Genomic DNA, 54,362 nt, shown 5'->3' on the forward strand with positions numbered 1-54,362 from the left:
AGCGACGGCGACTCGGCGGACCTCACCGCCCTGGAGGACGAGCACCTGGCGGCCGGGCGCCAGGGCCGGGACCGGGGCCAGGGCGAGGCCGGGGAGGCCCTCGCGGGGGAGATCCTGGCCGGGGAGATCGAGCGGCCCCGCGTCGGGCCCATGCGGGACATCGCGGCCACCATCCAGCCCGAACAGGACGATCTCGTCCGGGCCGACCTCGCCCTCTCCCTCTGCGTGCAGGGCGCGCCGGGCACCGGCAAGACCGCCGTCGGACTGCACCGGGCCGCGTACCTGCTCTACACCCACCCGCGACGCATCCGGCGCGGCGGACTGCTGGTCCTCGGGCCGAACCGCACGTTCCTGACGTACATCTCCGAGGTGCTGCCCGCGCTCGGCGAGGTGGACGTACGCCAGTCGACGGTCGAGGACGAGATCGCGCGGGGCCACGAGGCGCGTGCGGACGACACGCCGGAGGCGGAGGCCGTCAAGCACGACGCGCGCATGGCGGGCGTGCTGCGCCGGGCGCTGTACCGGAGGGTCGGCGCGCCGGCCGAGCCGTTGGTGGTTCCCGACGGCTCGTACCGGTGGCGGGTGCCGCTCGACGAGCTGGAGCGGCTCGTCGACGGCGTCCGGGCCGAGGAGCCGCCCTACGCCGTGGGGCGCGAGCGGCTGCGCAGCCGGGTGGTGCGGGCGCTCCAGGACCAGGCCGAGCGGCGCGCGGGACCGAGGGGTGGTGCGTGGGTGCGGAAGGCGGAGCGGGCGCGGGCGGTGACGGCGTTCGTGGACGCGTGCTGGCCGAAGGTGACGCCCGAGGAGGTGCTGGCCGAGGTGCTGGCCGATCCGTGCGACGACGCCCTGTCGGCGGGGGAGCGGGCGGCGATCCGCTGGGTGAGGCCGCCGCGCTCGTACCGCTCGGCGCGCTGGTCGGCGGCGGACCTGGTGCTCCTGGACGAGCTCGCCGGGCTCGTCGAACGCCCCGGCGGCTACGGCCACATCGTCGTCGACGAGGCGCAGGACCTGTCGCCGATGCAGTGCCGCGCCATCGCGCGCCGCGCCGGCTTCGGCTCCCTGACGGTGCTGGGCGATCTGGCGCAGGGCACCACGCCCTGGGCCGCCCGCAGCTGGCCGGAACAGCTCGCGCACCTGGGCCGGCCGTCCGCCGAGGTGGTCCCGTTGACGGCGGGCTACCGCGTCCCGGAGGCCGTCGTGGAGCTGGCGAACCGCCTGCTGGACGGCCTGGACGTGGACGTACCCCGCCCTCGGGCCATGCGGCCGGGGGGCGAGGTGGCGGTACGCCGGGTGGAGGCCGGGTCTCTCGTGTCCGCGACGGCCGAGGCCGTACGGGCGGCGCTCGGCCGCGAGGGCTCGGTCGGCGTGATCGCCACCGGCCCGACGGCCGAGCTGCTGCGCGGGGCGCTCGCGGAGGCGGGGGTGGAGGACGTGGGGGCGGCGGACCGGCGGGTGACGGTGCTGCCCGCGGCGCTCGCGAAGGGCCTGGAGTACGACCACGTCGTCGTGGTCGAGCCCGCCGCCATCGTGGCGGCCGAACCCCGCGGGGCCCATCGGCTCTACGTGGCGCTCACGCGCGCGGTCTCCCGCCTCGACGTGCTGTACTCCGGCGAGCTGCCGACCGCGCTGCTCGCCCCGCCGGGGGCCTGACGGCCCGGGCGCAGCACCAGGACCGCGACGGCGAAGGCGGCGACGATGAGCCCCGCGCCGACGGTGAAGGCCAGCCGGTAACCGCTGGTCAGCGCCTCGGCCTGGGGCGTGCCCGCGGTGAGCAGGCCCTCGGTGCGGGAGGCGGCCAGGGTGGACAGGACGGCGACGCCGAGGGCCATGCCGATCTGCTGCGTGGTGTTGAACAGCCCGGAGGCGAGGCCCGCGTCGTCCTCGCTCGCGTCCGACATGCCGAGCGTGGTGAGCGCGGGGAGCGCGAGCCCGAACCCGGCCGCCAGCAGCATCACGGGCAGCAGGTCGGTCACGTAGTCGGCCCGTACGGGGACGCGGGCCAGCAGCCCCAGGACGCCGAGGAGCAGGGTCAGGCCCGCCAGTAGGACGGTGCGCTCGCCGAAGCGGGCGTTGAGGCGGGCGGAGACGCCGAGCGACACCGCGCCGATGACCGCGGCGGCGGGCAGCATGGCGAGACCGGTCGCGGCGGCGCCGTACCCGAGGACCTTCTGGAGGTAGAGCGCGACGAGGACCTGGAACGAGAACAGCGCGGCCACCATGAGGACCTGGACGAGGTTGGCGCCGACGACGCTGCGCGAGCGCAGGATCCGCAGCGGCATCAACGGCTGCGCCGCCGTGGCCTGCCGTACGACGAACCCGGCGAGCAGCGCGAGGGAGAGGGCGCCGAGGCCGAGCGTGGGCGTCGAGGTCCAGCCGTGCTCCTCGACCTTGACGACCGTGTAGATGCCCAGCATCAGGCCGCCGGTGACCAGCAGGGCGCCGATCACGTCGGCTCCGGCGGCGAGGCCGCGCCCGCGGTCGCGGGGGAGGGCGGGGACGGCGGCGGCGAGGGCGGCGAGGCCGATGGGGAGGTTGATGTAGAAGATCCAGTGCCAGTCGAGCGCGTCGGTCAGGACCCCGCCGAGGACCTGGCCGAGCGACGCGCCCGCCGCGCCGGTGAAGCTGAACACGGCGATGGCCTTGGCGCGTTCGCGCGCCTCGGTGAAGAGCGTGACGAGGATGCCGAGGCTGACGGCGGAGGCCATCGCGCTCCCGGCGCCCTGGAGGAAGCGGGCGGCGATCAGTACGGCGGGGCTGGTCGCGAGGCCGGCGAGCAGCGACGCCGCGGTGAACACCGCGGTGCCGGCCAGGAACATCCGCTTGCGGCCGATGAGGTCGCCGAGCCGTCCGGCGAGCAGGAGCAGGCTGCCGAAGGCGATGAGGTAGGCGTTGACGACCCAGCTGAGGCCGGCGGGCGAGAAGCCGAGGTCGCTCTGGATGGCGGGCATCGCGACGGTGACGATGCTGCCGTCCAGCACGGTCATCAGCATGCCGGTGGCGATGACGCCGAGGGCGAGGCCTCGTGAAGTGCCCGGCGAGGTCCCCCGTGAAGTCATGAACATGACGATCTCTCCTGTCGAGGCGATGGCGTGGATGGCGCTGGCGACAGGATGGACCGTAGCAGATAGTTCCGTTGCAGACTATCTATTGAGGGATGGTCCTTGGTTGGGTGAGGCGCGGCTCTACGCCTGACGCGCCCGCCGGGCCGGTCGGGGGCTCTCCACCGGTTCCGCCAGGTGTCCGGCGGCCAGGTGGTTCAGGGCGCGCAGCAGGACCTCGCGGTCCCCGTCGGGGATCGACGCGAGGACCTCCGCGTGGACGCGGTCGACGATGGCCTGGCTCTGCCGGGCGACCTTCGCCCCCTCCTCGGAGACCGCGATGATCCGTGCGCGCCGGTCGCGGCTGGAGGGTCGGCGCTCGGCGAGCCCGGCCTTCTCCAGGGCGTCCACCGTCACCACCATCGTGGTCTTGTCCATGTCGCCGATCTCGGCCAACTGGATCTGGGTGCGCTCCTCCTCGAGGGCGTGCACCAGGACGCAGTGCATGCGGGCCGTCAGGCCGATCTCGGCGAGCGCGGCCGACATGCGGGTGCGCAGGACGTGACTGGTGTGGTCGAGGAGGTAGGAGAGGTCGGGCTCGGTGCGTGCGGGCGACATGGCGGTCATGCCGCCAGCGTACAACTGGGTCCGTACCGGATAATCCGTATCCGGACGGGTGGCTCCTTGCCGTCAGGCAGGTCTCAGAAGCGGCCGGTGACCTTGGCGGGCGTCACGCGCACGATGAGCCGGTCGCCGTCGACGGCGTTCCCGCCCATGAACGAGGTGAAGTCCTGGCCGGTGAACTTGAGCGCCAGCTCGTCCGCCAGCTCACCCGTGGTGTCCGGGGTGAGGGTGGCGGTGCCGCGCACGGCGGCGTAGGTGTACGGGTTCTCGGGCGGGTTGATCATCACGGTGATCCGCGGGTCGCGGGCGAGGTTCCTGCCCTGCAGGCGCTGCGCGGTGGTGGAGAAGACCAAATCCTCGCCGTCCCGCTTGATCCAGACGACCGTCAGGTGCGGCTGCCCGTCGGGAAGTATGGTCGCCACGGTCGCGAAGACCTTCTGCTCGTCGATGTACTTCTTCAGCTCGTCCGAGAGGCTGGCTGTCACGGTCGGGTGCTCCTTCGGGCTCTGGGCGGTGCTCCGTACGCATGCCCCAACACCCGTACGGCGCCGGGGAATTCCGGCCGGCGCCGATCCGGTGGCGTCGGTCCGGTGGCGGCTGCCGGCCGACGGGGGAGCGGACCGGCCAAATACGCCGACACCGGGGGCCGATCGGCGCCCCTCGCCCTACCGTGGTGTCATGGCCGACACACCCAACCCCCTGACCCGGCTCACCCTCGACCAGCTCCGCCGACGCACGAGCGCGAAGTGGCGCGCCTATCCCGAGGACGTGCTGCCGCTGTGGGTGGCCGAGATGGACGTACCGCTGGCCGAGCCGGTCGCGCGGGCGCTCCACGACGCGGTCGCGCTCGGCGACACCGGCTACGCCTCCGGTACGGGGTACGCCGAGGCGCTGGCGGAGTTCGCCGAGCGGCGGTGGGGCTGGGACGGCGTGGCCGTGGAGCGTACGGCGATGGTCGCCAACGTCATGCAGGGCGCGGTGGAGCTGCTGAAGCTCATCACCGGGCCCGGTGACACGGTGGTGGTCAACAGTCCGGTCTACCCGCCCTTCTACGCCTTCACCGAACACATGGGCCGCCGCGTGGCGGAGGCGCCGCTGGGCGAGGACCTGCGCATCGACCTCGCCGCCCTGGAAAAGGCGTTCCGCGACGCGGTGGCGGGCGGGCGGCGGGCCGCGTACCTGCTGTGCAGCCCGCACAACCCGACCGGCACCCTGCACACCGCCGACGAGCTCGCACAGGTCTCCGCGCTCGCCGACCGCCACGGCGTGCGCGTCGTCGTCGACGAGATCCACGCCCCGGTGGTGGACCCGGGGGCCGTCTTCGTGCCGTACCTGAGCGTGCCGGGCGCCGAGAACGCCATGGTGCTGACGTCGGCGTCCAAGGCGTGGAACCTCGCGGGCCTCAAGGCGGCGCTCGCCCTCTTCGGCCCGGCGGCCGCGGCCGACCTCGCGCGCCTCCCCGACGAGGTGAGCCACGGCCCGAGCCACCTGGGCGTCCTGTCCCACACCGCCGCGCTGCGCTCGGCCGACGACTGGCTCGACGCCCTCAACACGGGCCTCGCCGCCAACCGCCGCCTGCTCGCCGATCTCCTCGCCGAACACCTTCCCGCCGTCGCCTACCGCCCCGCCGAGGCCACCTACCTCGCCTGGCTCGACTGCCGCGCCCTCCCCCTCGGCGACGACCCGGCCGCCGCCTTCCTCGACCGTGGCAGGGTGGCCCTGAACTCGGGCCTCCCCTTCGGCACCGGCGGCGCGGGCCACGTCCGGCTGAACCTCGCCACTTCCCCGGATCTCCTGACGGAGGCGGTGAAGCGGATGGCGAAGGCGGTGCCGTGAGCGCGGCCGGGGGCCTCACCGCACTTCGACGCTCCCGCACGTGAGCATCGTCCCCTCCAGCAGCTCGGGCGTGAGGCCGACGCGGATCAGGTGCTCGGCGAGGGCGCGTTTCCTCCCGCCCTAGAACAGGTGCCCGGACTGGCTGAATCAGTGACAACATCGACCAGTGACCCTCGTGCCTGAAGAGATCGCGGAGCAGCAGGCGGACATCACCCGCCTGCTGCTCCACCACATCCACGCTCCGCTCCCCGGCGATCAGTACATCCGGGGCATCCTGCCTCCGCCACCGTCTGCTGAGGCGATCCGCGTCGTCACCGGTGGTGAAAGTGCCGTCGAAGCAGGGGTGTTGACGGTCTGGGAGGTCCCGCTTCGCGCCTCGGGCGACTCGCAGGACCTGATCGGGGGCGAACACGTCCTCAGCATTCTGCGCACCCTGCTTGCCGGAACGCACGTCTACTCCAGCAGCCGCATCGACACGGTGATGGGCATGACCCTCATTCATGTGGATCCGGCGCAGGTCACTCCCGTCGACCCGGGGGAGTTCGACAACGCCTTCACCATCCTGCGCACCCTCACCTCCCCCTGGACCGAGGAACAGCCCGACCCGCGCCTACGGGGGTTCCTCCTCCAGGGTCCGGACCGGATGCGCCTGTATGTCGACCACGCAGAAGACACGGACGTGATTGCGGTCGACGTACGACCGTCCGGTGCCCTGACCGCCTTGCTCGCGGCTCTGCCCTCCCTGATCGAGGAGGAAGAGCGAGCCATCAGGGGCGGCGTCGACGACCCGCACTGCTCCCGACTGATCGACCTCACCGACTGGTGACGCGGCCCGGGCCCAGACATGCGGCGGATACCTGACCCGTCTCGCTGAACGTGAAGCAGGGCAGTGCTCTGGCCTCGGGTGCCTCTGACTGAGCGAGACATCGGGAGTACGTCGGTCTCGCTCAACCTGAGTAAGTTGTTCCATCCTGCTGTGTCTGGGCTCTGGTGTCGGCCCTAACCGGCTTCTGGTGCGCCAGAGAACTTGTACCCGGCGAAGTCGGCGACGTGGACGTACCCGATGCGTTGGTAGAGGGCGTTGCTGGTGGGGTTGGCCGGGTCCGTGAACAGGACGACGTCCGTAGCGCCCGCGGTGAGCGCGGCTCTGCTCGCCGCGACCGTCACAGCTCCCGCGTAGCCGCGGCCGCGGAGATGGGCCGGGGTGTAGACGGGGTCCACCCGGATCATGCCGCCGACGATCGAGGTCGCGGCCGCCATGGCGACGGGGGTGCCGTCCGGGGTCTCCCAGAACGTGAAGTGTCTGTCGCCGAATCGCGAGTCGTCCCAGGAGCCGGCGTCGATCAAGTCGATGGAGGGCTGCTCCCCGACCTCGACGCAGAACTCACGGCACCAGCGGACGACTTGCTCGCGGTCCTTCCCGTCCGTGATGCGTCCCTGGCCCTCTGGGCGCGGCTGCGGTGGGGTGAGCGTGCCGAGACGGTAAAGATGAGTCCGCCAGAAAGGTACCGGTGTGGCGCCAGTGTGCCGCTGCCATGACTCGGCGAAGGCGCTGGCGGTGTCGTGGTCCGCGATGACGTTGGAGGGGGAGTGACCGAGGCTGGCCAGATGAGCAGTGAGCGTGTCGGTCTGCTCGGCAGAGAGGGGGGTGAGGCCTAGGCGGCCGCGCGGAGTGAGATAGAAGATCGCGCGGACCTCGCCTTCTGACTCCAATTGGCCGAAGGTGGGGACTTCGGCGTCGTGTTCGGCCGCGCTGCGTATGCGCAGTTTTTCGATGTCCGTCAGCGGCGTGTTGTGCAGGGCAGGCCTCGAGCGCAGGAAGTCTCCGGCTCGGGCGAGGAAGTCGTCGACGTCGTTGGTGAGTTGCCAGTCATCCGGGCGCATGCTTCATGATCCCGGATGTAGTCAACTCGGCTGGAACACTTGCCGCCAGCTCCCGCTGGCGCACCGAGTGCACCTCCAATTGATCGAGACGTCACACCAGACGCCCGAGATGGAGCGAGATGTGCGGGCGGATGCCTCACGAAGACCGGGACTGCCTCAACTTCGGAGAGACAGGTCAATACCCCAAGGGCGCAGCAGCGGCAGGGTCAGGAGCGACACACCTGCAAGCATTCGCTTGCAAAAGTTAGCAAGAGTGGTGCACCATCGACCCATGGCATCGCTCAACGTCGGCAATCTCGGTGAGTACCTGCGCGAGCAGCGGCGCAATGCGCAGCTGTCGTTGCGGCAGCTCGCCGATGCCGCCGGGGTGTCCAATCCGTATCTGAGCCAGATCGAGCGCGGGCTGCGCAAGCCGAGCGCGGAGGTGCTCCAGCAGGTCGCCAAGGCGCTGCGGATCTCCGCGGAGACGCTGTACGTGCGCGCCGGGATCCTGGATGAGCGGGAGCGCGAGGAGTTGGAGACGCGCGCCGTGATCCTCGCCGACCCGTCGATCAACGAGCGGCAGAAGCAGGTGCTGCTCCAGATCTACGACTCGTTCCGCAAGGAGAACGGGCTCGATGCGGACACCAGCGAGGACGGCGCCTCACCCGAAGACTGACCCAGACTGACCCACCCGCGTTCCCGGAGGATCCACAGTGGCCATCATCGAAGAACTCCGTACGCCCCTCTACTTCGCCGCCGGTACGGCGAACCTGGCCGTGCAGCAGGCCAAGAAGGTGCCCGGTCTGATCGAGCAGCTCAAGGCCGAGGCGCCGGCGCGGATCGACGCGGTGCGCAACACCGACCCCAAGGTCGTGCAGGAGAAGGTGGCCGCCCAGGCCAAGGAGGCGCAGGCCACCGTGCAGGCCAAGGTGGGCGAGGTCCTCGGCTCCCTCGAGCCGGACCTGAAGAAGCTGGGCGAGACCGCCCAGGACCTGGCGCTGCGGAGCGTCGGTGTGGCCGCCGAGTACGCGATCAAGGCCAGGGAGACGTACGAGAAGGTCGCCGAGCAGGGCGAGCAGGCCGTCAGGCAGTGGCGCGGCGAGGCCGCCGAGGAGCTCACCGAGATCGCCGTGGCCGTCGAGCCGGACGCCGCGCCGAAGACGGAGCCGAAGACCGAGCCGAAGGCCGGTACCGGTACGGGTGCGACGGCCAAGCCCGCCGCCAAGCGGACCGCCCCCGCCGGGAAGGCCCAGGCGCCCGCCGCCCGCAAGCCGGCGGCGAAGAAGACCACGGCCCCGGCCGACAAGTGACCGCCACCGCCCCGCCGCCGCACGCGGCGGGGCGGCGCTCGTGGGGGTACCTTGGCGGCGAGGGGCTTACATCACTGGTGAGGCGGTGCTCAGCATGCTGATTGAGGGATTCACGTCGTTCCTCTCCTTGATCTACCTGGCGATCCTGGTGATCGCGGTCGTCGCGTTCTTCTTCGCGGCGACGGCCCGCGAGGACGCCTACCGCGCCGCCGACAAGCAGACCAAGACCTTCTGGCTGATCATGCTCGGCGTCACGGTCGCGGTGAACCTGCTCGTGCCGTGGCTCTTCCTCCAGCTGGCGGGGCTCGTCGCGTCGATCGTCTTCATGGTCGACGTACGGCCGGCCCTCCAGCAGGTGTCCGGCGGCGGCCGGCGCGGCGGCGGCTCCAGCAGCGACGGCCCGTACGGTCCGTACAACGGCGGCCGGTAACCGGACCCCGGTAGCCGGAGCCCCGCGCCCGCAGCGCTGCTAGCCCGCGACCCGCGCGTCCCGGGCCAGCAGCAGCACCGCCACGTCGTCCGTCAGCTCGCCGCCGTTCAGGTCGCGGACCCGCGTCACGGCCGCGTCCAGCAGGGCCTCGCCCGTCAGGCCCGACGACAGCTGCTCGTTGATCATGGCCACCATGCCGTCCTGACCCAGCCGGGGCGAGCCCGGCCCCTCCGAGCGCCCCTCGATCAGGCCGTCCGTGTACATCATCAGGCTCCACGAGCCGCCCAGCTCCACCTGCCGGCGCGGCCAGCGGGCGCGCGGCAGCAGGCCGAGGGCCGGGCCCCCGTCCTCGTACGGCAGCAGCCGCGCCGCGCGGCCCCGGCGGGCGATCAGCGGCGACGGGTGGCCCGCCAGGCACAGCCCGGCGCGGCGGCCGTCCGGCGCGATGTCCACGGTGCACAGGGTCGCGAAGATCTCGTCGTTCTCGCGCTCGTGCTCCAGCACCCGCTGGAGCGTCGACAGCAGCTCGTCCCCGCACAGCCCCGCGAAGGTCAGCGCCCGCCACGCGATCCGCAGCTCCACGCCGAGCGCCGCCTCGTCGGGCCCGTGCCCGCACACGTCGCCGATCATCGCGTGCACGGTGCCGTCCGGCGTGCGCACGGTGTCGTAGAAGTCGCCGCCGAGCAGCGCCCGCGAGCGCCCCGGCCGGTAGCGGGCCGCGAACCGCAGGTCCGAGCCCTCCAGCAGCGGCGTCGGCAGCAGGCCCCGCTCCAGGCGGGCGTTCTCCTGCGCCCGCAACCGCGACTCGGCCAGCTTCACCTGCGCCGAGTCGGCGCGCTTGCGCTCGACGGCGTACCGGATGGCCCGGCTGAGCAGCGGCCCGTCCAGCTCCTCGCGGAAGAGGTGGTCCTGCGCCCCGGCGCGTACGGCCTCGGCGGCGAGCTCGGGCTCGCTCGACGTGGCCAGCGCCAGCACGGCGTGGCGCGGCGCGAGGCGCAGCACGTGGCGCAGCGCCGCGAGCCGGTCGGTGGCCTCGTCCTGCCGGGGTGCCGGCAGCGCGAGGTCCACCAGGACGCAGTGAACGTCGTCGGTGAGCAGCCGCTCGGCCTCGGTGAGGTTGCGGGCGGTGCGTATGCGGACCCGGGTGCCGGAGGCGTCCACGAGCTCCGGGACGGTGAAGGCGCCCGCCGGGTCGTCCTCGATCACGAGAAGCGTGAGGCTGAGGTCCGTGGTCCCGGCGGCTTCCGCGACGGTGGCGGTCGCGGCTCGGCCGGAGTCCACCCTCTGTCGCGGTACGGGTACGGGCATCGGTCTGTTTCCTTCCCTCCCCCCGAGGGCGCGGTGGCGCGCCGGTCGACGCACCACCAGCCGGGACCATAGCGGTACGCGGCGGCCGAACGGAATGGCGTTCGGCGAAGAGCGGATGGCATATGCCGCGTGGTGGGAGGTAGTTGGGCATTGGCCCATGACGAACATCACGCGCCGGATGTCGGGCGGGTCACATCCGACAAAGGCTATTTGTCCGGGCGTACGACCCCGAGGATCCGCATCGAGCCCGCCCCGGCCAGCGTCACGTTCCGCCCCGGGCGCGGCGCGTGCACGATCATCCCGTCCCCGACGTACATGCCCACATGGCTCGCGTCGGCGTGGTAGATGATCAGGTCGCCCGCCCGCATGTCCCGGATGTCGATCCGGGGCAGCAGCCGCCACTGCTCCTGCGAGGTGCGCGGGATGGCCTTCCCGGCCGCGCCCCAGGCCCGCTGCGTCAGCCCCGAGCAGTCGTACGACCCCGGACCCTCCGCGCCCCACACGTACGGCTTGCCGATCTGGGCGGTGGCGAACTCGATCGCCTTCCTGCCCTGCGCGCTCGCGCTGCCGCCGGCCTCCTTCAGCACGCCGGAGCCCAGCCACGCCGTCTGTGCACGCGACTGCTCCTGCTGCTCCAGTCGCAGCAGCCGCTCGCGCTCCTCGGCCTCCAGCTGCGACTCCAGCTTCTCCGCCGCGGAGATCTTGGTCTCGATCTCCTTCTTCGCCTTCGCCTGCTGGGTGCGGTGGGCCTCCAGGCGGGTCCACTCGGTGCCGGCGTCGGCGGTGTACGACTCCAAGTCGGTCTGCGCGCGCGAGAGTTCGCCGAGGAGGTCCTGCGTGGCCTTCTGGCCCTGCTGGAGGCGCCCGGCGCCGTCGAGGAAGCGCCGCGGGTCGTTGGCGAGGACGAACCTCGCCTCGTCCGGTATGCCGCCGTTGCGGTACTGGGCGCGGGCGGCCGCGCCCGCCCGCTTCTTCAGGTCGTCGATACGCGCCTGGCCGTCGACGATCGCCTGCGCGAGCCGTACGACTTCGGCCGACTGCTTCCGCGCCCGCTCCTCGGCGAGGTTGTACGCGTCGGTGGCGGAGGCGGCCTGACGGTAGAGGCCGTCGATCTCGGCGCGTACCTCTTCGAGGGTCCTGCGCGGCTCCGGCGGCGGGGTGGGCGCGGCGTACGCCGGTGAGGCGAGCACGGTCAGGGCGCAGACCAACGTGATCGCGGCGGAGACGCAACGGCGTCGGTTCACGAAAGTCCCCCTCTGTGCCGGCATCAGGTCCCGGTATCTGATTTACCGTCAGTAACTTCTCGCGGTCTCCGAGATGGTGCCATGTCGCCCGGCAAAGTAACAGAGGGTTCGCGCCACGCCCCGGTTCCCGCCGTGGCCACGCCACCGTGAGCTCCCGCCGTGGCTACGCGACCGGCGCGGGCGCCAGCGCCGACCACTCCACCGTGAGCTCCCCCTGCCGCCACCGCCGCCGTCCGTCCGCCAGCGGCCAGTCCTCCGCCAGCGCCCGCGCCGTCGCGATCCACCGCTGCCGGGCCCCCAGCGAGGCGTACGGCGACGCCGCCGCCCACGCCCGGTCGAAGTCCCGCAGGAAGGCGTGCACCCGCTCGCCCGGCACATTGCGGTGGATCAGCGCCTTCGGCAGCCGTTCGGCCAGGTCCGACGGCCGCTCCAGCGACCCCAGCCGGGTGGCGAACGTCACGGTGCGCGGCCCCTCGGGCCCCAGCGCCACCCACACGTGTCGCCGTCCGATCTCGTCGCAGGTCCCCTCCACCAGCAGCCCCCCGGGCGCGAGCCGCGCGCACAGCCGCTCCCACACGGCGGCGACCTCGCCCTCCTCGTACTGGCGCAGCACGTTCGCGGCCCGGATCAGCGCCGGGGCGCCCTCCACCGGGACCTCGAAGCCGCCGTGTACGAAGGTGAGGCCGTCGCGCGCGTACGGCTGGGCGGCCGCGACCCGCGCGGGCTCGATCTCGACGCCGACGACCCGGGCGCGGGGGTCGGCGGTGCGCAGCCGGGCCAGCAGCTCGACGGCGGTCCACGGCGCGGCCCCGTATCCGAGGTCCACCGCGACCGGCGCCGTGGCGGCGCGCAGCAGCGCGGGGCCGTGGACGGCGGCGATCCAGCGGTCCATGCGGCGCAGACGGTTCGGGTGGGTGGTCCCGCGCGTGGTGGTGCCCACGGGGCGGGTGATGCGCGGGGCCATGCGATCGAGGGTAAATGATTTGGCAAACCGGAAATGAAAGGGCGTATTCCGCTGTTGAGCGCGGGAGAGAGGATCGACCAGCGCATCCTCCTTTTGCCATGCCTCGCCATGCCCTGCCATGAGCACCATCAAGGACTGCGGAAGGACGCCGACGTGAGCCAGTACGTGTCCCGGTTCGCCGGCACCCTGGCGGCCACGCCGTCCCGGCTCCGGCTGCCCGGCCGGCCCCGGACGCCCCGCCGGATCGCCATGCTCAGCGTCCACACCTCCCCTCTCCACCAGCCCGGCACCGGCGACGCGGGCGGCATGAACGTCTACATCGTCGAGCTCGCCAAGCGCCTCGCCGCGATCGGTATCGAGGTCGAGATCTTCACGCGCGCCACCGCCGGCGGCCTGCCCCCGGCCGTCGAGCTCACCCCCGGCGTCCTGGTCCGGCACGTGGACGCCGGGCCGTATGAAGGGCTCGCCAAGGAGGAGCTGCCGGCCCAGCTGTGCGCCTTCACGCACGGCGTGATGCAGGCCTGGGCCCGGCACCGGCCCGGCCACTACGACCTGGTCCACTCCCACTACTGGCTCTCCGGCCACGTCGGCTGGCTCGCCGCCCAGCGCTGGGGCGTCCCGCTCGTCCACGCCATGCACACCATGGCCAAGGTCAAGAACGCCTCGCTCGCCGAGGGCGACACCCCCGAGCCCGCCGCCCGCGTGATCGGCGAGACGCAGATCGTGCGCGCCGCCGACCGGCTGATCGCCAACACCGCGGGCGAGGCCGACGAGCTCACCCGCTTCTACGAGGCCGACCCCGCCAAGGTCGCCGTCGTCCACCCCGGCGTGAACCTGGACCGCTTCCGGCCCGCCGACGGCCGCGCCGCCGCCCGCGCCCGGCTCGGGCTGCCCGCCGACGCCTTCGTCCCCGTCTTCGCCGGCCGCATACAGCCGCTGAAGGCCCCCGACATCCTGCTGCGCGCGGCGGCCCTGATGCTGGAGCGGGAGCCCTCCCTGCGCTCCCGGATGATCGTCCCGGTGGTCGGCGGACCCAGCGGCAGCGGCCTGGCCAAGCCCGAGGGCCTGCAGAAGCTCGCCGCCCGGCTCGGCATCGCCGACGTCGTCCGCTTCCACCCCCCGGTCGGGCAGGAGCGGCTCGCCGACTGGTTCCGGGCGGCGTCCGTGCTGGTCATGCCCTCGTACAGCGAATCCTTCGGGCTCGTCGCCATCGAGGCGCAGGCGGCCGGCACCCCGGTCGTCGCGGCGGCCGTCGGCGGCCTGCCGGTGGCGGTCCGGGACGGCGAGACGGGCTTCCTGGTGCGGGGCCACGACCCGGCGGCGTACGCACGCGCCCTGCACCGCCTCGCCGACGACCCGGCGCTCACCGCCCGCCTGGGCGAGGCGGCGGCGCGCCACGCGAGCTCCTTCGGCTGGGACACGGCGGCGGCGGCGACGGCCGACGTGTACACGGCCGCCCTGCACGAGCACCGGCGTCACGTACGCTCCCACCATGGCTGACGCAGCGCACGCAGACGCACGGCACACCATCGAGACCGCGCTGGACGACGCCGGGCTGACCTGGGAGTCCCCGGCCCCCGGCACGTACGTCGTCACACTCCCCGGCACGAAGAAGCTCTCCACGACCGTCTCCCTGCGGGTCGGCAACCACTCCCTCTCCCTCAACGCCTTCGTGATCCGCCACCCCGACGAGAACGAGGCGGCCGTCCACCGCTGGCTGCTCGAGCGCAACCTCAAGCTGTACGGCGTGAGTTACGCGGTCGACGGCCTCGGCGACATCTACCTGACCGGCAAGCTGCCGCTCGCCGCGGTCACGGCGGAGGAGCTGGACCGGCTGCTGGGCTCGGTGCTGGAGGCGGCGGACGGGGCGTTCAACACGCTGCTGGAGAAGGGGTTCGCGACGGCGATCCGCAAGGAGTACGAGTGGCGCGTCGCGCGCGGCGAGTCGACGCGGAACCTGGCGGCGTTCACGCACCTGACGACCCCTCGGTCGGGGTCGTAGGTCCCAACTTCCCTGTCCAGTGCGTGACTTCTAGGCGCTGACTTCGGGCTTCCGGTCCCGCGCGGGGCCCGCGGCCTCGACCCGAGCGGCCTCGGCGGCAGCCGCCGCTTCCGCCGCTTCCACCGCGGCGGCCTCCGCGGCGGCTTCCACCGCGGCGGCCTCTGCGGCGAGCGCTCGCCGCAGCAGAAGCGCGTACCCGGCGGCGGCCGTGGTGCCGATCACCGCGCAGCCCAGCCACAGGACGTCCGGACCGGGGCCGCTGATGACCCAGCCGGCCACGATCGGCGCGATGAACCCGCCGACCGACCAGGACATGCCCATCACACCCTGGTAGCGGCCGCGGGCGTGCGCCGGGGCGAGCCGGGCGGTCGCGGCGGCGTTGGTCGGCACGTGCACCATCTCGCCGATCGTCCACACCACCACGGTCGCGGCGAACAACAGCGGCGTCCCGGCCAGCGCCGTCGCGCCCGTACCCACCGCGAAGAGCAGCGACGAGACGGTGAGGAGGGCGACCGGCGACCGCTTCTCGGTGATCTTGTTGACGAGCAGCTGGAAACCGACGATGACGACACCGTTGACGGCGATGACCATGCCGTACGAGTCCGGCTCCAGGCCCTCCTGGGCCATGGTGAGCGGCAGGCCGACCCACGGGGTGGAGAAGACGGCGCAGACGAGCAGGTTGAGCAGCACGAGCGTCCGGAACGGCCCGTCGCGCAGCACGTCCAGCATGGAGATCCGCTGCTCGCCCGCACCCTCCTTCGCGGAGGCACCACCGGGGGCAGTCGCCGAGGCGGTCGGCGCCGTCGGCCGCGTCTCCGGAAGCCGCAGGAAGACGATGAGCGCGCACAGCGCGGTCGCGGCGGCGTCGGCCAGGAACAGCGTCCGGTAACCGAGGAAGATCGCGGCGCCGCCGCCGATCGCGGCGATGGCGAAGCCGAGGTTCAGGGCCCAGTAGTTGAGGGCGTACGCGCGCCTGCGGTCGTGCTCCGGCACCTGGTCGGCGATGGTCGCGCCGATGGCGGGCCGTACGGACTGCATGGCCACGCCCATGAAGAGCACCACCGCGGCGACGCCCCAGGTGCTGGTGACGAAGGCGAGCGCCGCGGCGCCCGCGGCGGCCGCGAGGTGGCCGGTGACCATCGTGGGCCGCCGGCCCCACCGGTCGCTGAGCATGCCGCCGAGCGGGGCGCCGACGATGCCGCCGAGCCCGTGGAGGGCGACGACGAGCCCCGCGTACCAGGCGGAGAAGCCCAGCTCCTGGGTGAGGTAGAGGGAGAGGAAGGTGAGGACGAAGGCGCCGGTACGGTTCACCAGCGTCGATGTCCACAGCCACCAGAAGCCGGGGGGAAGCCCCGACACGGTTCCGCGTAGGGACTGCCGGAGTGAAGCTGTGGACACGTGTACTCCCCTGTAAGCGCCCGAGATGGTGAGCGCAACTTACAAGGCAGTCGCTCCGCCGAGCGAGTGAATTGACGCAAGCCGTCAACCGTCAGCGGCGTCCATTAATCTCGTACGCATGGCCGACGCACCGTACAAGCTGATCCTCCTCCGCCACGGCGAGAGCGAGTGGAACGCGAAGAACCTGTTCACCGGCTGGGTGGACGTCAACCTCACCGAGAAGGGCGAGAAGGAGGCGGTCCGCGGCGGTGAGCTGCTCAAGGACGCCGGTCTGCTCCCCGACGTCGTGCACACCTCCCTCCAGAAGCGCGCCATCCGCACCGCGCAGCTGGCCCTGGAGTCCGCCGACCGCCACTGGATCCCGGTCCACCGCTCCTGGCGCCTGAACGAGCGGCACTACGGTGCGCTGCAGGGCAAGGACAAGGCGCAGACGCTCGCCGAGTTCGGCGAGGAGCAGTTCATGCTGTGGCGCCGCTCCTACGACACCCCGCCGCCGGTCCTCGCCGACGACAACGAGTTTTCCCAGGCGGGCGACGCGCGCTACGCGACCATCCCGCCGGAGCTGCGCCCCCGCACCGAGTGCCTGAAGGACGTCGTCGTCCGCATGCTGCCGTACTGGTACGACGGCATCGTCCCGGACCTCCTCGCCGGCCGCACGGTCCTCGTCGCCGCCCACGGCAACAGCCTGCGCGCCCTGGTCAAGCACCTGGACGGCATCTCGGACACCGACATCGCGGGCCTGAACATCCCGACGGGCATCCCGCTCGTGTACGAGCTCGACGCCGACTTCAAGCCGGTCACGCCGGGCAGCACGTACCTGGACCCCGAGGCGGCCAAGGCGGCCATCGAGGCGGTCAAGAACCAGGGCAAGAAGTAACCCGCCTCACGACGAAGCCTCCTGTCAGCGGGTTCTCCGCCTGGCAGGGGGCTTTCTCTTTCTCCGGCCCTCCGGCTATGTGGCGAACCGGACAGGGACACCGGCAGCGCACGGGATACCCGCGGGCGCATACTTGAGGCGATGACAAAGCCTGCTGCACCGAAGCGCCATTTGCCTACCAGCCCCTTCAAGGCCCGGGCCACGCCGACTCCACAGCACTTCGCGGTGGGCGACCACGTGACGCACGACATGTACGGCGTCGGCCGGGTGATCGGCGTCGAGGACGGGATAGCGGCACTCGTGGATTTCGGCTCCACGCAGGAGCGGATCTTGAGCCCGTACGCCAAGATGACCAAGCTGTAGAACCTCTGTGTCCAGCAAAAAGGGAGACCTCTCATCGATCTGACCTCGCTGTTCTCCGCTCCGGAAGGAGCGCCCCGCTGCTCTGCCACAGCATCGCCGCCTCCGGCGACGGACCCTTTCCAGGCTCCGGACTTCGGGGAGGACCAGGCCGCCGTATCCGAGGACGAGCAAGGTCACGTCTCAGGCATGAATGCGGCGTGACCCAAGGGGGTCGACTCCCACCGGTTACGGGAGCAGGCCGGCCGACGGCAGAGAACGAAGGCCCCGTCCACCGCGATGGACGGGGCCCTCGTCATGTACGCGCATACGCCCGGCCGGTCAGCCGCAGCAGCCGCCGCACTGGCACGGCGCGCCCGACTGGCAGCCGCAGCCGCAGCCCGAGCCGCAGCCACAGGCGCCGAGGACGGGCAGATGGACCACTTCGACCGGTGCTGCTTCCTGCTGGGTGCCGCTCACGGGGGAATCTGCCATGGGGTCCCTCCTCAAAGGCGTACGTTCGAAGGCGTACGTCACCTCTCCCATTGCATGCCCACCCACCAGGGCGCATCAACGGCGCACAGAGGCCCGCCCGCAGATCACGCGCCGGACGTCACGCGCCCTCGACCGGCGCCTCCGCCTGCTGGAGCTCGTCCGCGTGCTCGCCCGTCACCAGGTACACCACGCGCTTGGCCACCGACACCGCGTGGTCGGCGAAGCGCTCGTAGTAGCGGCCCAGCAGCGTCACGTCGACCGCCGTCTCGATGCCGTGCTTCCAGCGGTCGTCCATCAGGTGCTGGAAGAGCGTGCGGTGCAGGCGGTCCATCTCGTCGTCGTCGTGTTCCAGCTGGAGCGCCAGGTCGACGTCCTTGGTGATGATGACCTCCGCCGCCTTCGCCATCAGGCGCTGCGCCAGCTGCCCCATCTCCAGGATCGTGGCGTGCAGGTCCCGCGGCACCGCGCGGTCCGGGAAGCGCAGCCGGGCCAGCTTGGCGACGTGCTGGGCGAGGTCGCCGGAGCGCTCCAGGTCCGCGCTCATCCGCAGCGAGGTCACCACGATGCGCAGGTCCGTCGCGACGGGCTGCTGGCGCGCCAGCAGGGCTATGGCCCGCGCCTCCAGGTCGTGCTGGAGGTCGTCGACCTTCTGGTCCGCCGCGATCACGGCCTCCGCCAGCTTCAGATCCGCGTCGAGCATCGCCGTCGTGGCGCGCCCGATCGCCGACCCGACCAGCCGGGCCATTTCGACGAGGCCCTCGCCGATCGAGTCCAGTTCCTCGTGGTACGCGTCCCGCATGGTGTCCCTCTCTCAGTGCGAACCTCAGGGGTCCGGGTGGGCTCGGGCCCCTACGCTCCCACGGTCCGAGTCCAAAAAGTCCGGGGCCTCCCTCTCAAGTGAACCGTCACTATCCCCTCGGTGAACTCTGGGCGACGACTGTTCGAGCACCCACGCGGATGGCTGGGAGCATGTCCGAGCGCCCGCATAACCTGGACGCATGGACGTGAACGCGGCGGTCGCCGCATTGGCCGCGATCGCCGGGGCGTGCACCGGCGTGATCGCCATGCTGGCGTTCCGCTGGAGCGAGCGCGACCAGGCCAGGCCCACCCGTACCTCCTTGCACACCGACGCCGTGCTCCCGCCCGGCGTGGACACCGTGCTCTCGGTGCTCCGCTCCTCCGCCGTCGTGCTCGACGAGAGCGACTCCGTCGTCAAGGCCAGCTCCGCGGCGTACGCGCTCGGCCTGGTCCGCGGCGGCAAGCTCGCCGTCGAGCCGATGCTCCACATGGCGCGCGACACCCGCCGCGACGGCGAGATACGCCAGGTCGAGCTGGACCTGCCCCGCCGCGGCACCGGCCGCGGCGAAGCCCTCGCCGTCTCCGCCCGCGTCGCGCCCCTCGGCTCCCGCCTGGTCCTGCTCCTGGTCGAGGACCTCACCGAGGCCCGCCGTATCGAGGCCGTACGCCGCGACTTCGTCGCCAACGTCAGCCACGAGCTCAAGACCCCCGTCGGGGCGCTGTCCCTGCTCTCGGAGGCCGTCATGGACGCCTCCGACGACCCCGAGGCGGTCATGCGCTTCGCCGGGCGCATGCAGATCGAGGCGACCCGCCTCACCAACCTCGTCCAGGAGCTCATCGACCTCTCCCGGGTGCAGAACGACGACCCGCTGGAGGACGCCGAGCCCGTCCGGGTGGACGAGCTCGTCGCCGAGGCCGTCGACCGCTCCCGGCACACGGCCACCACCAAGCAGATCACCATGGCCGCCGGCGGCACCCAGGACCTGCACGTCTGGGGCCACCGCGGCCAGCTCGCCGCCGCCCTCGGCAACCTCGTCGAGAACGCCGTGAACTACTCCCCGGCCCACACCCGCGTCGGCATCGCCGCCCGCCGCGTCGCCGCGCCGGGTGGTGATCTGATAGAGATCGCCGTCACCGACCAGGGCATCGGCATCCCCGACAAGGACAAGGAGCGCATCTTCGAGCGCTTCTACCGCGTCGACCCCGCCCGCTCCCGTGCCACCGGCGGTACGGGCCTGGGCCTGGCGATCGTCAAGCACGTGGCCGCCTCGCACGGCGGGGAGGTCACCGTCTGGAGCACCGAGGGACAGGGCTCCACCTTCACGCTGCGCCTCCCCGAGGCCGGCGCCGTACGGCAGCACCGACAGCAGCACGACTCCTCAGAACCGCTCACTGCCCCGGAGGTCCTTCCGTGACCCGAGTCCTTGTCGTCGAGGATGAGGAATCCTTCAGCGACGCCCTGTCCTACATGCTCCGCAAGGAGGGCTTCGAAGTCGCCGTCGCGTCGACCGGGCCCGAGGGGCTCGACGAGTTCGAGCGCAACGGCGCCGACCTCGTCCTGCTCGACCTCATGCTGCCCGGCCTGCCGGGCACGGAGGTCTGCCGCCAGCTGCGCGGCCGCTCGAACGTGCCCGTCATCATGGTCACGGCCAAGGACAGCGAGATCGACAAGGTCGTGGGCCTGGAGATAGGGGCGGACGACTACGTCACCAAGCCCTTCTCCTCCCGTGAGCTGGTCGCCCGCATCCGCGCGGTGCTCCGTCGCCGCGGCGAGCCGGAGGAGGTCACCCCGGCCGCCCTGGAGGCGGGTCCGGTACGGATGGACGTGGACCGCCACGTCGTCACGGTCTCCGGCGCCAAGGTCGACCTCCCGCTGAAGGAGTTCGACCTGCTGGAGATGCTGCTGCGCAACGCCGGCCGCGTCCTCACGCGCATGCAGCTGATCGACCGCGTGTGGGGCGCGGACTACGTCGGCGACACCAAGACCCTCGACGTCCACGTCAAGCGGCTCCGCGCCAAGATCGAGCCGGACCCGGGCGCACCGCGCTACCTGGTCACGGTCCGGGGCCTGGGCTACAAGTTCGAACCGTAGGCCGCGCGGCGGTACGCGGTACGCAGACGGGGGCGCCCCACCGGAATCCTCCGGTGGGGCGCCCCCGCGCGTGTGTCAGTGGCCGACCGCGTGCGACTGCTCGCCGCCCGCCGGGGCGCCCGGAGAGGTCTCACCCTGCGCGGGCGAGCCGGTCGGGGAACCCGTCGGGGAGCCGGTGGGCGAACCGGTCGGCGTGGCCTCCGGCGACTTCGTCGCCTCCGGGGACTGCGGCGCCTTCGGCCCCTCCGACGGGCCGAAGTCCGCGTAGTAGCCGGTCGCCGGGACGACGAACGCGTCCAGCTTCACGTCACCGGTCTCGCTGAGCTTGAAGACGACCTCACGGGCCTCGCCGTTGGCGGCGGCGTCGCCGACGTTCTCGATGACCGCGGAGGCGTTGCCCTTGCCGCCGATGACGATCGAGCCGTTCGGCGGGACGGTGATGGCGCCCGAGCCCTCGGCGGGGGAGAGCTTCACCGTGGCGTCGGAGCCCGGCAGCTGGATGCCCTCCAGCGTCTCGGGCTTGTCGCCGCCGTTGAAGACGGTGGCGGAGACGACGGCCGCGCCGTCCTCACCGGCCCCTTCCTGCGTGAGCACCGTGGCGTTCTGCACCTTGATGTCGCCGACGGTGGTGGCGGCGTTGTCCGGCCTGATCTGGAGCGTCTGGGCGTCATTGCCGGCGCCGCAGGCGGAGAGCGAGGCGATCGAGAACACGATGGCGGTGGCGGCGAGGGCGCCGCGTCGAAGGCTGCGGCTCACGGCGGCGGCAACTCCTAGGACGTACGGACGGACGGATGACGGCGACCGAAGACGGACGGGTAAGCCTGAGCTAAGGATCACTCAGCGGGGTCAGGTTACCGACCCCTCCAGCCGGTCCCGCACCCGACCCGCCCCCGGCACGCATCGGCCTGCGCCACCCGGCTCACCGTCCCGCTCCCGGCGCGCCCCCCTCACCCCGCCGGCTCACCCGCCCGTTCACCGTTCACATAACCCGCCTTGATCAATTCCACATTCCTTAACCGAATAGCCGTCGGTGATCACTCGCGCACCAACTCGCGCACCAATTCGGGAATCATGGCCGCCATCGTCCGAGCGGGTGACCGACATCCGAACGGAGTACGCGATCTTCACCGCTTCGAACCAGACAAAAGCGGACGTTCACCCTCGCCACGCCGCAGCCGGATGCGTGTAACGGGCCCGTTTCCGTCCGCCCGCGCAGCCGCTCCGACCTGCGAATACCCCCTTCCGCAAGCCCTCCGCAGCACGTCCCTGTCGGTGTTGTCAAGCCCCGAGATATGCCCTGACCTGCGAAAACGCCATTCAGAAGAAGCCGTTCTCGTGTTACCCTGGATAGCCACGGAAGGGGTACCTGTCACATGACGTTCAAGGTTGGCGACACCGTGGTCTATCCCCATCACGGGGCCGCGCTGATCGAGGCCATCGAAACTCGCCAGATCAAAGGCGTGGACAAGACCTACTTGGTGCTCAAGGTCGCCCAAGGCGACTTGACGGTTCGTGTGCCAGCGGACAATGCGGAGTTCGTCGGCGTGCGCGATGTGGTCGGTCAGGACGGGCTGGACCGGGTCTTCGAGGTGCTGCGCGCGCCGTACGCCGAGGAGCCGACGAACTGGTCCCGTCGCTACAAGGCAAATCTCGAGAAGCTCGCCTCCGGCGACGTCATCAAGGTCGCCGAAGTGGTGCGTGACCTGTGGCGCCGTGAGCGTGAGCGCGGTCTCTCCGCCGGAGAGAAGCGCATGCTCGCCAAGGCGCGCCAGATCCTGGTGAGCGAGCTCGCACTCGCCGAGAACACCAACGAGGACAAGGCCGAGGCCCTGCTCGACGAGGTCCTCGCGTCCTGACGCGCAAGCGGTTCTGACGCGAAGCGTTGCCGCAGTGCCCGCTGACATGCTGTGATCCACACGTACGGAACCTCGTACGGAACGTACGGATCAACAGCGCGTCGCCGGGCGCTGCGGCATGTCCGTACCCCGGCCGGTGCGGCTCGCTCGACCGTCGTCACGGAAGGGTCCGGTCAAGGCGCCGCGCCGACACTACCCCGACCGTCGTCCGGTCCGGGCGTGCCTCCAAGGCCATACCCAAATCGGCCGAGTCAACAAACCTGCCGGAGTGCAACCCATGTCTGACGAAGCACCCCCCGCACGTGCGGCCCGCACCGCCGCGGTGATCCCCGCCGCCGGCCGGGGCGTACGGCTCGGCCCGGGCGCCCCCAAAGCGCTTCGCGCGCTGAACGGCACCCCCATGCTCATCCACGCGGTACGCGCCATGGCGGCCTCCCGCGCGGTCTCCCTCGTCGTCGTGGTCGCCCCGCCCGAGGGCGCCGCCGAGGTCAAGAACCTCCTCGACGCGCACGCGCTGCCCGAGCGCACCGACTACCTCGTCGTACCCGGCGGCGAGACCCGCCAGGAGTCCGTCCGCCTCGGTCTCGACGCGCTGCCCGACGGCATCACCGCCGTCCTCGTCCACGACGCGGCCCGCCCGCTCGTCCCTGTCGACACCGTCGACGCGGTCATCGAGGCCGTACGGGACGGGGCCGTCGCCGTCGTGCCCGCGCTGCCCCTCGCCGACACCGTCAAGCAGGTCGAGCCCCGCCCGGGCGGCGAGAAGGGCGAGCCCGAGCCGGTCGTCGCCACGCCCGACCGGGCCACGCTCCGCGCCGTACAGACCCCGCAGGGCTTCGACCGCGACACGCTCGTACGCGCGCACACCACCGTCACCGGCAGCGTCACCGACGACGCGAGCATGGTCGAGCAGCTCGGCGAGCCCGTCGTGGTCGTCCCCGGCCACGAGGAGGCGTTCAAGGTGACGCGCCCGCTCGACCTCCTCCTCGCCGAGGCGGTCCTCGCCCGACGGAGGGCCAACGATGGCTTCTAGCACCCCCGCCGTCCCCCTGGCCGGCATCCCCCTGGTCGGCATCGGCACCGACGTCCACGCCTTCGAGCAGGGCCGCGAGCTGTGGTGCGCGGGCCTGCTCTGGGAGGACTCCGACGGCTACGGCCTCGCCGGCCACTCCGACGGCGACGTCGCCGCCCACGCCGCCTGCGACGCGCTCTTCTCCGCCGCCGGCGTCGGCGACCTCGGCGCCCACTTCGGCACCTCGCGCCCCGAGTGGTCCGGCGCCTCCGGCGTCACCCTGCTCGCCGAGGCCGCCCGGATCGTCCGCGCCGAGGGCTTCGAGATCGGCAACATCGCCGTCCAGGTCATCGGCGTACGCCCGAAGATCGGCAAGCGGCGCGACGAGGCGCAGAAGGCGCTGAGCGCGGCGGCCGGCGCGCCGGTGTCCGTATCCGGCACGACGACGGACGGCCTCGGCCTCACCGGCCGCGCCGAGGGCCTCGCCGCCATCGCGACGGCACTCCTCGTCCGTACCACCTGAGGCACGGGGCACTCGCACCGGCCCACTACTCTGGAGTGGTGACTATTCGCCTGTACGACACCAGCGCCCGGCAGATCCGCGACTTCACCCCGCTCAGGCCGGGCTGCGTCTCGATCTACCTGTGTGGCGCCACGGTGCAGGCGGCCCCGCACATCGGGCACATCCGGTCCGGGCTGAACTTCGACATCATGCGCCGCTGGTTCGCGTACCGCGGCTACGACGTCACGTTCATCCGCAACGTCACGGACATCGACGACAAGATCATCGCCAAGTCCGCCCACCAGGGCCGCCCCTGGTGGGCCATCGGGTACGAGAACGAGCGCGCGTTCAACGACGGCTACGAGGCCCTCGGTTGCCTCCCGCCCACCTACGAGCCGCGCGCCACCGGGCACGTCACCGAGATGGTCGAGATGATGCGCGGCCTCATCGAGCGCGGCCACGCGTACGAGGCGGACGGCAGCGTCTACTTCGACGTGCGCTCCTTCCCCGAGTACCTGGCGCTGTCCAACCAGGACATCGACGACCTGCGCCAGCCCGCCGAGGAGGGCATCACCGGCAAGCGCGACCCGCGCGACTTCGCCATGTGGAAGGCCACCAAGCCCGGCGAGCCCGACTGGGAGACGCCGTGGGGCCGCGGCCGCCCGGGCTGGCACCTGGAGTGCTCGGCGATGGCGCACAAGTACCTCGGCTCCGCCTTCGACATCCACGGCGGCGGACTCGACCTGGTCTTCCCGCACCACGAGAACGAGATCGCCCAGGCCAAGGCGTACGGCGACGAGTTCGCCCGCTACTGGGTGCACAACGCCTGGGTCACGATGAGCGGCGAGAAGATGTCCAAGTCGCTGGGCAACTCCGTGCTCGTCTCCGAGATGGTCAAGCAGTGGCGCCCCATCGTCCTGCGCTACTACCTCGGCACCCCGCACTACCGCTCGATGATCGAGTACAGCGAGGAGGCCCTGCGCGAGGCGGACGCCGCGTTCGCGCGCATCGAGGGCTTCGTCCAGCGGGTCGTCGAGAAGGCGGGCCGGGCCGTCGAGCCCGCCGCCGAGGTGCCGACCGCCTTCGCCGAGGCGATGGACGACGACCTGGGCGTCCCGCAGGCGCTCGCCGTCATCCATACCACCGTCCGCCAGGGCAACAGCGCGCTGGCCGCCGACGACAAGGAAGCCGCCGTGGAGCGCCTCGCCGAGGTCCGCGCCATGCTCGGCGTCCTCGGCCTGGACCCGCTCGACCCGCACTGGGCGGGTGAGTCCGACCGCGGCGAGGACCTCCACGGGGTCGTGGACAGCCTCGTCCGCATGGTCCTGGAGCAGCGCGAGTCGGCGCGGGCCCGCAAGGACTGGGCGACGGCGGACGCGATCCGCGACCAGCTGGGCCAGTCCGGCCTGGTCATCGAGGACAGCCCCGACGGCCCCCGCTGGACGCTCGGCGCGCGGTAGCCCCCGCGCTGGCACACTTCATATATACGCACTTCACATACGTACGTACGCATCGATCAGAGCAGGTAAGTCATGGCCGGGAACAGCCAGCGCAGGAACCGCCGCACGTCCAACAAGAAGGGCGCGACGGTCGGCAGCGGTGGCCAGCGGCGCCGGGGCCTCGAAGGCAAGGGCCCCACGCCGCCCGCGTCCGCCCGCAAGGGCCATGTGAAGAACCGCGTCGCCAACGCCAAGGCCAAGCAGGCGCACCGCCGCCAGGTCGCCCGGCGCGGCGGCAAGGGCCTGTCCGAGATGGTCGTCGGCCGCAACCCCGTCTTCGAGGCGCTGCGCGACGGCGTACCGGCGACGACGCTGTACGTCCAGCAGTTCATCGACAACGACGAGCGGGTGCGCGACGCGCTCAAGCTCGCGGCCGACCGCGGCGGCATCAACCTCATGGAGGCCCCGCGCGCCGAGCTCGACCGCATGACGAACGGCCTCAACCACCAGGGCCTCGTCCTCCAGGTCCCGCCGTACGAGTACGCCCACCCCGAGGACCTCGCCGCGGCCGCCTTCGACGACGGCGAGGACCCGCTGATCGTCGCCCTCGACGGCGTCACCGACCCGCGCAACCTCGGCGCCGTCGTCCGCTCCGTCTCCGCCTTCGGCGGCCACGGCGTCGTCGTCCCCGAGCGCCGCGCGGCCGGCATGACCGCCGGTGCCTGGAAGACCGCGGCCGGCACCGCCGCCCGCACCCCGGTCGCCCGCGCCACCAACCTGACGCGCGCCCTGGAGGGGTACCAGAAGGCCGGCATCACCGTCGTCGGCCTCGACGCCGACGGCGACACCGAGGTCCACGAGCTGGACGCGCTGGGCGGCCCGGTCGTCATCGTCGTCGGCAGCGAGGGCAAGGGCCTCTCCCGCCTCGTCGGCGAGACCTGCGACTTCCTCGTCCGCATCCCCATGCCCGGCGGCGCCGAGTCCCTCAACGCGGGCGTCGCGGCCGGTGTCGTCCTGTACGAGGCGGCGCGCCGCCGCGCCTGACACCCACACCCGTACCCCCCGTACGCCCACCCGAGACCCGTCATGATCTTGACGGGTCTCGGACATTTCCCCGCCGTCAAGGCAGTGTCCTATCCCCGCGTCACTCGGTTAGATGAGTGTGGACACCAGAACGCCCCGGCCCGGGTTCGACGATCAGCCTGCGTTGAGCATGGTCAAGGTGGATTGCGATCCCGCGCAGGTCATCGTGAACCACGCCAGCTTCCGGGTGCAGCTCGCCCCGGTCAAGAAGCCTCGGTTCGCCGAAACCACCACCCGTGTACCCGCCGTGAGCGCGGGCGCGGCGGGAGCGGGAGGACGGCGGCGGGCGCCCGTCGTATGGAGCGGGAAGTCGTCCCCCGGCGACCCCGGAGCGACCGGCCTGCTCCAGGCCGTACGCGACTCCGCCGCCGTGGACACCCTCGACCCGTCGCGCGACGCCGGCGCCACCCAGGTCATCCCCCGCGTCACCCTCTCCGACGACACCATGCCGACGCCCCTCCTGCCGCCCATGCGGCGCGCCGAGAGCGCCTACGAGGAGTACGAGCGCCACCACCGGCCGGGCGACCGGCCCGGCGGCCGCCTCGACGACTACGACGAACCCGCCGCGGCCGACGACGACACCCGCGACGACATCCCCACCCGCGGCAGCGGCGACCGCCGCGCGGCCTACGCCGACGCCGCCGCCCAGCGGCACGCCTACTACCCCGGCCGCCGCATGAACCTCGGCGTCGTCCTCCTGCCCCTGCGCGTCTTCCTCGGCTTCATCTCCATCTACGCCGGCATGGGCAAGCTCTGCGACCCCGTCTACTTCGACGGCGGCGAGCGCGGCTCCATGGTCAAGTGGCTGACCTCCCTGCACCCCTGGCCCGCCGCAGAGCCGCTGCGCGACTTCGCCCTCGCCCACCCCGTCGGCGCCGGACTCACCGTCGCCTTCGCCCAGGTCGTCGTCGGCGTGCTGACCGTCCTCGGCCTCTGGCAGCGCGTGGCCGCCGTCTTCGGCGCGCTGCTCTCCGCCGCGCTCATCCTCACCGTCAGCTGGCGCACCGTCCCCGCGTACGACGCCCCCGACATCGTCTACCTCGCCGCCTGGTCCCCGCTGATCATCGCGGGCGCCCCCGTCTACTCCATCGACGGCCGCCTCGCCGGCGAGGCCTGGCGCACGCTCGGCCCCCGCTCCGCGCTGTGGGACCTGCGCCGTCGCGTCCTGCGGCGCGGCGCGCTCGTCGCGACCGTCGTGGTGGGCCTGACGCTGCTCATCGGGTCGGTGCTCGGCGGAGCCGTACGCTCCACCGAGATGGTCACCGTGCCCGGACCGAACGACGACCCGACCAACCACCTGCCCGGCCAGCCCCTGCCGCAGGAGCCCGGCACACAGGCCCCGCCCTCCCGCGGCGAGTCCTCCCACCGGCCGCCCAAGCCGTCCGCGTCCACCTCCGCGTCCCCGACCGCCGACGAGTCGACCCCGGCCGGGACCGTACGGGAGAGCGGACGCGCCGAGGACCAGCGGCCCACCGCCACGCAGGGCACCGGCCAGCGGCCCCCGCAGCAGACCCGCCCCGTCGACCCGGAGCCGCCGGCCAGCAGCAACTCCGGCCCGTCCTCGAGCGGCTCCACCGGCACCTCGGGCGGTGGCGGCGGAAGCTCGGACGACGGCGCCTCGGGCGGCTCCGACGACGGCGGCTCGAGCGGCGGAAACCACAACCCGATCGGCGGCCTGCTCGGCTGACCCGTACGACACACAGGCGAGAGGGGCTGTCACCGTGGCAACACGGTGGCAGCCCCTCGGCGAACACCACCCCGGCCGAAAGCTCGGCCGCCGTTGTTCCCTAACCTCCTGCTATGAACGCCGCCGTGCATATCCCGGAGTACTTCGAGGACTGCGACCTGGTCGAGGGCGAGGATCTCGTGCGAGAACCCGCCTTCTGGCTCGCCCATGTCCTGTTGACGATGGGTGACCCGGGTGAAGTGGAGCGCTACGGGGTGGACGCGTCGGCTTACGAAGCGATGGTGGATCGCCTCGCCGACCCCGGGCAGCCCTGGCCCGTCCTTCGGGTCTGCTTCACCGGTGGGCATACGGCCTACGTCGTGTACGCCAACTTCGAGGACGAGAACAACGTCGACTTCTTCGTCCGTCACCCCGCATGGGGGCGACTCGGTCACCTCGGGCAGTGCGGTGCCGACGAGGCCGGCCCTGGCCTGTCCTGGGCCGAGCTCATCTCTCTCGCCGCGAGCGCGCAGGACGGCGAGGAAGGTCTGTCCGATCCATCCCAGCGCCTCCTCCTGCTCCTCCCGATGCTCGGCGATGCCGACATGCCCGGCGGAGCGCGTGACACCGTGGCGCGAGCGCTCGCGGGCTGTGGGATACGTCCGGATGCGGCCGGCGAGCTGGCCGCATCCCTGCTGGGGGAGCAGGACTCGACCGGCGGTCCCCGGTGGACCGTGACCGGCGACAGCCCGATCGCCGTGTGCTCGTCCCCCTACAGCCCTCGCCGGGTACCGCTCGGCCTCGGTATCTCCCCGGAGCAGGCCCAGGCTCTGGCCAACGCCCTCCACGGCTCAGTGCCCCCGACCGCATCCGGAGGCTTCACCGGCTGAGGCGCCGTGCTGGAAGAGACGGGGGCCAGCCGAGTCCGTCCGGCGTCCGGAGTTCGACGACAGGCTCAGACTTGGTACGCCGCCAGCTCCTGCGCCGCCCGCTCCAGGTCCTTCGCCGTGTCGATGGCCCGCCAGTACGCGCCCTGCGGCAGCGGGAAGCCCGCCAGGCGCCGCTCACGGGCGAGGCGGGGGAAGGTGGTGCGCTCGTGGTCGCCCCGGTCGGGCAGCGCGCTGGTGAAGGCGGGGGAGAAGACGTACACGCCGGCGTTGATGAGGTACGGCGAGGGCGGCGCCTCGACGAAGTCGGTGACGTTCCCGAAGGTGTCGGTCTCGACGGCGCCCCAGGGGATGCGGGGCCGGGCCAGCGCCAGGGTCGCGAGGGCGTCCCGCTCGGCGTGGAAGGCGGCCATCTCGCGCAGCGAGAAGCGCGTCCAGATGTCGCCGTTCGTGGCGTACCAGGGCTGCTCGGGCCGCGGCAGGCGCGCGGCCGCGTACTTCAGGCCGCCGCCCCGGCCCAGCGGCTCGCGCTCGACGACGGTGGTGACGCGCAGCGGCAGATCGGACGTGTCCAGCCAGCGCTGGAGGACGTCCGCGAGGTGGCCGCAGGAGACGACGGCGTCCGTGACACCCTCAGCGGCGAGCCAGGAAAGCTGATGGCCGATGATCGGGGTCCCGGTTCCCGGGATCTCGACCATCGGCTTGGGGCGGTCGTCGGTGTACGGGCGCAGACGCGAGCCCTGGCCGCCCGCCAGGATCACGGCCTGCGTCGGAGAGGTGTGCATACCTCGACAGGGTGGCTCAGCTCTCGTTCGCGACACCGGAGGCGTACGACGTGTCGCACACGGGGCGGGAGTACGACTGGGCGCGCACCGGCCCGTAGTGCAGGACGGCGGCGCGGCCGAGCGCGCGGGCGATCGACATGCAGTGCTTGGCGAGCGACGGACGCTCCTCCACCTCGCGCTGCAGGCTCGTCAGCGCGACACCCGGGTTCTCCTCCTGAAGCTGTGCGAGGAGGCGGTCGCGGAGAATATCCTGCGGGGCACGGGACTTGGCCCGTACGGAGACGTTCTCCGACGACGCGGTGAGCAACTGCGAGTCGGAGCGGCTGCCTGCCCACGGGACACTGGTGACCGCGAGAGTTCCGGAGAGCACCAGGACGACGGGCAGGACGAGGGCGAGAGTGCGGCCGATTCGGCGTGCTGTGTGGGTCACGGACGTGAGCGTAGCGGCCAGTGATGATTTGGAGACATTTAGTCACCCCCACGGGGGATGGTTCGACGCGCCTTTTCGAATCGGGTGTTGACGAACAGGGTCCGAATTGCCCCGTGTGCCGGGGTATTTGTCGACATCCGGGCGGAACTGCACCAACGGCCCCGCACCGAAGTGCGGGGCCGTCGAGGTGCTGTGCGGCGTCAGCCGCTCAGGCGCTCGCCCGTGGACGTCGAGAAGACGTGGATCTCCTCCGGACGCGGCACGACGTGCAGCACGGAGCCCTTCTCCGGGATGGAGCGGCCGCCGACGCGGACCACCAAATCCTTGTCGTCCTCGCCGCCGACGCGGGCGGAGCCGTACACGTACCCGTCGGCGCCGAGCTCCTCGACGACGTTGACGGAGACCGCCACGCCCTGGTCGCTCTCGGCGCCCGCGACGTCGAAGTGCTCCGGGCGGACACCGACCGTCACGGTCTTGTCGCCCTTGCCGGACGCGGCGGCCAGCGCCTCGCGCGACACCGGGACGACGCTGTTGCCGAACTTCACACCGCCGTCGGTGATCGGCACCTCGACCAGGTTCATGGCGGGGGAGCCGATGAACCCGGCCACGAAGAGGTTCGCCGGCCGGTCGTACATGTTGCGCGGCGTGTCGACCTGCTGGAGCAGCCCGTCCTTGAGCACGGCGACGCGATCGCCCATCGTCAGTGCCTCGACCTGGTCGTGCGTGACGTACACCGTGGTGATGCCGAGACGACGCTGCAGGCTCGCGATCTGCGTACGCGTGGAGACGCGGAGCTTGGCGTCGAGGTTCGACAGCGGCTCGTCCATGAGGAACACCTGCGGCTCCCGCACGATGGCACGCCCCATCGCGACACGCTGCCGCTGACCACCGGAGAGCGCCTTCGGCTTGCGGTCCAGGTACTCGGTCAGGTCGAGGATCTTCGCCGCCTCCTCGACCTTCTTGCGGATCAGCGCCTTGTTCACACCGGCGATCTTGAGCGCGAAGCCCATGTTGTCGGCGACGGTCATGTGCGGGTACAGCGCGTAGTTCTGGAACACCATGGCGATGTCCCGGTCCTTCGGCGGCAGGTGCGTGACATCGCGGTCCCCGATGCGGATCGCGCCGCCGTTGACGTCCTCCAGGCCGGCGAGCATGCGCAGCGAGGTGGACTTGCCGCAACCGGACGGGCCGACGAGGACGAGGAACTCGCCGTCGGCGATCTCGATCTCCAGCTGGTCGACGGCGGGCTTGGTGCCCCCGGGGTAGATCCGGGTCGCTTTGTCGAACGTGACAGAAGCCATGGTGATGTGATCCCTTCACCGGCAGGAACGTGCCGGACGATCCGAGTGGAAGGAAGTGATGGGTCTAGTCCACGTGGGTGAACTTCGGGTGACGGTACCTGGCGGGGTGGCTTCTGTCAGTAGGTGGAAGGGGCCCAATTTCCTCAGCGGCGGCCGGTGGCGTCCGGTTACACTCGTGCGCAGTGCCTCCTTAGCTCAGCTGGCCAGAGCACCGCTCTTGTAAAGCGGGGGTCGTCGGTTCGAACCCGACAGGGGGCTCGTAGCGAAGGGTCGGCGCAGGGGCATGTTCCCCGGCGCCGGCCCTTCTGTCTGATCTCACGACTGCGGATGTCAGTGCCCCGGCGTACCTTCTCGCCATGGCGAACAGACCTACTGAGAACTGGCGTGCCTGAATGGCAGGGCGTGGCCCGCGATGTCGAGGCCGGGCGGGTGGAGCTCGACTGTGCCGGTGCGGTGGAGATGTACCCCGAGTCCTTGCTGAGGGCGACGGACGCGGCCTTGGCATCGAGGAGGGGCATCGACCGTAGCGGGATCACGGACGCCTGGCGTGGCTGGTGACCGTACTCGGGTGGACGGGCGTCGGTACGACGGCTGGCCAATGGGCTGCACGGGCAAGGCCCCGGACCGATGAGTCCGGGGCCTTTCACGTGCCTTCGCGAGGTGTGCGGTTGCCGTCAGTGGCGGCCCGAGAGGCGGTCCGCGAGGGTGGCGAGGCGGGGGGTGGTGGGGGTGTTGCTCGTGGCCTCTTGGTGGTCGGCGGTGCGGTAGGCGGCGTAGAGGGTGTGGACGCCGAGCCAGCGCAGGGGTTCCGGTTCCCAGGGGCGGACCTTGTGGTTGACCCAGGGGAGGGTGGTGAGGTCCGTGGGGCCGGACTGGCCGGAGTCCTGTTGGATCAGGTCGCGCAGGGTGCGGGCGGCGAGGTTGGCGGTGGCGACGCCCGAGCCGACGTAGCCGCCGGCCCAGCCGAGGCCGGTGGTGCGGTCGAGGGTGACGGTGGCGCACCAGTCGCGGGGGACGCCGAGGACGCCGGACCAGGCGTGGGCGATGCGGGTGCCGGCGAGGGAGGGGAAGAAGCGGATCAGGATGTCGCGCAGGGCGTCGATGGTGGCGGGCTGGGTGCGGCCGTCGTTGTCGGTGCGGGAGCCGTAGCGGTACGGGATGCCGCGGCCGCCGAGGGCGATGCGGTCGTCGGCGGTGCGCTGGGCGTACATGTAGGCGTGGGCCATGTCGCCGAGGGTTTCGCGGTTGTGCCAGCCGAGTTCGTCCCAGACCTCCGGGGGCAGGGGGTCGGTGGCGATCATGGAGGAGTTCATGGGGAGCCAGGTGCGCTTGTGGCCCTTGATGTTCGCGGTGAAGCCTTCGGTGCAGCGCAGGATGTAGGGGGCGCGGACCGTGCCGTACGGGGTGACGGCGTGCTTGGGGCGGATCTCCGTGACGGGGGTCGATTCGTGGATCGTGACGCCGAGGGCTTCGACGGTGGCGGCCAGGCCCTTGACCAGTTTCACGGGGTGGATGCGGGCGCCGTGCGGGGTCCAGCTGGAGCCGACCGCGCCGGTGACGCGGATGCGGGCGGCGGTGTCGCGGGCGCCGTAGAGCTCGCGGTCGGTTTCGCCGAAGGCGACTTCGACGGAGTGGAAGTCCTTCAGGCGGGCCAGTTGGGCGGGGGTGTGAGCGACTTCGAGGACGCCGCCCAGGTGGATGTCGGCGTCGATGCCTTCGTCGCCGGCGACCTTGACGACCTCCGCGACGGTGTCGTTCATCGCCCTCTGGAGGCGGACGGCGGCCTCGTGGCCGTGGCGCTTGGCGTAGCGGGCGCGGCCGGCGATGCCGTTGTAGAGCCAGCCGCCGTTGCGGCCGGAGGCGCCGTAGCCGCAGAACTTGGCTTCCAGGACGGTGATGTTGAGGAAGGGGACGGCCTTCTTGAGGTAGTAGGCGGTCCACAGGCCGGTGTAGCCACCGCCGACGATGCAGACGTCGGCCGTGGTGTCGCCGGGGAGCGGTTCCCGGGGGGCGGGGGTGCCCTCCTGTGCGTACCAGAACGATATGCCGCCGTTGACGGTGTCCATGTGGTTCCTTGGGTGCTGCTGTCGGGTGGGTGTGGACGTTACTGGATGGGGGCGTGTCGCGGTGATCGAGGTGCCGGTCGGATTGGCGCGGTCGCAGGAGGAGTTCAACGGCGCGGAGGGGCGGGCGTTCGTGGCTGCGCTGCCGGGGCTGGTGGAGCGGTTCCTGGGGGAGTGGGGGCTGCGGAAGGTGGGGCCGGTGATGCACGGGCTGGTCGCGCTGGTGGTGCCGGTGGTGACGGCGGACGGGGCGCGGGCCGCGCTGAAGTTGCAGTTGCCCGACGAGGAGAACGCGGGCGAGGGCGCCGCGCTGCGGGCGTGGGACGGCGACGGGGCCGTACGGCTGGTGGCGGAGGACGCCGGCGTGGGCGCGCTGCTGTTGGAGTGGCTGCCGCACGGCCGGTCCCTGTCGGCGGTGGAGGACGCGCGGGAGGCGACGGCGGTGCTGGCGGGGGTGCTGGCGCGGCTGGTGGCGGCGCCGGCGCCGGCCGGGCTGCGGCGCCTGGGCGACATGGCGGCGGACATGCTGGACGGCGTACCGGAGGCGCTGGGCCGGCTGGTGCGGGCGGAGGACCGGCGGCTGCTGCGGGACTGCGCGGCGGCGGTGCGGGAGGTGGCGGGTGAGCCGGGGGACCGGTTGCTCCACTGGGACCTGCACTTCGACAACGTGCTGGCGGCGGAGCGGGAGCCGTGGCTGGCGATCGATCCGAAGCCGCTGGCCGGTGATCCGGGGTTCGAGCTGTTGCCGGCGCTGTGCAACCGGTTCGAGCCGGGTGAGGTGCGGTGGCGGTTCGACCTGATGACGGAGGTGCTGGGGCTCGACCGGGAGCGGGCGCTGGCGTGGACGCTGGGGCGGGTGCTGGAGGACTCCCTGTGGGAGGTGGAGGACGGGGAGACGGTCCTGGTGGGGGAGCGGGCGGCGGTGGGCCGGATACTGCTCTCATGATTCGTACAGCTGTTGTCGACGACGTCCCTGTCATTCACGCGATGGTCCGCGAGCTCGCCGAGTACGAGAAGGCTCTGGACGAGGCGCGGGCGAGCGAGGAGCAGCTGCGGGAGGCGCTGTTCGGCGAGCGCCCGGCGGCGTACGCGCACATCGCCGAGTCGGAGGAGGGCGAGGTCGTCGGCTTCGCGCTGTGGTTCCTCAACTTCTCGACGTGGCGCGGGGTGCACGGGATCTACTTGGAGGACTTGTACGTACGGCCGGAGGCGCGTGGCGGTGGGCATGGGAAGGCGCTGCTGACGGAACTGGCGCGGATCTGTGTGGAGCGGGGGTACGAGCGGCTGGAGTGGTCGGTGCTGGACTGGAACACCCCGTCGATCGACTTCTACCGGTCGCTGGGGGCGCGGCCGCAGGACGAGTGGACGGTGTACCGGCTGACGGATGAGGCGCTGGTGCGGCTGGGGGCGTAGCGGCCTGGATTCCGCACCTCCGGAGGCCGAACGACCCTTCCGAGTGGCGCTACACCTTCCTGGTGCTGTTCTCGATGGGCATCACCAAGGGCAAGTGGGGCACGCTGCTCGACGCGCTCACCGACTTCAAGCACCTCTTCGACAAGGACGTCCCTCTCGCGGACGCGCTCCCCGGTCTCGTACGCCGCACCCCGAGAGGTACGGAGCGGGTGCCGCTGGCCGAGGTGGCCGAGGGGATAAGGAGCCCGTTACGGGATGAGGACGACCTTGCCCGTGGTGGCCCTGGTCTCCAGGGCGCGGTGGGCGGCGGCCGCCTCGGCGAGCGGGAAGCGCTGGACGGCCGGGCGCAGGCGGCCGGCGGCGGCTTCGGCGAGGGAGGCGAGCTCCAGGGTACGGACGTCGCCGCCCGCCTTCTGGATCATGGCGGGGCCGAGGACGTTGAGGGAGACGATGCCGCGCTCGGCGAGCTCCTCGTCGGTGTACGTGAGCGGCTCGCCGTCGTGGATGCCCCGGCCCGCCCAGCCGTAGACGACGTGCCGGCCGCCCTTGCCCAGGAGGTCGACGGCGGCGCGGGCGGTGTCGCCGCCGACGGCGTCGAAGACGACGGTCGCGTGCCGGGTGCCGCCGAGGTGGGCGCGGACGAGGTCCGGCCAGTCGGGGAGCGTGTAGTCGACGGCGAGGTCGGCGCCGTTCGCCTCGACGCGGGCGGTCTTGGCGGGGCCGCCGGCGAGGCCGACGACGGTGGCGCCGGCGTGCTTGGCGTACTGGACGAGGAGCGTGCCGATGCCGCCGGCCGCGGCCGTGACGAGGACGACGTCGTCGGGGCCGAGTTCGGTGAACTGGAGGATGCCCAGGGTGGTGCGGCCGGTGCCGATCATGGCGACGGCTTCGGCCTCGTCGAGGCCCGGCGGTATCGCGTGGAGCCGGGTGGCGTCGACGACGGCGAGTTCGGCGTAGCCGCCGGGCGCGAGGCCCAGGTGGGCGACGACGCGCCGGCCGAGCCAGGCGGGGTCGGTGCCCTCGCCGAGCGCGTCGACGGTTCCGGCGACCTCGCGGCCGGGGATGGTGGGCAGCTCGGCGGGGGCGGGGAAGGGGCCCTTCATGCCCTCGCGGAGCGCGGTGTCGAGGAGGTGCACGCCGGCCGCGGCGACGGCGATCCGGACCTGGCCGGGGGCGGGGCGGGGGTCGGGCGTCTGCTCGTAGGCGAGGTTCTCGGCGGGGCCGAAGGCGTGGAGGCGGATGGCGTGCACGGGCTCTCTCCTCTGGTGCGGTGACGGAGCCCAGCCTCTGACCTCAAGTGCGCTTGAGGTCAAGCGTCCTGATCAACCGACTCGGGGGAAGCGCGCCTGGAGCGTCCAGATCGCCGGGTTGTCCGCCAGTCCCTCGTGCATGTCCGTCAGGTCCGCGATGAGGTCGTGCAGGAAGTCGCGGGCCTCGCGGCGCAGCACGGTGTGGCCGAAGGTCAGCGGGGGCTCGTCGGCCGGCATCCAGTCCGCCTCGACGTCGACCCAGCCGAAGCGGCGCTCGAAGAGCATGCGGTCGGAGGACTCGGTGAAGTCGAGCTCGGCGTACTGCGGCTTCGCCGACCGGCTGCCGAGCGGGTCGCGGTCGAGCCGCTCGACGATGTCGCACAGCGCCCACGCGAAGTCGAGCACCGGCACCCATCCCCAGGCTGTGGACACCTCGCGGTCGGTCTCGGTGTCGGCGAGGTACACGTCGCCGCAGAAGAGGTCGTGCCGCAGGGCGTGGACGTCCGCGTGGCGGTAGTCGGTCTGCGGGGGGTCGGGGAAGCGGCGGGAGAGGGAGTAGCCGATGTCGAGCACGTGGTCGATGGTGTCACGACCTCGGAGGCGGGCCGGCACCCACGGGGCCCGGCCGTACCCACGGTGCCGCCCGCGTCCACGGGGCGCCTCCGTCATGGCAGCAGGCGCTGCTCCTTCGCCACCGCCACCGCGCCCGCCCGCGTGTCCACGCCGAGTTTCGCGTAGATGCGGCCCAGGTGCGTCTTGACCGTCGCCTCGCTGATGAAGAGGGCCCGGGCGATCTCGCGGTTGCCGAGGCCGCGGGCCAGCTGGCCGAGGATGTCGAGCTCGCGGTGGGTGAGGGCGGGGGCGCGGTGCTGCGGGACGGCGCGGCTCAGGGCGCGGCGGCCCTCCGCCGCCGCGTGGATCGCGGCGAACAGCTCCTCCGGGCGCTCCGCCTTCAGCAGGTAGCCCGTGGCGCCCGCGTCGACGGCGCGTGTGACGTCGGCGTCGGTGTCGTACGTCGTGAGGACCAGCACCCGCACCTCGGGCGAGGCGATGCGGCGCGTGGCCTCCACGCCGTCGATGCCCGGGCCGAGCTGGAGGTCCATCAGGACGACGTCCGGCGCCAGTTTGGCGGCCATGGCGACCGCCTCCTCGCCGCTGCCCGCCTCGCCGACGACCTCGATGCCGGGCGCGCTGGCGAGCAGGGCGCGCAGCCCGGCGCGTACGACGGCGTGGTCGTCGCAGAGCAGGATCCGTACCGTCATGACCGTTCCAGGGGGATCGAGACCGACAGGACCGTGCCCTCGTCGGGCGCGGATTCGATGGTGAGGGTGCCGCCGAGCTGTTCGGCGCGCGCCCGGATCGCGGGCAGGCCGTGGCCCCGGCCGCCGCGCGGCGCGGTGTGGCGGGCGGGGTCGAAGCCGCGGCCGTCGTCCGCGATGTCGAGGACGACCTGGTCGTCCAGGTAGGTGAGGGTCAGCGCGGCGGAGGTCGCGCCCGCGTGTTCGCGGACGTTGGCGAGCGCGCCCTGCGCGATGCGCAGCAGCGCGGAGCGCACCCGGTCGGGCAGGGCGGTGACCGGTGCGCCGTCGACGCGGAAGGCGACCGCGAAGCCCACCGCCGAGTCGCCGGCCGACTCGCGGGCGGCGAGGGCGGCGAGCGCGTCCTCCAGGGCCACGCCCCCCGCGAGGTCGGCGGGCGCCAGGTCGTGGACGAAGCGGCGCGCCTCGGCGAGGTCGCGCTCCGCGATCGCCGCGGCCGTACGCACATGGCGGCGCGCGGTGGCCGGATCGCCGTCCCAGGTGCGGTCGGCGGCCTGGAGCAGCATGCGCAGGCTGGACAGGCCCTGCGCGAGGGTGTCGTGGATCTCCATCGACAGCCGCTGCCGCTCCGCGAGGGTGCCCTCGCGCCGCTCGGTCGCCGCCAGCCGGTCCGCCTGTCGCCGCGTGTGCAGGAACACGGCGGTGGCGATCGCCGCGACGGCGGGCGGCGCGACCAGCACGTTCGGGTCCAGGGCGCCGTCCGACAGCCGCAGCTGGGCGGCGACCACAAATGCCGTGAGCAGGACGACGAGCGCGAGCGCGGCACGCGGCGGCAGCGTGCGCAGGCCGGTGTAGAAGAGCGGCACCGCACACCACGCGAAGCTCGGCGCCAGCACCACCAGCACCACCCACACGGCGACGACGGTGCCCAGCCACGCCAGCCGGCGCGGGCTCGGCAGGACGTACAGCACCGCGAGCGCCGCCGACAGCCCCACCACCCACGGGCCGAGCTCCGCCCACGGGTGGCGCAGCAGGAACCGCACCAGCGAGGCGCCGAGCAGCGCGAAGAACGCGGCGTGCATCACCCGTGCCAGCCTGCGGGCGTCGGGGTCCTGCTCCACGGCGCGCTCCTTTCCCGTCCTTACGTCACCGTCGTACGCCGCCATCCTCGCCCGCGCGCGACGGCGCGGCATCAACCGATCGGCTGACCCCGGACCCCTGCCGGCGGCCCCAGGATCGAAAGCACAAGCCCTCGGTACGAAGGAGTCCCCCGTGAAGAAGATGTCGCTGCGCGCCCGTGTCCTGACCGGCGCCGTCGCCGCCGCCGCGCTGTCCGCCGGTACCTTCGGCGCGATCTCGGCGAACGCCGCCGCCCCGGCCGCCCCGGCCGCCGCGCCCGCTCAGACGGTCGACGCCTCCGACCACCACCTCCGCACCACCCGGCACCTCACCATCGACGCCGCCACCAAGGCCGCGCAGGCCGCCCTCAAGGCCGCCGAGAAGGACAACCAGCGCGTCACGGTCGCCGTCGTGGACCGCAACGGCACCACCCTCGTCACCCTGCGCGGCGACGGCGCGGGCCCGCAGTCGTACGACTCCGCCGTCCGCAAGGCGTTCACCGCCGTCTCCTGGAACGCCCCGACCTCCGAGCTCGTCAAGCGCCTCCAGACCGCGCCGAACCTCAAGGACATCCCCGGCACCCTCTTCCTCGGCGGCGGCGCCCCGGTGGCCGCCGACGGCGCGCCGATCGCGGGCATCGGTGTGGCGGGCGCGCCGAGCGGCGACCTCGACGAGAAGTACGCCCAGGCGGGCGTCGCCTCGCTGGGCAAGTAACCCCGGTGCGTCCGTAGGATCGGTGCGTGGATCACCGATCTTCACGGACGCGGACCCGGACGCGGACCCGGACGGGGACGCGTGTGCGTACCGCCGCCGCTCTGCTGCTGGCCGGCAGCCTCGCCACGGGCTGCGCCGGCAGTGGCGGCGGCTCCGCCGTGTCTGGCAAGCCCGGCGCCGCCGGTCTGCGTGATCCGTACTTCCCCCGCCTCGGCAACGGCGGCTACGACGTCCGGCACTACGCCCTCACCCTCGACTGCGACCCCGCCACCGGCCGCCTCACCGGCACCGCCGACATCACCGCCCGCGCCACCCAGGCCCTCAGCGCCTTCAACCTCGACCTGGCCGGGCTGACGGTGCGGTCCGCCACCGTCGACGGCGAGCGCGCCACCGTGCGCCGCTCCGGTGAGGAGCTGACCGTGCGGCCCGCGAGCGCCGTCGGCGACGACGCCACCTTCCGTACCGTGATCCGCTACTCCGGCGTCCCGCGCACCTTCACCGACGAGGACGCCGAGGAGGGCTGGCTGAAGTCCTCCGACGGGGCGCTGGCGCTGGGCCAGCCGACCGGGTCCATGACGTGGTTCCCCGGCAATCACCATCCCAGCGACAAGGCCACGTACGCGGTCACCGTCACCGTCCCCGAGGGCTACGAGGCGCTGTCGAACGGCGAGTTGAAGGAGCGGCGCACGCGCGGCGGGCGCGTGACGTACGCGTGGCGTTCGGCCGAGCCGATGGCGAGTTACCTCGCGACGGTCGCCGTCGGCCGGTACGAGACCCGGGTCACGCGCACACCGTCCGGGCTGCCCGTCCACACCGCCACCAAGGGCTCCGAGGCGGACCCGGCGCTGCTCGCCCGCATCCCCGAGCTGCTGGAGTGGGGGGCGGAGAACTTCGGCCCGTACCCCTTCTCCTCCATCGGCGCGATCGTCGACCCGACCGTCGACGTGGGGTACGCGCTGGAGACGCAGACCCGGCCGTTCTTCGCGGCGGACACCTTCACGGTGGGGTTCCTCGTCCACGAGCTGGCCCACCAGTGGTACGGGAACTCCGTCTCGCCGGAGTCGTGGCGTGACATGTGGCTCAACGAGAGCTTCGCGACGTACGCCGAATGGCTGTACGCGGAGGACTTCGAGGACACGCCCGCGCAGAGGAACTTCGAGGAGGCCTTCGCCGACTCGGCGAACTGGGCCTTCCCGCCCGCCGAGCCGCCGTCGGCGGAGCGGATCTCCGACCCGCCCGTCTACGGCCGGGGCGCGATGGTCCTGCACAAGATCCGCCAGGCCGTCGGCGACGACACCTTCTTCGGGATCCTGCGCGGCTGGCCGGCGACGTACCGGCACGGCAACGCGTCGACGCAGGACTTCACGCGGTACGTGGAGGAGGAGTCCGGCAAGGACCTGGGCGCGGTGTGGGACACCTGGCTGTACGGCGACGAACGCCCGGCCCGGCCGTAAAGCCCCGGCCGTGAAGCCGCGGCCGTGACCAAGGGCCCCGGCCCCTACAGGGCCTTCCGCATGACGATGGAGTCGCGGCCGAGCCGCAGGTCCTTGCGGCGGTCGGTCTCCTCGTACCCGAGCGCCGTCCAGAACGCGACCGCGTTGGGGTTGTTCTCCAGGACCGCCAGTTTGACGCCCTGGCGGCCCGCCTCCCGGAACCGCTTCTCGACGATCTCGGCGAGTTCGCGGCCGAAGCCGACGCGGTGGTCGCGGGCGTGGACCATGAGCAGCCCGATCCAGGGGTCCGGGTCGTCGGGGTCGGCGGGGTGGTGCGACCGCGTCACCGAGACGCCGATGACGTGCCCCGCCGAGCGGGCGATCAGCACCTCGGCGTCCGGGTGCGCGAGCTCCTCGGCGAGCGAGGCGGCGACCTGCTCAGGCCGGATGTCGTCGGGGTCCGGGAAGTCCCCGCTGAGCTGCTGGAACTCCCGGTTCGACGCGTACAGCTCGGTCAGCTCGGTGAGGAGCGGGCCGGGCAGGGAGCCGTCCTCGCGGACGTCCAGGGGTTCGACGATCATGCAGTCACAGTAGGGGTCCGTCACCTCAATTCGCCGTTGCCCCACCGCACTTGAGGGCACATTCGGGTGATAAGACGCGGCAGTCGGTCGGACACGCCACAGGGCCCCTGCGCGGCTTCGCCGCCGGGGCCCTGTGGTCTGTGGTGCGTGGGGCGCGTCGGACGGGTCAGATGTTGACGCCGAAGTCGCGGGCGATGCCCTCCAGGCCCGAGGCGTACCCCTGGCCGACCGCGCGGAACTTCCACTCGGTGCCGTTGCGGTACAGCTCGCCGAAGACCATGGCGGTCTCGGTGGCGGCGTCTTCGCTCAGGTCGTAGCGGGCGATCTCGGCGCCGCCGGCCTGGTTGACGATGCGGATGTAGGCGTTGCGCACCTGGCCGAAGTTCTGCGAGCGGTTGACCGCGTCGTAGATGGAGACCGGGAAGACGATCTTGTCGACGGTGGCGGGGAGGCCCGCGAGGTTGACGTTGATCTGCTCGTCGTCGCCGCCGCCCTCGCCGGTGCGGTTGTCACCGGTGTGGACGATGGTCTGGTCCGGCGTCGACTTGTTGTTGAAGAAGACGAAGTGGCCGTCGGAGACGACCTTGCCGGAGGCGTCGACGCCGATGGCGGAGGCGTCGAGGTCGAAGTCGGTGCCGGTGGTCGTGCGGACGTCCCAGCCGAGGCCCACAGTGACGGCGGTCAGGCCCGGCGCCTCCTTGGTCAGCGAGACATTGCCGCCCTTGGACAGGCTTACAGCCATGGAGTCCCCTTCGTAGTTCATTGACTGGCGTCACTGCACATAACGCGGTGCGCAGCCCCAGGGTTCCATGACCCATGGTCGGAAAACGGGGTGACGTGACCGCGTCGGGACCGGGAACATGGAGGGCATGTCCGGTCCCTATGTCATCCGCGGCTCGGTCTCCCTGCCGGAGTCCGAGCTCATGTGGCGTTTCTCCAGGTCGTCCGGGCCGGGCGGACAGCATGTGAACACCAGCGACTCGCAGGTGGAGCTGCGCTTCGACCTGGCGCGTACGGAGGCGCTGCCGCCGGTCTGGAAGGAGCGGGCGCTCCAGCGGCTCGGCGGGCGCCTGGTGGACGGCGTGATCAGTGTCCGCGCGTCGGAGCACCGCTCGCAGTGGCGCAACCGCGAGACGGCGGCGGTGCGGCTGGCGTCCCTGCTGGCGGAGGCGACGGCTCCGCCGCCGAAGCCGCGCCGCGCGACGAAGATTCCCCGCGGGATCAACGAGCGCCGCCTGCGGGAGAAGAAGCACCGCGCCGAGACGAAGCGCGGCCGCTCGCCCCGCGACTGGTCGTAGGTCCCTCAGCGGTTTCAGCTCAGGTGGCGGTACTTCCCGCGGAAGTACAGCAGGGGCTCACCCTGCGGGCTCGGGAAGTCGGCGCTTAGGACGCGGCCGATCACCAGGGTGTGGTCGCCGGCCACCACGCGCTGTTCCGTGCGGCACTCCAGGGTGGCCAGGGCCCCGCCCACCAGGGGCGCGCCGCTCGCCTCGCCGCGTGTGTACGGGATGTCCGCGAACAGCAGCCGGTCGCTGATGCGGCCCTTCATCGCGAAGCGCCCCGCGATGTGCCGCTGGCTCTCCGCGAGCACCGAGACGCCCCACAGCGGCTGCTCGTCCAGCAGGTCGTCCATGCGGGAGCCGTTGCGCAGGCTGACCATCACCAGCGGCGGGTCCAGCGACACCGACATGAAGGCCGTCGCCGTCATGCCGACGTCCTCGACCAGCGGCGGCTCGACGGCCGTCACCAGCACCACACCCGCGGCCAGCCGCGACATGGCGGCACGGAACTCGTCGTTGCTCACCCCCTCAGGATGAGGGACGGCAGGGGCTGAGGGCTGGGTCGTCGGGAACACACCCGGAACGCTAACCTTGCCCGCCAACCGGCCGCATCGGCCCAAGGGACCAGGTCGGTCCTAGGACCCTTGACCGGAAGGTGCCGGGAGTTACCGGAAGCAAAGGAACGCCGCGCCGCAGTGCCTCCCACGCGTCCCGACCCCACCGCTTGTGACTTGAGTCACAGAGCCGGGGAATTGTTGACCCTGTGTACCGGGTGCGCAGCTCGCTGTGATTCAGTGGCCGATGACAGTGCAACACGAGCGCCGATGAGAACCCTGGAGTTGCTGTCGAGGTCTCGGGGAGAGCGAGCAATGGAGACCGAGTCGGAGCCGTACGTCCGTCTTGCGACCCTGCGGCAGCTGCATCAGGTCGTCGCCAACCTCAACACGGCCCGCAGTCTGGCCGACACGCTGCAAACCGTCGCCGACGGCGTCATCCAAGGCCTCGGCTACGAACTGGCCTGCGTCAATCTCGTACGCCCCGACGGTGACCTGGTCGTCGCCGCCTTCGCCGGCAGCGCCGCCGCCGAGGCCCTGATCACCGGCCGGGTTGGCTCGCGCGCCTCCTGGGAGCGCCGCCTGTCCATGGGCGAGGCCTGGGGGGATCTGCGGTTCATCCCGCACACCGAGGGCTGGGTCCTGATAGAGGACGACGTCCCCCAGTGGCACACCGAGGGCCCCGAGCCCCGCTTCGAGGACGAGTGGCACCCCCGCGACCGGCTGTACGCCCCGATGTACGCCTCCGGCAGCGGCCGTGAGCTCCTCGGTGTCATCTCCGTCGACCGGCCCCGCAACGGCCGCCGCCCCGGCCCCTGGGGGCAGGAAGCGCTCCAGATGTACGCCTCGCAGGCCGCGATTGCGATCAGCAACGCCCGGCTGAGAGCAAACATGCAGCGGGCGCTGGTGCGCCTGGAGCGCGAGCAGCAGGCCCTGCGGGCCAGTGAAGAGTCGTTCCGCCAGGCCTTCGAGTACGCGCCCTCCGGCATGGCCATCGCCGAGATGGGCGGCGACCAGCACGGCCGGCTGCTGCGCGCCAACGACGCGCTGTGCCGGCTGCTGAACCGCCCCGCCTCCGTCATGCGGCGCTACTCCTTCGCCGACCTCGTCCACCCCGAGGACATCGGCACCCTGCTGCGCACCTCCGCCGAGGGTGGCCGCGCCGAGCTGCGCCTCGGCCGCCGCGACGGCACGTACGTGTGGGTGTCCCTGCGCAACTCGGTGGTCGCCGACACCGCCGACGGGCCGCGCTTCCTGCTCACCCACGTCGAGGACATCGAGGAGCGCAAGCGCCATGAGCTCCAGCTCGCCCACCGCGCCTCGCACGACGCGCTGACCGGCCTGCCCAACAGCGCCGAGCTCCGTGCCCGCCTCAGCTCCCGGCTGTGCGCGCGCCCGCAGGCGGTCCGGTCGGCGGCGTCGACGCCGGACGCGTACGCCCCCGAGGGCGGCGCGTACGAATTCGAGTACGAGCACCCGCACCAGCCCCAGCAGAACCACGGCCCCGGCCCCGGACCCGGTCACGGCCACGGATTCGACTTCGGCCCCGACGCGGCCGGGGCGTACGACCACCACGTCCACACCGTCGCTCCGCCGGCCGACAACGAAGTCGACGACGGCACGAAGGGGCTCGCGGTCCTCTTCTGCGACCTCGACGGCTTCAAGTCGATCAACGACCGGTTCGGTCACCACACCGGTGACGCCGTCCTCGTCGAGGTGGCCCGCCGCCTCACCGCCGGCGTCCGCGACGGCGACACCGTGGCCCGGCTCGGCGGCGACGAGTTCGTCGTCCTCGCCGACGGCCTCGGCGCGGCCGACGCCGCCGACCTCGCCGTCCGGCTGCGGAACGCGATCATCCCGCCCATCCGGGTCGACGGCCGCGCGGTCCGGGTGGGGGCGAGTTTCGGCATCGGCTGGGCCGAGTGCGGAATGTCCGTCGAAGAGGTCCTGAACTCCGCTGACCAGCGCATGTACATAGAGAAGCGTTCCCGCTCCAAGATTCACCGACGGGCCGGCTAGCCCGTTCGGGGTAGGCTCGCCCGGGTCGGTGACCGCTGGCGAGCAGGGATGAGGAGTGACCAGGGATGGCTGCCGGTAACAACGGCAACGGCGCGGGCACGCCCGAGGACGACGATCCGTTCGGCTACCTGTACGCGGACGGGCAGGCAGCGGGCGCTCAGGCCCCGCGCCAGGGCGGCTACGGCTATCCCGGTCCCGCGGCGGGTGCGCAGCCCGGCGTGCCGAGAACGTCGTACAACCAGGTCCGCGCGGTCGGCGAGCGCCAGTACGGCGGTGGCCATGGCCATGGCCAAGGCCACGGCCAGGTCCCGCCGCAGCGACCGACCCCGCAGTACGCCGCGCCCGAGACGTACGGCGCGCCGCACCAGGCGATGCCCCCGCAGTCCCCGCAGCGCGGCGGCCGCGGCGGCGGACCCAACACCAAGGGCCTGCTGATCGGCGCGATCGCGGTCGTGCTGGTCGTGGTGATCGGCATCACGGTCGCGGTCCTGAGCAACACCGGCGACAAGGACAAGGGCGGCCAGGCCAACCCCTCGGCCCCCGCCTCCCAGGTCCAGGAGTCCCCGAGCTCCCAGCCGTCCAAGGGCGGCGAGGGCGACAAGCCGAAGGAGCTGCCGAAGCAGGACGCGGCGACGCTCCAGCTGGGCGGCCCGGCCCGGCTCGGTACGGACGTCAAGGGCGCCAAGGGCATCAACGGCGCGTACGTGATGTTCAACGGCGTCGGCGGCTCCGCCAGCTGGACGGTGGACGTTCCGGAGGACGGCGAGTACACCCTGTTCCTGACGTACTCCGTGCCGGGCAAGGACGCGGACGCCTCGCTCTCGGTCAACGGCGAGGCGCCCCGTGAGATCCGGATGAAGAACTTCGCCCACGCGCCGGAGGGCGACTGGGAGAAGGGCTGGACCTACACCTACTCCTACGCCACGCTCAAGAAGGGCGTGAACACCATGAAGATGTCCTGCGAGCAGGGCGACCAGTGCGAGGCGTACCTCGACCAGGTCTGGCTGAAGCAGGGCCAGGTCAAGGGCTGACCGCCGCCAGATACCGCACCACCGTCCCCGTCATCGCCTCGCGAGCGGGGACGAGGTATTTCCGGGGGTCGACGGCCCGGGCGTCGGCGTCCAGGAAGGCGCGCACCGCGCCCGTGAAGGCCGTGTTCAGGGCCGTACCGATGTTGATCTTCGTCATGCCGGCGGCGACCGCCGCGCGGAGCTCGGCGTCCGGGACGCCCGAGGAGCCGTGGAGCACCAGCGGGACCGGGACGCTGTCGCGCAGGGCGGCGATCAGGGTGTGGTCGAGGGTCGCCGTGCGCTCGGTCATGGCGTGGGTGGAGCCGACCGCGACGGCCAGGGCGTCGACGCCGGTGTCGGCGACGTAGGCGGCGGCCTCGGCCGGGTCCGTACGGACGCCCGGGGCGTGGGCGTCCAGCGGCGGTTCGCCGTCCTTCCCGCCCACGCGGCCGAGTTCCGCCTCGACCCACATGCCGCGCTCGTGGCCCCAGCGCACCGCCTCCGCCGTGGCCTTGACGTTGTCGCCGTACGCCAGCTTCGACGCGTCGAACATGACCGAGCCGAAGCCCTCGGCGTACGCGGCGTGCAGCAGCTCGCGGGAGACCACGTGGTCGAGGTGGAGCCCGAGCGGGGCGGTGGAGGCGCGGGCGACGGCGGACGCGGCGGCGGCGATGGCGGAGAGGTCGCCGCCGTGGAACCGCACGGCGTTCTCGGAGATCTGGAGGACGGCGGGCACCCCCGCCCGCTCGGCCCCGGCCGCGATGGCCTCCGCGTGCTCCAGCGTGATGACGTTGAACGCGGCGATCGCGCGCCGCGCGGTCCTGGCCTGGGCGATCAGCTCGCCGGTGGGGACGAGGGGCATCTCGGGGACCTTTCGTCTATGCGGCTGCGACCAGCTCCGTCACCGTCACCCGGTCCAGGAGCTCCTGGTACGTCCGGGGGTCGTACTCGCCGGCCGCCGGGGCCCGCACGGTCGCCGTCGCCAGCGCCACCGCGCGGCGCAGGCGCTCCGGCCAGGCCTCCCCCTCCACCAGCGCCGACAGAAGGCCGGCGACCGCCGAGTCGCCCGCGCCCGTCGGGTTGCCCTTCACCGGCGCGGGCGCCGCCGCCCGCCAGGTGCCGTCGGGGGTCACCGCGAGCAGCCCGTCCGGGCCGAGGGAGGCGGCCACGGCGTGGGCGCCCCGGCGGCGGGCGTCGCGGGTGGCGGGCAGCGGCTCGCGGGCGCCGGTGAGGTGGGCGAGCTCGTCGGCGTTGGGCTTGACGATGTCGGGGCGGGCGGCGATGCCCCGGCGCAGCGGCTCGCCGCTGGTGTCGAGCAGCACGGGCACGCCCGCGGCGCGGGCGCGGCGGATCAGCTCCGCGTACGCGCCGACGCGCACACCGGGCGGCAGGCTGCCGCACAGCGCGACGGCGCGGGCCTCGCCGACGAGGGCGTCGTACGAGGAGAGGAACGCCGACCACTCGGCGGGGGAGACGACCGGGCCCGGTTCGTTGAGCTGCGTGGTGTCGCCGGTGGAGGCGTCGACGACGGCGACCGTGCGGCGCGTGGCGCCCGCGATCGGTATGAGCGCGTCGCGCACGCCGGGCAGCGGGGCGAGCAGGCCGCGGACGACCTCGCCGGTGGCGCCGCCGGCGAAGCCGGTGACCACCGTCTCGTGGCCGAGCGCGGCGAGCACGCGGGCGACGTTGAGGCCCTTGCCGCCGGGGCGTTCGGCGACGTCGGTGACGCGGTGGGACGACCTCGGCACCAGGGCGCCGACCGTGTAGGTGAGGTCGAGGGCGGTGTTGAGCGTGACCGTCAGGATCACGTGGCGCACACCCCCAGCCCGGTCGTTTCGGCGTCTTACGGGCCCTGATCATGCCAAACGCGGGGCGGTTGGCCCAGACCCCGGCCGGCCGCCCCGCGCCAACGCGGGCCGAATTCAGCCCAGCTGCGGCGCAATCACCCATTCGCCCTTGCGCATCACGCCCTTGAGCGTGAAGTCGGCGTCGAGGACGACCAGGTCGGCGTCCTTGCCCGGCTCCAGTGAGCCGACCTTGTCGTACACGCCGAGCAGCTTCGCCGGGTTGGCGGAGATGGCCTGAACGATCGCCTCGACGGGCAGCTTGTCGACCGTCGCGGCCCGTCTGAACGCGGTGTCGAGCGTCAGCGTGGAGCCCGCGATCGAGCCGCCCTCCACCAGGCGGGCCACGCCCTCGCGCACCTCGACCTCCAGCGGCCCGAGGTGGTAGACGCCGTCGCCGAAGCCCGCCGCGTCCATCGCGTCGGTGATGAACGCGACCCGGCCGGCGCCCGCGTGATGGAACGCCAGCTCCAGAGCCGCCGGGTGCAGGTGTGTGCCGTCGTTGATGAGCTCGACGGTGACCCGCTCGTCCTCCAGGAGCGCGGCGATGGGGCCGGGGGCGCGGTGGCCGAGCGGGGGCATGGCGTTGAAGAGGTGCGTGGCGACGGTGGCGCCCGCCTCGATGGCCTCGACGGTCTGCTCGTACGTGGCGTCCGTGTGGCCGATGGCGGCGATCACGCCGTGCTCGGCGAGCAGGCGTACGGAGTCGATGCCGCCGGGTAGTTCGGTGGCGAGGGTGACCATCTTGGCGTGGCCGCGCCCCGCGTCGACGAGCTTGCGCACCTCCGCCGGGTCCGGGTCGCGCAGCAGGCCCTCGCTGTGGGCGCCCTTGCGGCAGGGGGAGATGAAGGGGCCCTCGAAGTGGATGCCGGCGATGTCACCCTGCTCGGCGAGTTCGGACAGCTCGCCGGCGCGGTGCGCGAGGAAGTCCATGTCACCGGTGACGGTGGAGGCGACGACGGTGGTGGTGCCGTGCAGGCGGTGCGTGTGGACGCCCTTGAGGACCTCCTCGACGGTGCCGGAGGTGAAGGAGGCCCCGCCGCCGCCGTGGTTGTGCAGGTCGACGAAGCCCGGGACGACCCAGTGCCCGGCGAGGTCGGCCGACGGGACACCGTCGGGGGCGGATGCCGGGTCGGCGATCCGGCCGTTCTCGACGATCACCCGCCCGCTGTCGACGATCCCGGTCGGCAGCACCACGCGGGCGCCGGCGAGAACAGTGCGATCGGCCATCAGGCGGATACCTCCGAGTCAGGGGCAGGGTCCTTGGAGAGCAGATCCCAGGCGAGGAGGCCCGCGCCCAGGCATCCGGCGGTGTCCCCGAGGGCCGCCGGCACGATGGCGGGCAGCTTCTGGAACGTGACCCGCTCCTCGACGGCCGCCCGAAGGGGTGTGAACAACGTTTCCCCGGCCTCGGCGAGACCGCCACCGATGATGAGCGTGCGGGGGTCCAGCAGGGTGAGCACCGTGACCAGCCCGTCGGCGAGCGCGTCGATCGCCTCGCGCCACACGCGTACGGCCCGCTCGTCGCCCGAGGCGACGGCCTTGGCGCAGTCCGCCGCGTCGGCGGCCGGATCGCCGCAGGCCGCCGCCCAGGCCCGGCTCACGGCGGCGGCCGAGGCGAGGGTCTCCAGGCAGCCGCGCTGGCCGCAGCCGCACGCGGGGCCGCCGGGGCGGACGACGATGTGGCCGAGCTCGCCGGCGTGCCCGTGGGCGCCGGCCTCGATGGTGCCGCCGATGCCGATGGCGCCCGCGATGCCGGTGCCCAGCGGTACGAAGAGGAACCGGTCGGTTCCGTGTCCCGCCCCGACGCGGCCCTCGGCGAGCCCGCCGGTGCGTACGTCGTGGTCGAGCGCGACCGGCAGGCCGCCGAGCCGCTCCGCCAGCAGGGCGCGGAGCGGGACGTCGCGCCAGCCCAGGTTGGCGGCGTAGACGGCGATGCCGCGGTCGCGGTCGACGATGCCGGGCACGGCGACACCGGCGGCGAGGGCGCCGGTGCCGTACCGCTCGCGGCCGTGGGCGTGCAGGTCGGCGGCGAAGCCGAGGATGGACTCCACGACGGCGTCGGGGCCGCGGTCCCGGCCGGTAGCGCGGCGCTCCTCGTACAGCAGCTCCCCGTCGGCTCCGACCAGGGCGGCCTTCATCCCGGTGCCGCCCACATCGAGGGCGATGACGTGTCGTCTCACGGAGACAGTGTGGCTCGTGAACCCGTGAAAGGTCTAGTCCACTTCCGAGGATTGTTGTCACCGCATACAAAACGCTTTTCGTACGGCTACGGCGTACGGCTACGACGACAGGATCACGCTCCGCGTGAGGTTGCGCGGCCGGTCCGGGTCGTACCCCTTCGCCTCCGCCAGCGCCACCGCCAGCCGCTGCGCCCGGATCAGGTCCGCCATCGGGTCGGCCGTCGCGTGCGCGTGCAGCGTGCCGCCCACCCGCGCGACCTCGGCCGCCAGGCCCTCCGGCAGCGCGCCGAAGACCCACGCGACCCGCCCCGGCCCGGTGATCGCGATGGGTCCGTGGCGGTACTCCATCGCCGGGTACGCCTCCGTCCACGCGCCCGCCGCCTCGCGCATCTTCAGCCCCGCCTCCAGCGCCAGCCCGTACGCCCAGCCCCGTCCCAGGAAGGTCCACTGCTCCGCCGCGAGTACCGCCTCCGGCAGCGGCTCCGTCACCGCCAGCTCCGCGTCCACCGCCGCCTCGGCGACCGGCTTCACACCGGGGACGCCGCGTACGGCATCGCCGAGGCCCGCCCGCAGGAACGCCAGCGCCGTCGTCGCGAACCGCGTCTGGACCACCGACTCCTCGTCCGCCCAGTCCAGCACCGCGACCGCGTCCGCCGCCTCCATGACCGGTGTCTTCGGGTCGGCGGTCAGCGCCAGCGTCGGCACCCCGCGCCCGCGCACCTCGCCCAGCAGCCGCAGCACCTCGGTCGTCGTCCCGGAGCGGGTGATCGCCACGACCCGGTCGTACGCGCGCGAGGACGGGAACTCCGAGGCAGCGAACGCGTCGGTCTCGCCCTGCCCCGCCGCCTCCCGCAGCGCCGCGTACGCGATCGCCATGAACCACGACGTGCCGCACCCCGTCACGGCGACCCGCTCGCCGGGGCGCGGCAGCCCCTCCCCGAACGACGCGGCGGCCTCGGCGGCGCGGCGCCAGCAGGCCGGCTGGGTGGCAATCTCTGCTGCGGTACGGGACATGCGAGGGACTCCTACGGCGTCGTACGCGTACAGGTCCCTGCCGGTCTAGCAGACCGGAGTTGTGGAAGCGATACCCAGTGGTGTAGACCTCATCCCCTCGGTAGGTGAATGAAGGTGGGACAAGGCTGTGCAGCGACGCCGCTCTCTGGGACTGACCGCGGCGGTAGCCGCACTCGGCATGGCGGCGAGCCTGTCGGCCTGCGGGGCGGGTGACTCCAAGGACGTCACCCTCAAGCTGGTCGCCGCCGACTACGGAAGCAACGCCTCCAACACGTCGCAGGCGTACTGGGACAACGTTGCCAGGGAGTTCGAGAAGAGCCACCCGCACATCAAGATCGATGTGAAGGTGCTCTCCTGGAAGGACGTCGACCGCGAGGTCGCCGAGATGGTGAACCGCGGCGAGGCCCCCGACCTCGCGCAGATCGGCGCGTACGCCGACTACGCCAAGCAGGGCAAGCTCTACAAGGCGGAGGAGCTGCTTTCCGTCCCCACCCAGGCCAGGTTCCTGCCGCTGCTCGCCCGGGCCGGCGAGGTCGACCGGGTGCAGTACGGCATGCCGTTCGCCGCCAGCACGCGGCTGCTCTTCTTCAACGAGGGCCTCTTCGCCAAGGCGGGCGTCGAACCGCCGAAGAACTGGGCCGACATCGCGGCGGCCGCGCGCAAGCTGAAGGACGAGGGCGTCAAGTACCCCTTCGCGCTGCCGCTGGGCTCCGAGGAGGCCCAGGCCGAGACCATGCAGTGGATGCTCAGCGGGGGCGGCGGCTACCGCGACGACAGCGGCGGTTCGTACGAGATCGACTCCGTCGACAACGTCAAGACCTTCACGTGGCTCAAGGACGAGCTCGTCGGCCCCGGCCTGACCGGGCCCGTCGCGCCCGGCAAGCTGGACCGGCAGCAGGCGTTCGACGCCTTCACGCGCGGCGAGGTCGGCATGCTCAACGGCCACCCGACGCTGATGCAGACGGCCGAGAAGGCGGGCGTGAAGGTCGGCACGGTGCCGCTGCCGGGCGTCGACGGCAAGGCCAAGGCGGCGATGGGCGTCGCCGACTGGATGATGGCGTTCAAGCAGAACGGCCACCGGCGGGAGGCCGGCGCGTTCCTGGACTTCGTCTACCAGGACAAGAACGTGCTGGAGTTCTCCGACCGCTACGACATCCTCCCGGTGACCGTCACCGCGAACAGCGCGATGTCCGCCGATCCGGAGCACGCGGACCTGAAGGCGTTCCTGGACGCCCTGCCCACGTCGGAGCTGTACCCGGTGGGCGAGACCTCGTGGGCGAAGGTCAGCGAGAGCGTCAAGCGGAACATCGGCGAGGCGGTCGCGCCCGACGGGGACCCGGAGGCGGTGCTCCAGGGGATAGCGAAGACGGCGAAGGACGCGGAAGCGGCCGAGTAGCCGAAGTAGCTATGTTCTTCATATGACCGCCGACCTCAGTGCTCGCGACCGGGCCGTCCTCGCCATGGAGCGCCGCTCCTGGCCGGGCCCCGGCGCGAAGGAGCGGGCGATCCGGGAGCAGCTGGGCCTGTCGCCGACGCGCTACTACCAGCTGCTCAACGCCCTCCTCGACGACCCCCGCGCCCTGGAGCACGACCCGGTGACGGTCAACCGGCTGCGGCGGGTGCGGGCGGCGCGGGAGGCGCGCCGGTAGGTGTGTGCACCGGTGGAGCTGGATAGGTTTCCGCCCATGGGTACCCCACAGGACTCACAGGACTTCCTCCCCAGCCCCACCACCGCCGCCGGCCGCGAGGGCCTCGACTCCTTCCTGGCCCATCCCGAGCGGGCGGTCGTCGGCCTCGACTTCGACGGCACCCTCGCCGAGATCGTCGACGACCCCGAGCAGGCGCGCGCCCACCCCGGCGCGGTCGCCGCCCTCGCGGCGCTGGCGCCGCACGTCGCGTCCATCGCGGTGATCACCGGCCGCCCGGCCGGTGTGGCGGTGCGGTACGGCGGCTTCGCCGGCGTACCGGGCCTGGAACACCTCGTGGTCCTCGGCCACTACGGCGCCGAGCGCTGGGACGCCGTCACCGGCACGGTCCGCGCGGCCCCGGAGCACCCCGGCGTCGCGGCCGTCCGCGCGGAGCTGCCCGGCGTCCTGGACCGGGCGGGCGCGTGGCGCGGCACCTGGACGGAGGAGAAGGGCCGCGCGGTCGCGGTCCACACCCGCCGCGCGGAGGACCCGCAGGCCGCGTTCGACGCCCTGCGCGAACCCCTCGCCGAGCTCGCCACCCGCCACGGCCTGGTCCTGGAGCCCGGCCGCCTGGTCCTGGAGCTGCGGCCCCCGGGCATGGACAAGGGCGTCGCCCTCACCGACCACGTCCGCGCCACCGGCGCGGGCACGGTCGTGTACGCGGGTGACGACCTCGGCGACCTCCCCGCCTTCGCCGCCGTCGAGAAACTCCGCTCCGACGGCACGCCGGGCCTCCTGGTCTGCAGCGCCAGCGCCGAGGTCCCGGACCTCGCCACCCGCGCGGACCTGGCCGTCCCGGGCCCGCCGGCGGTGGTCGACTTCCTGGGGGCGCTGGCCCGGCGGGTGGGCTGACGCCCCCGAACCGGGGGCGTCAGCCCCCGGGAACTACCCCAGCTCCCGCAGCGCGTGCAGCTGGTCCAGGAACCACTGGTGCGGCGGAAGCGCCGTCGCCGCCGCGGCGAGGCGCTTCGTGCGTTCGTCGCGTTCCGCCGTCGGCATCGTCAGGGCCTCGTGGAGGGCCTCGGCGGTGCCGGTCACGTCGTAGGGGTTCACCGTGACCGCCTCGTCGCGCAGCTCCTCGTACGCGCCCGCCTCCCGCGACAGCACCAGCGCGCAGCCGTGGTCGGAGACGACCGGGACCTCCTTGGCGACGAGGTTCATGCCGTCGCGGATGGGGTTGACCAGGGCCACGTCCGCGAGGCGGTACGCGGCCAGCGAGCGGGCGAAGTCGTCCTCGACGTGGAGGATCACCGGGGTCCAGCCGTCGCGGCCGTACTCCGCGTTGATCTCGTCCGCGAGCTGCGACACCCGCGCCGTGTACTCGCGGTACACGGGCAGGTCCTGCCGCGAGGGGTA

57 protein-coding genes and 1 tRNA gene (2 of these 58 only partly in view) are annotated in these 54,362 nt (G+C 72.3%); 30 read left to right on the plus strand and 28 right to left on the minus strand.

Features of this window, described 5'->3' with window-relative positions; all coding sequences use genetic code 11:
• Nucleotides 1-1,650 carry the 3' portion of a HelD family protein gene (locus ACIRNI_RS06625; RefSeq protein ID WP_403548925.1) on the plus strand. Its footprint begins 393 nt before the window's first position, so 1,650 of the gene's 2,043 nt are visible here — the last part of the coding sequence; its start codon lies beyond the left edge, outside the window; it ends in the stop codon at nt 1,648-1,650.
• Here the strand turns inward: ACIRNI_RS06625 and ACIRNI_RS06630 are convergent.
• From ACIRNI_RS06630 to ACIRNI_RS06640, 3 genes are all read right to left on the minus strand, one after another.
• A complete protein-coding gene (locus tag ACIRNI_RS06630; protein WP_403548927.1) occupies nt 1,560-3,056 on the minus strand; it encodes an MFS transporter in 1,497 nt (498 codons plus the stop codon). The genes ACIRNI_RS06625 and ACIRNI_RS06630 overlap by 91 nt on opposite strands.
• A 126-nt stretch (nt 3,057-3,182) precedes the next feature.
• Complete coding sequence (locus ACIRNI_RS06635; protein ID WP_403548929.1) at nt 3,183-3,665, minus strand: MarR family winged helix-turn-helix transcriptional regulator; 483 nt, start codon at nt 3,663-3,665, stop codon at nt 3,183-3,185.
• A 74-nt stretch (nt 3,666-3,739) separates the two neighbouring features.
• On the minus strand, nt 3,740-4,147 hold the full coding sequence (locus ACIRNI_RS06640; RefSeq protein ID WP_403548931.1) for a PPOX class F420-dependent oxidoreductase: 408 nt from the start codon (nt 4,145-4,147) through the stop codon (nt 3,740-3,742).
• A gap of 193 nt (nt 4,148-4,340) precedes the next feature.
• Between ACIRNI_RS06640 and ACIRNI_RS06645 the strand changes: the two genes are divergently transcribed.
• Both ACIRNI_RS06645 and ACIRNI_RS06650 read left to right on the plus strand, forming a co-directional pair.
• On the plus strand, nt 4,341-5,498 hold the full coding sequence (locus tag ACIRNI_RS06645) for a MalY/PatB family protein (protein ID WP_403548933.1): 1,158 nt from the start codon (nt 4,341-4,343) through the stop codon (nt 5,496-5,498).
• A gap of 166 nt (nt 5,499-5,664) precedes the next feature.
• Nucleotides 5,665-6,324, plus strand: coding sequence for a hypothetical protein (locus tag ACIRNI_RS06650; protein WP_403548935.1), 660 nt, complete (start codon nt 5,665-5,667; stop codon nt 6,322-6,324).
• Nucleotides 6,325-6,497: 173 nt separating this feature from the next.
• On the opposite strand, the gene ACIRNI_RS06655 is transcribed toward ACIRNI_RS06650, so the two are convergent.
• Nucleotides 6,498-7,382 (minus strand): GNAT family N-acetyltransferase, encoded by an 885-nt coding sequence (locus tag ACIRNI_RS06655; RefSeq protein ID WP_403548937.1) that lies wholly within the window; start codon nt 7,380-7,382, stop codon nt 6,498-6,500.
• A 271-nt stretch (nt 7,383-7,653) separates the two neighbouring features.
• Between ACIRNI_RS06655 and ACIRNI_RS06660 the strand changes: the two genes are divergently transcribed.
• The 3 genes from ACIRNI_RS06660 (at nt 7,654) to ACIRNI_RS06670 (ending at nt 9,104) form a co-directional block, all read left to right on the plus strand.
• The gene (locus ACIRNI_RS06660) at nt 7,654-8,040 is read left to right on the plus strand and encodes a helix-turn-helix transcriptional regulator (RefSeq protein ID WP_355364983.1); all 387 of its coding nucleotides are present in this window, start codon (nt 7,654-7,656) and stop codon (nt 8,038-8,040) included.
• Between the two features lie 37 nt (nt 8,041-8,077).
• Nucleotides 8,078-8,674 (plus strand): hypothetical protein, encoded by a 597-nt coding sequence (locus tag ACIRNI_RS06665; RefSeq protein ID WP_403548939.1) that lies wholly within the window; start codon nt 8,078-8,080, stop codon nt 8,672-8,674.
• Nucleotides 8,675-8,768: 94 nt separating this feature from the next.
• Entirely contained in the window at nt 8,769-9,104 is a 336-nt protein-coding gene (locus ACIRNI_RS06670; protein ID WP_355364977.1) for a DUF2516 family protein, read from the plus strand.
• 39 nt (nt 9,105-9,143) lie between these two features.
• On the opposite strand, the gene ACIRNI_RS06675 is transcribed toward ACIRNI_RS06670, so the two are convergent.
• From ACIRNI_RS06675 to ACIRNI_RS06685, 3 genes are all read right to left on the minus strand, one after another.
• Nucleotides 9,144-10,412: a PP2C family protein-serine/threonine phosphatase gene (locus ACIRNI_RS06675; protein WP_403548941.1), complete on the minus strand. Its 1,269-nt coding sequence runs from the start codon at nt 10,410-10,412 to the stop codon at nt 9,144-9,146.
• A 206-nt stretch (nt 10,413-10,618) separates the two neighbouring features.
• Nucleotides 10,619-11,656 carry an NlpC/P60 family protein gene (locus ACIRNI_RS06680; protein WP_403548943.1) on the minus strand — a complete coding sequence of 346 codons (1,038 nt, stop codon included), beginning with the start codon at nt 11,654-11,656 and terminating at the stop codon, nt 10,619-10,621.
• A 163-nt stretch (nt 11,657-11,819) separates the two neighbouring features.
• Nucleotides 11,820-12,620 (minus strand): class I SAM-dependent methyltransferase, encoded by an 801-nt coding sequence (locus ACIRNI_RS06685; protein ID WP_403548945.1) that lies wholly within the window; start codon nt 12,618-12,620, stop codon nt 11,820-11,822.
• A gap of 153 nt (nt 12,621-12,773) precedes the next feature.
• On the opposite strand from ACIRNI_RS06685, the gene mshA reads away from it, so the two are divergent.
• Nucleotides 12,774-14,120, plus strand: coding sequence for a D-inositol-3-phosphate glycosyltransferase (gene mshA, locus ACIRNI_RS06690; protein ID WP_403548946.1), 1,347 nt, complete (start codon nt 12,774-12,776; stop codon nt 14,118-14,120).
• Nucleotides 14,113-14,622, plus strand: a complete 510-nt coding sequence (locus ACIRNI_RS06695) for a YbjN domain-containing protein (RefSeq protein ID WP_403548948.1) — start codon at nt 14,113-14,115, stop codon at nt 14,620-14,622. The genes mshA and ACIRNI_RS06695 overlap by 8 nt, the downstream gene beginning before the upstream one ends.
• Before the next feature lie 30 nt (nt 14,623-14,652).
• Here the strand turns inward: ACIRNI_RS06695 and ACIRNI_RS06700 are convergent, their stop codons facing one another.
• The gene (locus ACIRNI_RS06700) at nt 14,653-15,981 is read right to left on the minus strand and encodes an MDR family MFS transporter (RefSeq protein ID WP_403548950.1); all 1,329 of its coding nucleotides are present in this window, start codon (nt 15,979-15,981) and stop codon (nt 14,653-14,655) included.
• A gap of 157 nt (nt 15,982-16,138) precedes the next feature.
• Between ACIRNI_RS06700 and ACIRNI_RS06705 the strand changes: the two genes are divergently transcribed.
• Together ACIRNI_RS06705 and ACIRNI_RS06710 are read left to right on the plus strand one after the other, a co-directional pair.
• The gene (locus ACIRNI_RS06705; protein ID WP_403548952.1) at nt 16,139-16,897 is read left to right on the plus strand and encodes a phosphoglyceromutase; all 759 of its coding nucleotides are present in this window, start codon (nt 16,139-16,141) and stop codon (nt 16,895-16,897) included.
• A 141-nt stretch (nt 16,898-17,038) separates the two neighbouring features.
• Nucleotides 17,039-17,260: a CarD family transcriptional regulator gene (locus ACIRNI_RS06710; RefSeq protein ID WP_403548954.1), complete on the plus strand. Its 222-nt coding sequence runs from the start codon at nt 17,039-17,041 to the stop codon at nt 17,258-17,260.
• 318 nt (nt 17,261-17,578) lie between these two features.
• Here ACIRNI_RS06710 and ACIRNI_RS06715 read toward each other — a convergent pair whose 3' ends face one another.
• Nucleotides 17,579-17,731 carry a hypothetical protein gene (locus ACIRNI_RS06715; protein WP_355355655.1) on the minus strand — a complete coding sequence of 51 codons (153 nt, stop codon included), beginning with the start codon at nt 17,729-17,731 and terminating at the stop codon, nt 17,579-17,581.
• A 118-nt stretch (nt 17,732-17,849) separates the two neighbouring features.
• The gene (phoU, locus tag ACIRNI_RS06720) at nt 17,850-18,530 is read right to left on the minus strand and encodes a phosphate signaling complex protein PhoU (RefSeq protein ID WP_355355653.1); all 681 of its coding nucleotides are present in this window, start codon (nt 18,528-18,530) and stop codon (nt 17,850-17,852) included.
• A 199-nt stretch (nt 18,531-18,729) separates the two neighbouring features.
• On the opposite strand from phoU, the gene ACIRNI_RS06725 reads away from it, so the two are divergent.
• Entirely contained in the window at nt 18,730-19,944 is a 1,215-nt protein-coding gene (locus ACIRNI_RS06725; protein ID WP_355355651.1) for an ATP-binding protein, read from the plus strand.
• Nucleotides 19,941-20,621 (plus strand): response regulator, encoded by a 681-nt coding sequence (locus tag ACIRNI_RS06730; protein WP_399427046.1) that lies wholly within the window; start codon nt 19,941-19,943, stop codon nt 20,619-20,621. Before ACIRNI_RS06725 ends, ACIRNI_RS06730 begins: the two co-directional genes overlap by 4 nt.
• A gap of 75 nt (nt 20,622-20,696) precedes the next feature.
• Here the strand turns inward: ACIRNI_RS06730 and ACIRNI_RS06735 are convergent, their stop codons facing one another.
• Nucleotides 20,697-21,377 (minus strand): DUF461 domain-containing protein, encoded by a 681-nt coding sequence (locus ACIRNI_RS06735; RefSeq protein ID WP_403548957.1) that lies wholly within the window; start codon nt 21,375-21,377, stop codon nt 20,697-20,699.
• A gap of 617 nt (nt 21,378-21,994) precedes the next feature.
• Between ACIRNI_RS06735 and ACIRNI_RS06740 the strand changes: the two genes are divergently transcribed.
• The 7 genes from ACIRNI_RS06740 to ACIRNI_RS06770 all read left to right on the plus strand — a co-directional run bounded on the left by ACIRNI_RS06740 (nt 21,995) and on the right by ACIRNI_RS06770 (nt 29,069).
• Nucleotides 21,995-22,477, plus strand: coding sequence for a CarD family transcriptional regulator (locus ACIRNI_RS06740; protein ID WP_003953493.1), 483 nt, complete (start codon nt 21,995-21,997; stop codon nt 22,475-22,477).
• A 277-nt stretch (nt 22,478-22,754) separates the two neighbouring features.
• Nucleotides 22,755-23,510 (plus strand): 2-C-methyl-D-erythritol 4-phosphate cytidylyltransferase, encoded by a 756-nt coding sequence (gene ispD / locus ACIRNI_RS06745; RefSeq protein ID WP_403548959.1) that lies wholly within the window; start codon nt 22,755-22,757, stop codon nt 23,508-23,510.
• The gene (gene ispF / locus ACIRNI_RS06750) at nt 23,500-24,012 is read left to right on the plus strand and encodes a 2-C-methyl-D-erythritol 2,4-cyclodiphosphate synthase (RefSeq protein ID WP_403548961.1); all 513 of its coding nucleotides are present in this window, start codon (nt 23,500-23,502) and stop codon (nt 24,010-24,012) included. Before ispD ends, ispF begins: the two co-directional genes overlap by 11 nt.
• A 38-nt stretch (nt 24,013-24,050) precedes the next feature.
• Nucleotides 24,051-25,451 carry a cysteine--tRNA ligase gene (gene cysS, locus ACIRNI_RS06755; protein ID WP_403548963.1) on the plus strand — a complete coding sequence of 467 codons (1,401 nt, stop codon included), beginning with the start codon at nt 24,051-24,053 and terminating at the stop codon, nt 25,449-25,451.
• Between the two features lie 72 nt (nt 25,452-25,523).
• Nucleotides 25,524-26,474, plus strand: a complete 951-nt coding sequence (gene rlmB / locus ACIRNI_RS06760; protein ID WP_403548965.1) for a 23S rRNA (guanosine(2251)-2'-O)-methyltransferase RlmB — start codon at nt 25,524-25,526, stop codon at nt 26,472-26,474.
• 112 nt (nt 26,475-26,586) lie between these two features.
• Complete coding sequence (locus ACIRNI_RS06765; RefSeq protein ID WP_403548967.1) at nt 26,587-28,200, plus strand: DoxX family membrane protein; 1,614 nt, start codon at nt 26,587-26,589, stop codon at nt 28,198-28,200.
• A 113-nt stretch (nt 28,201-28,313) separates the two neighbouring features.
• Nucleotides 28,314-29,069: a hypothetical protein gene (locus ACIRNI_RS06770; protein WP_403548968.1), complete on the plus strand. Its 756-nt coding sequence runs from the start codon at nt 28,314-28,316 to the stop codon at nt 29,067-29,069.
• 65 nt (nt 29,070-29,134) lie between these two features.
• On the opposite strand, the gene ACIRNI_RS06775 is transcribed toward ACIRNI_RS06770, so the two are convergent.
• The 3 genes from ACIRNI_RS06775 to ACIRNI_RS06785 form a co-directional block, all read right to left on the minus strand.
• Entirely contained in the window at nt 29,135-29,851 is a 717-nt protein-coding gene (locus ACIRNI_RS06775; RefSeq protein WP_403548969.1) for an NDP-sugar synthase, read from the minus strand.
• A 16-nt stretch (nt 29,852-29,867) separates the two neighbouring features.
• Nucleotides 29,868-30,281, minus strand: a complete 414-nt coding sequence (locus tag ACIRNI_RS06780; protein ID WP_355355635.1) for a hypothetical protein — start codon at nt 30,279-30,281, stop codon at nt 29,868-29,870.
• A 200-nt stretch (nt 30,282-30,481) separates the two neighbouring features.
• On the minus strand, nt 30,482-31,582 hold the full coding sequence (locus ACIRNI_RS06785; protein ID WP_403548971.1) for an ABC transporter ATP-binding protein: 1,101 nt from the start codon (nt 31,580-31,582) through the stop codon (nt 30,482-30,484).
• Between the two features lie 184 nt (nt 31,583-31,766).
• Here ACIRNI_RS06785 and ACIRNI_RS06790 point away from each other — a divergent pair.
• A tRNA-Thr gene (locus ACIRNI_RS06790) sits at nt 31,767-31,840 on the plus strand.
• A gap of 416 nt (nt 31,841-32,256) precedes the next feature.
• On the opposite strand, the gene ACIRNI_RS06795 is transcribed toward ACIRNI_RS06790, so the two are convergent.
• Entirely contained in the window at nt 32,257-33,648 is a 1,392-nt protein-coding gene (locus tag ACIRNI_RS06795) for an NAD(P)/FAD-dependent oxidoreductase (protein ID WP_403548972.1), read from the minus strand.
• A 61-nt stretch (nt 33,649-33,709) separates the two neighbouring features.
• On the opposite strand from ACIRNI_RS06795, the gene ACIRNI_RS06800 reads away from it, so the two are divergent.
• Complete coding sequence (locus tag ACIRNI_RS06800; protein ID WP_403548973.1) at nt 33,710-34,591, plus strand: aminoglycoside phosphotransferase family protein; 882 nt, start codon at nt 33,710-33,712, stop codon at nt 34,589-34,591.
• Nucleotides 34,588-35,058, plus strand: a complete 471-nt coding sequence (locus tag ACIRNI_RS06805; RefSeq protein ID WP_403548974.1) for a GNAT family N-acetyltransferase — start codon at nt 34,588-34,590, stop codon at nt 35,056-35,058. Before ACIRNI_RS06800 ends, ACIRNI_RS06805 begins: the two co-directional genes overlap by 4 nt.
• A 248-nt stretch (nt 35,059-35,306) precedes the next feature.
• Here the strand turns inward: ACIRNI_RS06805 and ACIRNI_RS06810 are convergent, their stop codons facing one another.
• The 4 genes from ACIRNI_RS06810 to ACIRNI_RS06825 form a co-directional block, all read right to left on the minus strand.
• The gene (locus tag ACIRNI_RS06810; RefSeq protein ID WP_403548975.1) at nt 35,307-36,308 is read right to left on the minus strand and encodes a zinc-binding dehydrogenase; all 1,002 of its coding nucleotides are present in this window, start codon (nt 36,306-36,308) and stop codon (nt 35,307-35,309) included.
• 72 nt (nt 36,309-36,380) lie between these two features.
• On the minus strand, nt 36,381-36,881 hold the full coding sequence (locus ACIRNI_RS06815) for a hypothetical protein (RefSeq protein ID WP_403548976.1): 501 nt from the start codon (nt 36,879-36,881) through the stop codon (nt 36,381-36,383).
• Nucleotides 36,882-36,973: 92 nt separating this feature from the next.
• Entirely contained in the window at nt 36,974-37,570 is a 597-nt protein-coding gene (locus ACIRNI_RS06820) for a response regulator (RefSeq protein WP_403548977.1), read from the minus strand.
• Nucleotides 37,567-38,733: a sensor histidine kinase gene (locus tag ACIRNI_RS06825; protein ID WP_403549852.1), complete on the minus strand. Its 1,167-nt coding sequence runs from the start codon at nt 38,731-38,733 to the stop codon at nt 37,567-37,569. Before ACIRNI_RS06825 ends, ACIRNI_RS06820 begins: the two co-directional genes overlap by 4 nt.
• A 106-nt stretch (nt 38,734-38,839) precedes the next feature.
• Here ACIRNI_RS06825 and ACIRNI_RS06830 point away from each other — a divergent pair, with 106 nt between their 5' ends.
• Complete coding sequence (locus ACIRNI_RS06830) at nt 38,840-39,400, plus strand: heme-binding protein (protein WP_403548979.1); 561 nt, start codon at nt 38,840-38,842, stop codon at nt 39,398-39,400.
• Between the two features lie 83 nt (nt 39,401-39,483).
• Nucleotides 39,484-40,854 carry a M1 family metallopeptidase gene (locus tag ACIRNI_RS06835; RefSeq protein WP_403548981.1) on the plus strand — a complete coding sequence of 457 codons (1,371 nt, stop codon included), beginning with the start codon at nt 39,484-39,486 and terminating at the stop codon, nt 40,852-40,854.
• A 44-nt stretch (nt 40,855-40,898) separates the two neighbouring features.
• Here the strand turns inward: ACIRNI_RS06835 and ACIRNI_RS06840 are convergent, their stop codons facing one another.
• Together ACIRNI_RS06840 and ACIRNI_RS06845 are read right to left on the minus strand one after the other, a co-directional pair.
• Nucleotides 40,899-41,414, minus strand: coding sequence for a GNAT family N-acetyltransferase (locus ACIRNI_RS06840; protein ID WP_403548983.1), 516 nt, complete (start codon nt 41,412-41,414; stop codon nt 40,899-40,901).
• Nucleotides 41,415-41,580: 166 nt separating this feature from the next.
• The gene (locus tag ACIRNI_RS06845; protein WP_355355609.1) at nt 41,581-42,156 is read right to left on the minus strand and encodes a TerD family protein; all 576 of its coding nucleotides are present in this window, start codon (nt 42,154-42,156) and stop codon (nt 41,581-41,583) included.
• 118 nt (nt 42,157-42,274) lie between these two features.
• On the opposite strand from ACIRNI_RS06845, the gene arfB reads away from it, so the two are divergent.
• On the plus strand, nt 42,275-42,712 hold the full coding sequence (gene arfB / locus ACIRNI_RS06850) for an alternative ribosome rescue aminoacyl-tRNA hydrolase ArfB (protein ID WP_355355607.1): 438 nt from the start codon (nt 42,275-42,277) through the stop codon (nt 42,710-42,712).
• Between the two features lie 14 nt (nt 42,713-42,726).
• Here arfB and ACIRNI_RS06855 read toward each other — a convergent pair whose 3' ends face one another.
• The gene (locus ACIRNI_RS06855) at nt 42,727-43,269 is read right to left on the minus strand and encodes a flavin reductase family protein (protein ID WP_403548986.1); all 543 of its coding nucleotides are present in this window, start codon (nt 43,267-43,269) and stop codon (nt 42,727-42,729) included.
• 294 nt (nt 43,270-43,563) lie between these two features.
• Between ACIRNI_RS06855 and cdgB the strand changes: the two genes are divergently transcribed.
• Nucleotides 43,564-45,267 carry a diguanylate cyclase CdgB gene (cdgB, locus tag ACIRNI_RS06860; protein ID WP_403548988.1) on the plus strand — a complete coding sequence of 568 codons (1,704 nt, stop codon included), beginning with the start codon at nt 43,564-43,566 and terminating at the stop codon, nt 45,265-45,267.
• Nucleotides 45,268-45,332: 65 nt separating this feature from the next.
• Nucleotides 45,333-46,298, plus strand: a complete 966-nt coding sequence (locus tag ACIRNI_RS06865) for a carbohydrate-binding protein (RefSeq protein ID WP_403548990.1) — start codon at nt 45,333-45,335, stop codon at nt 46,296-46,298.
• Here the strand turns inward: ACIRNI_RS06865 and ACIRNI_RS06870 are convergent.
• The 5 genes from ACIRNI_RS06870 to ACIRNI_RS06890 all read right to left on the minus strand — a co-directional run bounded on the left by ACIRNI_RS06870 (nt 46,288) and on the right by ACIRNI_RS06890 (nt 51,318).
• Complete coding sequence (locus tag ACIRNI_RS06870) at nt 46,288-47,139, minus strand: ketose-bisphosphate aldolase (RefSeq protein ID WP_403548992.1); 852 nt, start codon at nt 47,137-47,139, stop codon at nt 46,288-46,290. The genes ACIRNI_RS06865 and ACIRNI_RS06870 overlap by 11 nt on opposite strands.
• A gap of 16 nt (nt 47,140-47,155) precedes the next feature.
• Complete coding sequence (locus ACIRNI_RS06875) at nt 47,156-48,085, minus strand: 1-phosphofructokinase family hexose kinase (RefSeq protein WP_403548994.1); 930 nt, start codon at nt 48,083-48,085, stop codon at nt 47,156-47,158.
• Nucleotides 48,086-48,199: 114 nt separating this feature from the next.
• Complete coding sequence (gene nagA, locus ACIRNI_RS06880) at nt 48,200-49,351, minus strand: N-acetylglucosamine-6-phosphate deacetylase (protein ID WP_403548996.1); 1,152 nt, start codon at nt 49,349-49,351, stop codon at nt 48,200-48,202.
• Nucleotides 49,351-50,262 carry an ROK family protein gene (locus tag ACIRNI_RS06885; protein WP_403549853.1) on the minus strand — a complete coding sequence of 304 codons (912 nt, stop codon included), beginning with the start codon at nt 50,260-50,262 and terminating at the stop codon, nt 49,351-49,353. Before ACIRNI_RS06885 ends, nagA begins: the two co-directional genes overlap by 1 nt.
• A gap of 141 nt (nt 50,263-50,403) precedes the next feature.
• On the minus strand, nt 50,404-51,318 hold the full coding sequence (locus tag ACIRNI_RS06890) for an SIS domain-containing protein (RefSeq protein ID WP_403548998.1): 915 nt from the start codon (nt 51,316-51,318) through the stop codon (nt 50,404-50,406).
• Nucleotides 51,319-51,496: 178 nt separating this feature from the next.
• On the opposite strand from ACIRNI_RS06890, the gene ACIRNI_RS06895 reads away from it, so the two are divergent.
• The 3 genes from ACIRNI_RS06895 to otsB are packed head-to-tail and all read left to right on the plus strand — an operon-like array spanning nt 51,497 to nt 53,858.
• Nucleotides 51,497-52,714, plus strand: coding sequence for an extracellular solute-binding protein (locus ACIRNI_RS06895; RefSeq protein WP_403549855.1), 1,218 nt, complete (start codon nt 51,497-51,499; stop codon nt 52,712-52,714).
• Between the two features lie 22 nt (nt 52,715-52,736).
• On the plus strand, nt 52,737-52,967 hold the full coding sequence (locus ACIRNI_RS06900; RefSeq protein ID WP_355355592.1) for a DUF3263 domain-containing protein: 231 nt from the start codon (nt 52,737-52,739) through the stop codon (nt 52,965-52,967).
• 36 nt (nt 52,968-53,003) lie between these two features.
• Complete coding sequence (otsB, locus tag ACIRNI_RS06905) at nt 53,004-53,858, plus strand: trehalose-phosphatase (RefSeq protein WP_403549000.1); 855 nt, start codon at nt 53,004-53,006, stop codon at nt 53,856-53,858.
• A gap of 33 nt (nt 53,859-53,891) precedes the next feature.
• Here otsB and ACIRNI_RS06910 read toward each other — a convergent pair whose 3' ends face one another.
• Nucleotides 53,892-54,362 carry the end of a trehalose-6-phosphate synthase gene (locus ACIRNI_RS06910; RefSeq protein WP_403549002.1) on the minus strand. The gene runs 978 nt beyond the window's last position, so the window shows 471 of its 1,449 coding nt (coding positions 979-1,449); its start codon lies off the right edge, out of view — the gene reads right to left on this strand; it ends in the stop codon at nt 53,892-53,894.

It is taken from the genome of Streptomyces sp. NPDC093546, assembly GCF_044765045.1.
Classification (GTDB): Bacteria; Actinomycetota; Actinomycetes; order Streptomycetales; family Streptomycetaceae; genus Streptomyces.

Excerpts from the sequence above, each read along its gene's own strand:
- ACIRNI_RS06630 (WP_403548927.1), bottom strand. The coding sequence starts at position 3,056 with ATGACTTCACGGGGGACCTCGCCGGGCACTTCACGAGGCCTCGCCCTC.
- ACIRNI_RS06635 (WP_403548929.1), bottom strand. The coding sequence starts at position 3,665 with ATGACCGCCATGTCGCCCGCACGCACCGAGCCCGACCTCTCCTACCTC.
- ACIRNI_RS06645 (WP_403548933.1), top strand. The coding sequence starts at position 4,341 with ATGGCCGACACACCCAACCCCCTGACCCGGCTCACCCTCGACCAGCTC.
- ACIRNI_RS06655 (WP_403548937.1), bottom strand. The coding sequence starts at position 7,382 with ATGCGCCCGGATGACTGGCAACTCACCAACGACGTCGACGACTTCCTC.
- ACIRNI_RS06660 (WP_355364983.1), top strand. The coding sequence starts at position 7,654 with ATGGCATCGCTCAACGTCGGCAATCTCGGTGAGTACCTGCGCGAGCAG.
- ACIRNI_RS06670 (WP_355364977.1), top strand. The coding sequence starts at position 8,769 with ATGCTGATTGAGGGATTCACGTCGTTCCTCTCCTTGATCTACCTGGCG.
- ACIRNI_RS06675 (WP_403548941.1), bottom strand. The coding sequence starts at position 10,412 with ATGCCCGTACCCGTACCGCGACAGAGGGTGGACTCCGGCCGAGCCGCG.
- ACIRNI_RS06685 (WP_403548945.1), bottom strand. The coding sequence starts at position 12,620 with ATGGCCCCGCGCATCACCCGCCCCGTGGGCACCACCACGCGCGGGACC.
- ACIRNI_RS06695 (WP_403548948.1), top strand. The coding sequence starts at position 14,113 with ATGGCTGACGCAGCGCACGCAGACGCACGGCACACCATCGAGACCGCG.
- ACIRNI_RS06705 (WP_403548952.1), top strand. The coding sequence starts at position 16,139 with ATGGCCGACGCACCGTACAAGCTGATCCTCCTCCGCCACGGCGAGAGC.
- ACIRNI_RS06710 (WP_403548954.1), top strand. The coding sequence starts at position 17,039 with ATGACAAAGCCTGCTGCACCGAAGCGCCATTTGCCTACCAGCCCCTTC.
- ACIRNI_RS06715 (WP_355355655.1), bottom strand. The coding sequence starts at position 17,731 with ATGGCAGATTCCCCCGTGAGCGGCACCCAGCAGGAAGCAGCACCGGTC.
- phoU (WP_355355653.1), bottom strand. The coding sequence starts at position 18,530 with ATGCGGGACGCGTACCACGAGGAACTGGACTCGATCGGCGAGGGCCTC.
- ACIRNI_RS06725 (WP_355355651.1), top strand. The coding sequence starts at position 18,730 with ATGGACGTGAACGCGGCGGTCGCCGCATTGGCCGCGATCGCCGGGGCG.
- ACIRNI_RS06740 (WP_003953493.1), top strand. The coding sequence starts at position 21,995 with ATGACGTTCAAGGTTGGCGACACCGTGGTCTATCCCCATCACGGGGCC.
- ispD (WP_403548959.1), top strand. The coding sequence starts at position 22,755 with ATGTCTGACGAAGCACCCCCCGCACGTGCGGCCCGCACCGCCGCGGTG.
- ispF (WP_403548961.1), top strand. The coding sequence starts at position 23,500 with ATGGCTTCTAGCACCCCCGCCGTCCCCCTGGCCGGCATCCCCCTGGTC.
- rlmB (WP_403548965.1), top strand. The coding sequence starts at position 25,524 with ATGGCCGGGAACAGCCAGCGCAGGAACCGCCGCACGTCCAACAAGAAG.
- ACIRNI_RS06765 (WP_403548967.1), top strand. The coding sequence starts at position 26,587 with ATGAGTGTGGACACCAGAACGCCCCGGCCCGGGTTCGACGATCAGCCT.
- ACIRNI_RS06770 (WP_403548968.1), top strand. The coding sequence starts at position 28,314 with ATGAACGCCGCCGTGCATATCCCGGAGTACTTCGAGGACTGCGACCTG.
- ACIRNI_RS06775 (WP_403548969.1), bottom strand. The coding sequence starts at position 29,851 with ATGCACACCTCTCCGACGCAGGCCGTGATCCTGGCGGGCGGCCAGGGC.
- ACIRNI_RS06785 (WP_403548971.1), bottom strand. The coding sequence starts at position 31,582 with ATGGCTTCTGTCACGTTCGACAAAGCGACCCGGATCTACCCCGGGGGC.
- ACIRNI_RS06795 (WP_403548972.1), bottom strand. The coding sequence starts at position 33,648 with ATGGACACCGTCAACGGCGGCATATCGTTCTGGTACGCACAGGAGGGC.
- ACIRNI_RS06805 (WP_403548974.1), top strand. The coding sequence starts at position 34,588 with ATGATTCGTACAGCTGTTGTCGACGACGTCCCTGTCATTCACGCGATG.
- ACIRNI_RS06820 (WP_403548977.1), bottom strand. The coding sequence starts at position 37,570 with ATGACGGTACGGATCCTGCTCTGCGACGACCACGCCGTCGTACGCGCC.
- ACIRNI_RS06825 (WP_403549852.1), bottom strand. The coding sequence starts at position 38,733 with ATGGCGGCGTACGACGGTGACGTAAGGACGGGAAAGGAGCGCGCCGTG.
- ACIRNI_RS06840 (WP_403548983.1), bottom strand. The coding sequence starts at position 41,414 with ATGATCGTCGAACCCCTGGACGTCCGCGAGGACGGCTCCCTGCCCGGC.
- ACIRNI_RS06845 (WP_355355609.1), bottom strand. The coding sequence starts at position 42,156 with ATGGCTGTAAGCCTGTCCAAGGGCGGCAATGTCTCGCTGACCAAGGAG.
- arfB (WP_355355607.1), top strand. The coding sequence starts at position 42,275 with ATGGAGGGCATGTCCGGTCCCTATGTCATCCGCGGCTCGGTCTCCCTG.
- cdgB (WP_403548988.1), top strand. The coding sequence starts at position 43,564 with ATGGAGACCGAGTCGGAGCCGTACGTCCGTCTTGCGACCCTGCGGCAG.
- ACIRNI_RS06865 (WP_403548990.1), top strand. The coding sequence starts at position 45,333 with ATGGCTGCCGGTAACAACGGCAACGGCGCGGGCACGCCCGAGGACGAC.
- ACIRNI_RS06870 (WP_403548992.1), bottom strand. The coding sequence starts at position 47,139 with ATGCCCCTCGTCCCCACCGGCGAGCTGATCGCCCAGGCCAGGACCGCG.
- nagA (WP_403548996.1), bottom strand. The coding sequence starts at position 49,351 with ATGGCCGATCGCACTGTTCTCGCCGGCGCCCGCGTGGTGCTGCCGACC.
- ACIRNI_RS06885 (WP_403549853.1), bottom strand. The coding sequence starts at position 50,262 with ATGAAGGCCGCCCTGGTCGGAGCCGACGGGGAGCTGCTGTACGAGGAG.
- ACIRNI_RS06890 (WP_403548998.1), bottom strand. The coding sequence starts at position 51,318 with ATGTCCCGTACCGCAGCAGAGATTGCCACCCAGCCGGCCTGCTGGCGC.
- ACIRNI_RS06895 (WP_403549855.1), top strand. The coding sequence starts at position 51,497 with ATGGCGGCGAGCCTGTCGGCCTGCGGGGCGGGTGACTCCAAGGACGTC.
- ACIRNI_RS06900 (WP_355355592.1), top strand. The coding sequence starts at position 52,737 with ATGACCGCCGACCTCAGTGCTCGCGACCGGGCCGTCCTCGCCATGGAG.
- otsB (WP_403549000.1), top strand. The coding sequence starts at position 53,004 with ATGGGTACCCCACAGGACTCACAGGACTTCCTCCCCAGCCCCACCACC.